At 69.0% G+C, this 57,671-nt stretch carries 45 protein-coding genes, 1 tRNA gene, 1 pseudogene and 2 riboswitches (2 of these 49 running past the window's edge); of the genes and pseudogenes, 25 read left to right on the top strand and 22 right to left on the bottom strand.

Features of this window, described 5'->3' with window-relative positions:
• Positions 1-542, top strand: partial view of a flagellar filament capping protein FliD gene (gene fliD / locus CFB46_RS04940; RefSeq protein WP_089499410.1) — the 3' portion only. 874 nt of this gene lie to the left of the window's left edge; 542 of the gene's 1,416 nt are visible here — the last part of the coding sequence; its start codon lies off the left edge, out of view; it ends in the stop codon at positions 540-542.
• A 29-nt stretch (positions 543-571) separates the two neighbouring features.
• Positions 572-868: a flagellar protein FliT gene (locus CFB46_RS04935; RefSeq protein ID WP_027783217.1), complete on the top strand. Its 297-nt coding sequence runs from the start codon at positions 572-574 to the stop codon at positions 866-868.
• A 241-nt stretch (positions 869-1,109) separates the two neighbouring features.
• Here CFB46_RS04935 and CFB46_RS04930 read toward each other — a convergent pair whose 3' ends face one another.
• From CFB46_RS04930 to CFB46_RS04920, 3 genes are all read right to left on the bottom strand, one after another.
• On the bottom strand, positions 1,110-3,596 hold the full coding sequence (locus CFB46_RS04930; RefSeq protein ID WP_027783216.1) for a tetratricopeptide repeat protein: 2,487 nt from the start codon (positions 3,594-3,596) through the stop codon (positions 1,110-1,112).
• On the bottom strand, positions 3,593-5,791 hold the full coding sequence (locus CFB46_RS04925) for an O-linked N-acetylglucosamine transferase family protein (protein ID WP_089499409.1): 2,199 nt from the start codon (positions 5,789-5,791) through the stop codon (positions 3,593-3,595). Before CFB46_RS04925 ends, CFB46_RS04930 begins: the two co-directional genes overlap by 4 nt.
• Before the next feature lie 240 nt (positions 5,792-6,031).
• Entirely contained in the window at positions 6,032-7,819 is a 1,788-nt protein-coding gene (locus tag CFB46_RS04920) for an O-linked N-acetylglucosamine transferase, SPINDLY family protein (protein ID WP_089499408.1), read from the bottom strand.
• On the opposite strand from CFB46_RS04920, the gene CFB46_RS04915 reads away from it, so the two are divergent.
• From CFB46_RS04915 to CFB46_RS04885, 7 genes are all read left to right on the top strand, one after another.
• A complete protein-coding gene (locus tag CFB46_RS04915) occupies positions 7,818-8,081 on the top strand; it encodes a hypothetical protein (RefSeq protein WP_027783213.1) in 264 nt (87 codons plus the stop codon). The genes CFB46_RS04920 and CFB46_RS04915 overlap by 2 nt on opposite strands.
• Before the next feature lie 144 nt (positions 8,082-8,225).
• Positions 8,226-9,011 carry a class I SAM-dependent methyltransferase gene (locus tag CFB46_RS04910; RefSeq protein ID WP_014722216.1) on the top strand — a complete coding sequence of 262 codons (786 nt, stop codon included), beginning with the start codon at positions 8,226-8,228 and terminating at the stop codon, positions 9,009-9,011.
• Positions 9,008-10,393 (top strand): NAD(P)/FAD-dependent oxidoreductase, encoded by a 1,386-nt coding sequence (locus CFB46_RS04905; protein WP_027783212.1) that lies wholly within the window; start codon positions 9,008-9,010, stop codon positions 10,391-10,393. The genes CFB46_RS04910 and CFB46_RS04905 overlap by 4 nt, the downstream gene beginning before the upstream one ends.
• Positions 10,390-11,112: a WbqC family protein gene (locus CFB46_RS04900; RefSeq protein ID WP_089499407.1), complete on the top strand. Its 723-nt coding sequence runs from the start codon at positions 10,390-10,392 to the stop codon at positions 11,110-11,112. The genes CFB46_RS04905 and CFB46_RS04900 overlap by 4 nt, the downstream gene beginning before the upstream one ends.
• A 10-nt stretch (positions 11,113-11,122) precedes the next feature.
• Positions 11,123-11,770 carry a methyltransferase domain-containing protein gene (locus CFB46_RS04895; RefSeq protein ID WP_027783210.1) on the top strand — a complete coding sequence of 216 codons (648 nt, stop codon included), beginning with the start codon at positions 11,123-11,125 and terminating at the stop codon, positions 11,768-11,770.
• Positions 11,771-11,826: 56 nt separating this feature from the next.
• Complete coding sequence (gene rffA, locus CFB46_RS04890) at positions 11,827-12,984, top strand: dTDP-4-amino-4,6-dideoxygalactose transaminase (protein ID WP_027783209.1); 1,158 nt, start codon at positions 11,827-11,829, stop codon at positions 12,982-12,984.
• A 2-nt stretch (positions 12,985-12,986) separates the two neighbouring features.
• Complete coding sequence (locus CFB46_RS04885) at positions 12,987-16,355, top strand: glycosyltransferase family protein (protein ID WP_089499406.1); 3,369 nt, start codon at positions 12,987-12,989, stop codon at positions 16,353-16,355.
• A gap of 69 nt (positions 16,356-16,424) precedes the next feature.
• Here the strand turns inward: CFB46_RS04885 and CFB46_RS04880 are convergent, their stop codons facing one another.
• Complete coding sequence (locus CFB46_RS04880; protein ID WP_089499405.1) at positions 16,425-17,975, bottom strand: TIGR04222 domain-containing membrane protein; 1,551 nt, start codon at positions 17,973-17,975, stop codon at positions 16,425-16,427.
• A 189-nt stretch (positions 17,976-18,164) separates the two neighbouring features.
• Positions 18,165-18,240 (bottom strand) — tRNA-Arg (locus CFB46_RS04875).
• A 251-nt stretch (positions 18,241-18,491) separates the two neighbouring features.
• Between CFB46_RS04875 and CFB46_RS04870 the strand changes: the two genes are divergently transcribed.
• Entirely contained in the window at positions 18,492-19,379 is an 888-nt protein-coding gene (locus tag CFB46_RS04870) for a c-type cytochrome (protein WP_089499404.1), read from the top strand.
• 112 nt (positions 19,380-19,491) lie between these two features.
• Here the strand turns inward: CFB46_RS04870 and CFB46_RS04865 are convergent, their stop codons facing one another.
• A complete protein-coding gene (locus tag CFB46_RS04865) occupies positions 19,492-21,579 on the bottom strand; it encodes a UvrD-helicase domain-containing protein (RefSeq protein WP_089499403.1) in 2,088 nt (695 codons plus the stop codon).
• A gap of 531 nt (positions 21,580-22,110) precedes the next feature.
• Here CFB46_RS04865 and CFB46_RS04860 point away from each other — a divergent pair.
• From CFB46_RS04860 to CFB46_RS04830, 7 genes are all read left to right on the top strand, one after another.
• Positions 22,111-23,163 (top strand): oxidoreductase, encoded by a 1,053-nt coding sequence (locus CFB46_RS04860; protein WP_089499402.1) that lies wholly within the window; start codon positions 22,111-22,113, stop codon positions 23,161-23,163.
• Between the two features lie 203 nt (positions 23,164-23,366).
• A complete protein-coding gene (locus tag CFB46_RS04855; RefSeq protein ID WP_089499401.1) occupies positions 23,367-23,729 on the top strand; it encodes a hypothetical protein in 363 nt (120 codons plus the stop codon).
• Positions 23,730-23,842: 113 nt separating this feature from the next.
• Positions 23,843-23,944: riboswitch (glycine riboswitch) on the top strand.
• Positions 23,945-23,977: 33 nt separating this feature from the next.
• A riboswitch (glycine riboswitch) is annotated at positions 23,978-24,111 on the top strand.
• A gap of 83 nt (positions 24,112-24,194) precedes the next feature.
• Entirely contained in the window at positions 24,195-25,313 is a 1,119-nt protein-coding gene (gene gcvT, locus CFB46_RS04850; protein ID WP_089499400.1) for a glycine cleavage system aminomethyltransferase GcvT, read from the top strand.
• Between the two features lie 117 nt (positions 25,314-25,430).
• On the top strand, positions 25,431-25,811 hold the full coding sequence (gene gcvH / locus CFB46_RS04845) for a glycine cleavage system protein GcvH (RefSeq protein WP_089499399.1): 381 nt from the start codon (positions 25,431-25,433) through the stop codon (positions 25,809-25,811).
• Between the two features lie 64 nt (positions 25,812-25,875).
• Positions 25,876-28,803, top strand: a complete 2,928-nt coding sequence (gene gcvP, locus CFB46_RS04840) for an aminomethyl-transferring glycine dehydrogenase (RefSeq protein WP_027783201.1) — start codon at positions 25,876-25,878, stop codon at positions 28,801-28,803.
• A 151-nt stretch (positions 28,804-28,954) separates the two neighbouring features.
• Positions 28,955-30,097 carry an alginate lyase family protein gene (locus CFB46_RS04835; RefSeq protein ID WP_089499461.1) on the top strand — a complete coding sequence of 381 codons (1,143 nt, stop codon included), beginning with the start codon at positions 28,955-28,957 and terminating at the stop codon, positions 30,095-30,097.
• Positions 30,098-30,127: 30 nt separating this feature from the next.
• Entirely contained in the window at positions 30,128-31,516 is a 1,389-nt protein-coding gene (locus CFB46_RS04830; protein ID WP_027783199.1) for an L-serine ammonia-lyase, read from the top strand.
• A 67-nt stretch (positions 31,517-31,583) separates the two neighbouring features.
• Here the strand turns inward: CFB46_RS04830 and CFB46_RS04825 are convergent, their stop codons facing one another.
• Positions 31,584-31,985 (bottom strand): type II toxin-antitoxin system VapC family toxin, encoded by a 402-nt coding sequence (locus CFB46_RS04825; RefSeq protein WP_089499398.1) that lies wholly within the window; start codon positions 31,983-31,985, stop codon positions 31,584-31,586.
• Positions 31,985-32,221, bottom strand: coding sequence for a type II toxin-antitoxin system VapB family antitoxin (vapB, locus tag CFB46_RS04820; RefSeq protein WP_027783197.1), 237 nt, complete (start codon positions 32,219-32,221; stop codon positions 31,985-31,987). Before vapB ends, CFB46_RS04825 begins: the two co-directional genes overlap by 1 nt.
• Before the next feature lie 400 nt (positions 32,222-32,621).
• On the opposite strand from vapB, the gene CFB46_RS04815 reads away from it, so the two are divergent.
• Together CFB46_RS04815 and CFB46_RS04810 are read left to right on the top strand one after the other, a co-directional pair.
• Positions 32,622-34,325: a thiamine pyrophosphate-binding protein gene (locus tag CFB46_RS04815; protein WP_089499397.1), complete on the top strand. Its 1,704-nt coding sequence runs from the start codon at positions 32,622-32,624 to the stop codon at positions 34,323-34,325.
• A gap of 8 nt (positions 34,326-34,333) precedes the next feature.
• Entirely contained in the window at positions 34,334-35,416 is a 1,083-nt protein-coding gene (locus CFB46_RS04810) for a glycosyltransferase family 9 protein (protein ID WP_373558180.1), read from the top strand.
• An 87-nt stretch (positions 35,417-35,503) separates the two neighbouring features.
• On the opposite strand, the gene CFB46_RS04805 is transcribed toward CFB46_RS04810, so the two are convergent.
• The 3 genes from CFB46_RS04805 to exaC form a co-directional block, all read right to left on the bottom strand.
• On the bottom strand, positions 35,504-36,520 hold the full coding sequence (locus CFB46_RS04805; protein ID WP_027783194.1) for a helix-turn-helix domain-containing protein: 1,017 nt from the start codon (positions 36,518-36,520) through the stop codon (positions 35,504-35,506).
• 253 nt (positions 36,521-36,773) lie between these two features.
• A complete protein-coding gene (locus CFB46_RS04800) occupies positions 36,774-37,322 on the bottom strand; it encodes a hypothetical protein (RefSeq protein WP_089499460.1) in 549 nt (182 codons plus the stop codon).
• Between the two features lie 175 nt (positions 37,323-37,497).
• Positions 37,498-39,024 carry an acetaldehyde dehydrogenase ExaC gene (gene exaC / locus CFB46_RS04795; protein WP_027783192.1) on the bottom strand — a complete coding sequence of 509 codons (1,527 nt, stop codon included), beginning with the start codon at positions 39,022-39,024 and terminating at the stop codon, positions 37,498-37,500.
• A 320-nt stretch (positions 39,025-39,344) separates the two neighbouring features.
• Here exaC and CFB46_RS04790 point away from each other — a divergent pair, with 320 nt between their 5' ends.
• Positions 39,345-39,773 (top strand): pyridoxamine 5'-phosphate oxidase family protein, encoded by a 429-nt coding sequence (locus CFB46_RS04790; RefSeq protein ID WP_027783191.1) that lies wholly within the window; start codon positions 39,345-39,347, stop codon positions 39,771-39,773.
• A 118-nt stretch (positions 39,774-39,891) separates the two neighbouring features.
• On the opposite strand, the gene CFB46_RS04785 is transcribed toward CFB46_RS04790, so the two are convergent.
• The gene (locus CFB46_RS04785; RefSeq protein WP_089499395.1) at positions 39,892-41,505 is read right to left on the bottom strand and encodes an MFS transporter; all 1,614 of its coding nucleotides are present in this window, start codon (positions 41,503-41,505) and stop codon (positions 39,892-39,894) included.
• Positions 41,506-41,662: 157 nt separating this feature from the next.
• On the opposite strand from CFB46_RS04785, the gene CFB46_RS04780 reads away from it, so the two are divergent.
• Positions 41,663-42,547 carry a LysR family transcriptional regulator gene (locus CFB46_RS04780; protein ID WP_089499459.1) on the top strand — a complete coding sequence of 295 codons (885 nt, stop codon included), beginning with the start codon at positions 41,663-41,665 and terminating at the stop codon, positions 42,545-42,547.
• Here the strand turns inward: CFB46_RS04780 and eutC are convergent.
• The 4 genes from eutC to CFB46_RS04760 all read right to left on the bottom strand — a co-directional run bounded on the left by eutC (position 42,540) and on the right by CFB46_RS04760 (position 47,900).
• Complete coding sequence (gene eutC / locus CFB46_RS04775) at positions 42,540-43,337, bottom strand: ethanolamine ammonia-lyase subunit EutC (protein WP_059503203.1); 798 nt, start codon at positions 43,335-43,337, stop codon at positions 42,540-42,542. The two genes, CFB46_RS04780 and eutC, sit on opposite strands and share 8 nt — an antisense overlap.
• Positions 43,334-44,731: an ethanolamine ammonia-lyase subunit EutB gene (locus CFB46_RS04770; protein WP_089499394.1), complete on the bottom strand. Its 1,398-nt coding sequence runs from the start codon at positions 44,729-44,731 to the stop codon at positions 43,334-43,336. The genes eutC and CFB46_RS04770 overlap by 4 nt, the downstream gene beginning before the upstream one ends.
• Positions 44,732-44,837: 106 nt before the next feature.
• Positions 44,838-46,250, bottom strand: coding sequence for an ethanolamine permease (gene eat / locus CFB46_RS04765; protein ID WP_089499393.1), 1,413 nt, complete (start codon positions 46,248-46,250; stop codon positions 44,838-44,840).
• A 186-nt stretch (positions 46,251-46,436) separates the two neighbouring features.
• Positions 46,437-47,900: a mechanosensitive ion channel gene (locus CFB46_RS04760; protein WP_027783185.1), complete on the bottom strand. Its 1,464-nt coding sequence runs from the start codon at positions 47,898-47,900 to the stop codon at positions 46,437-46,439.
• A gap of 275 nt (positions 47,901-48,175) precedes the next feature.
• Between CFB46_RS04760 and CFB46_RS36315 the strand changes: the two are divergent.
• Positions 48,176-49,027: pseudogene (locus tag CFB46_RS36315) on the top strand (AraC family transcriptional regulator).
• 79 nt (positions 49,028-49,106) lie between these two features.
• Here the strand turns inward: CFB46_RS36315 and CFB46_RS04745 are convergent.
• Together CFB46_RS04745 and CFB46_RS04740 are read right to left on the bottom strand one after the other, a co-directional pair.
• Positions 49,107-49,526: a zinc ribbon domain-containing protein gene (locus tag CFB46_RS04745; protein ID WP_089499390.1), complete on the bottom strand. Its 420-nt coding sequence runs from the start codon at positions 49,524-49,526 to the stop codon at positions 49,107-49,109.
• A 10-nt stretch (positions 49,527-49,536) separates the two neighbouring features.
• Positions 49,537-51,645 carry a heavy metal translocating P-type ATPase gene (locus CFB46_RS04740; protein WP_227789665.1) on the bottom strand — a complete coding sequence of 703 codons (2,109 nt, stop codon included), beginning with the start codon at positions 51,643-51,645 and terminating at the stop codon, positions 49,537-49,539.
• A gap of 27 nt (positions 51,646-51,672) precedes the next feature.
• Between CFB46_RS04740 and CFB46_RS36310 the strand changes: the two genes are divergently transcribed.
• The 3 genes from CFB46_RS36310 (at position 51,673) to CFB46_RS04730 (ending at position 53,291) form a co-directional block, all read left to right on the top strand.
• Positions 51,673-52,167 carry a hypothetical protein gene (locus CFB46_RS36310; RefSeq protein WP_256980639.1) on the top strand — a complete coding sequence of 165 codons (495 nt, stop codon included), beginning with the start codon at positions 51,673-51,675 and terminating at the stop codon, positions 52,165-52,167.
• A 51-nt stretch (positions 52,168-52,218) separates the two neighbouring features.
• Positions 52,219-52,650, top strand: coding sequence for a Cd(II)/Pb(II)-responsive transcriptional regulator (gene cadR / locus CFB46_RS04735; protein ID WP_027783182.1), 432 nt, complete (start codon positions 52,219-52,221; stop codon positions 52,648-52,650).
• A gap of 68 nt (positions 52,651-52,718) precedes the next feature.
• Positions 52,719-53,291, top strand: coding sequence for a PadR family transcriptional regulator (locus tag CFB46_RS04730; protein WP_089499388.1), 573 nt, complete (start codon positions 52,719-52,721; stop codon positions 53,289-53,291).
• Positions 53,292-53,336: 45 nt separating this feature from the next.
• On the opposite strand, the gene CFB46_RS04725 is transcribed toward CFB46_RS04730, so the two are convergent.
• From CFB46_RS04725 to CFB46_RS04710, 4 genes are all read right to left on the bottom strand, one after another.
• The gene (locus tag CFB46_RS04725; protein ID WP_089499387.1) at positions 53,337-54,767 is read right to left on the bottom strand and encodes an FAD-binding oxidoreductase; all 1,431 of its coding nucleotides are present in this window, start codon (positions 54,765-54,767) and stop codon (positions 53,337-53,339) included.
• 14 nt (positions 54,768-54,781) lie between these two features.
• Positions 54,782-55,570: an ABC transporter substrate-binding protein gene (locus CFB46_RS04720; RefSeq protein WP_089499386.1), complete on the bottom strand. Its 789-nt coding sequence runs from the start codon at positions 55,568-55,570 to the stop codon at positions 54,782-54,784.
• Positions 55,571-55,646: 76 nt separating this feature from the next.
• Positions 55,647-56,801: a pyridoxal phosphate-dependent aminotransferase gene (locus tag CFB46_RS04715; RefSeq protein ID WP_089499385.1), complete on the bottom strand. Its 1,155-nt coding sequence runs from the start codon at positions 56,799-56,801 to the stop codon at positions 55,647-55,649.
• 207 nt (positions 56,802-57,008) lie between these two features.
• Positions 57,009-57,671: the 3' portion of a TetR/AcrR family transcriptional regulator gene (locus CFB46_RS04710; protein ID WP_089499384.1), read on the bottom strand. It continues 6 nt past the right edge of the window; 663 of the gene's 669 nt are visible here — the last part of the coding sequence; its start codon lies off the right edge, out of view; the stop codon is at positions 57,009-57,011.

The following is a 57,671-nucleotide window of genomic DNA, read 5'->3' as shown; positions in this document are numbered from 1 at the left end:
TCGTGAATACCGCGAAATCGCTGTCGAGCTACGACTCGACCGCGAAGACCGCCGGCCCGCTGCTCGGCGACGCGATGCTGAACACGATCAGGAGCGCACTCGCGACGACGCTCAGCAGCGGCGTCACGACGGGCGGCACGACCTATGCGCTCGGCAGCATCGGCATCAACGTGGACTCGACCGGCGCGATGTCGGTCGACACCGCCGCGCTGACCACCGCGCTCAAGTCGAACAGTTCCGCGGTGACGGCGATCTTCAACCAGACGAACGGCATCGCCCAGGCGCTCAATGCGAACATCAACTCGTACACGCAGACGTCCGGCCTGATCGACCAGCGCACCAACGCGATCAACGCCGATCTGAAGAGTGTGCAGGGTCAGGCGACGCAGCTGCAGAGCTACTCGGACCAGTTGACCAAGCAATACAATGCGCAATTCACCGCGCTGAACACGCTGATGGCGACGATGGCGAACAACACCCGCTACCTGACCCAGCTGTTCGGCGGCCAGAACAGCGCCGGCGCGATGGCCAACAACAAGTAAGCGTTGGCCGCCCCCTTCGGAGCAGAACCATGACGAACGACACCCTGTCCCGCGCCTTCGACCTGACCCGTGCCATGCAGTCGGCGGCCGATGCGCGCGACTGGGTGCGCGTCGCGGCCCTCGCCGACGAACGCTCGCCGCTGCTGATGAACCTGTCCGGCGAGCAGACCCCGGACGTGCTGGACCAGGTGCGGCAGATCATGGCGATCGACGCGTCGATCACGGAGCATGCGCAGACGGACCGTGACCGCCTGGCTGCGGAATTTGCGCAGTCCCGGGAGCGGATCAAGGCCGCGAGCCAGTACCAGAAAGCCGGCATGCTGTGACCGGCCGGGCGTCTCGCCCGCCGCGCATTTCGAATTAAAAGACGCCGCCAGTCGAGCGGTCCGTTGTCGCCGTACCGTCGAGCCGCTTCAATGCGGCTTTTTTTTCGCGTGCAAGCGGGAGCGCGAGCCGGATCGCGCCGGCTACGCCCGCGTCGCCCGCTCGCCGGCCGCGTCGATCATCTCGGGCGGCCGGCCCGACGATGCGCGAGCGCGGCTTCCAGCCGTGGCGCGATCCCGCTCGTCACGCGTCCCGGGGCGCCGTCTCGCCGGCCGCGTAGCGGGTCCACATGCCGTGCAGCGCGTCCTCGAGGTTGCGTGCGAAGCGCGACGCATCGCACAGCGGCGACGCCAGCGCGCGCTCGCGCAGCGTTGCACGCAGCGTCGCCAGCCCGTCGCGGTCGCGCGCGAACGCGACGGCCTTCGCGAGGTACGCGTCCTCGTCTTCCGCGATCCAGTCGCCCATGCCCGCCGCGTGCAGCAGGCTTTCGCAAATGTGCGTGACGAACCGGCCGCCCTTCATCCCGAGCACCGGCACGCCCATCCACAGCGCTTCGGCCGTGGTCGTGCCGCCCGGGTACGGGAACGGGCTCAGCGCGATGTCGATGCGGTTATACGCGGCGAAGTACTCCGCACGCGGCGAACCGCCTTCGAGAATCAGCCGATCCGCGCCGATGCCGTGCCGCGCGAAGCGGTCGAGCGTCGCCTGGTTCACGTCGCCGGCGCCGAGCTCATGGGCCTTCAGCAGCAGGCGTGCGTCCGGCAGTGCGTGCAGGATGCGCGACCACAGCGCGACGACCTCGTCGCTGATCTTGATCAGCTTGCCGAAGCAGCCGAACGTGACGCCGCCATGAGCCGCCATCGGCAGCGGGCCGACTGCGACATCGTACGGCGGCGGCGTGAAGCATAGGTAGCTGTCCGGCAGCCGCCACGGCCGCTCGGTGAAGTGATGCGCCTCGTCGGCCGGTAGCGTATACGCATCGCCGATGAAATAGTCGATCGCGCGGCAACCGGTCGTCGCGAAGAAACCGAGCCAGCTCGCCTGCACCGGCGCGGGCTTGTGCCCGAAGATCGGCAGGCCGCTCCAGTTGGTATGGCCTGCCATATCGATCAGGATGTCGATGCCGTCGTCGCGAATCAGTTGCGCGGCCTCCTCGCGGCCCAGGCTGACCACCTTCTTCCAGCTCGCGAAGTTCGGCCTGAGCCGCGCGGTCACGTCGTCCTCGCCGACGAAGGTCACATAGGCATGCGGCTCGATGCGCGACCGGTCTATCCGCGCGAGCACGCTTTCCAGGAAGATGCCGACCGGGTGCTGGCGCAGGTCGCCCGACACGAAGCCGACGCGCAGCGGCCGCCCCTGCGCCTGCGCGACGCGCTGCGCGCGGTCGTGCTCGAACGGATGCGCGTCGCGCTCGAGATGCTCGCCGTAGCGGCGCGCTTCGGCGACCCACTCCTGCGGCTCGAACGCGGGTGAGCTCGACATGTTGAACAGCATCCGCGAGTACGCGCGATGCAGGTCGTGCCGGATCGCCGAGCGGAACGCATCCAGCGCGCCGGCGAGATCCCCTTTCGCCCACAGGATGTCACCGAGCGTCATCTGGACCTTCAGCGGATCGATGCCGAGCGCCCTCGCGATCTCGGTGTGCTTCATCGCCTCGTCGAGCTTCTCGAGCCGAAACAGCGCGGCGGCGAGATTGTGATGCGCGTCGGCGTCGTCCGGGTTCAGGTCGATCGCATGCCGATGGCTCAACTCCGCGGCGGCCAGCAAGTTGAGGTTGTGATACGCGAAGCCGAGGAAGTTGTATGCGTCGGCCAGTTCGGGATCGACCTCGATCGCACGCCGGCACACCTGCACCGCCTGCCCGTATTCGCCCTGCTGGTTGCGCAAATCGCCGAGCCACGCCCATGCCTGTGCATGCGCGGGGTCGATCGCGACCGCCTGCTCGAGCAGTTCGAGCGCCTTGTCGAAATCGCCGATGCGCTGCAGCAACCTTGCCAGCACGCAGTGCGCGTCTGCGTCGCCCGGATCGAGCCCTTCGCGCGCATGGTCGATCGCGCCGTGCAGATCGCCGGCCGCGCGCAGCGTCGCGCTCAGCCCCCGGTGCGCGACACGGAAGCCCGGTTGCAGCGCGATGGCGCGGCGATAGGCATCCGCGGCATCGTCGAATTTATCCTGCGCATGCAGCGCGTTGCCGAGATTGCAGTACGCATCCGCGTACTGCGGCTGGTGCGCGACGGCCTTGGCGTAGCTCGCGGCCGCCGCTTCGTGCTCGCCCAGGTCCTGCAGCGCATTGCCGAGGTTGTTGTACGCCTGCGCATAGCCGGGGCGCAGCTCAATCGCGCGCGCGCAGCTCTGCATCGCGGCCGCCGGCTCGCGTGCGTCGCGCAACGCGTTGCCGAGGTTGTTGTGCGCCTCCGGATAGTCCGGCCGCAGCGCCACCGCGCGCCGATAGTGCGCGATCGCGTCGTCGAGCCGGCCGCTTTCGCGCAGCATGTTGCCCAAGTTGTTGAAGTACGACGCATCCGGCCGCTCGACGAGCGATTGCTCCATCAGCGCGAGCCCCGCGTCGTACTGCTTCAGCTGGCATGCGAGCAGCCCGAGGAAATGCAATGCATCCGGCTGGCCCGGCTGCGCGGTGAGAATCGCGTCGTACAGTGTCTTCGCTTCCGCGAGACGCCCCGCCTGATGATGCGCGAGCGCGGACTGCAGCGTGTCGTGGATATCGTTCATGCTTCCTGCTCCGAGTTCGTATAGCGTTGCCACATGGCGAGGAACGCCGCTTCGAGATGCGCCGCGAACCGGCGCGCGTCGCACAACGGCGACGCGAGCAGCTGCGCACGCAGGCTCGCGCGCAGCGCCGCGAGGCGCTCGCGATCGTGCACCGCCGCGATCGCCTTCGCGACATAGCTGTCCTCGCCGTCAGCGACCCATTCGCCCATGCCCGCCGCGTGCAGCACGCTTTCGCAGATGTGCGTGACAAAGCGTCCGCCCTTCATGCCGAGCACCGGCACACCCATCCACAGCGCTTCGGCCGTGGTCGTGCCGCCCGGATACGGGAACGGGCTCAGCGCGACGTCGATGCGGTTATATGCGCGGAAGTATTCCGCGCGCGGCGAACCGCCCTCGAGGATCAGCCGGTCCGCGTCGATGCCATGCCGCGCGAAGCGCGCGGCGGTCGCGTCGCGCACGCCCTCGCGACCGAGTTCGTGCGCCTTGAGCAGCAGCCGCGCGTTCGGCAGCGCGTGCAGGATGCGCGACCACGCGCGCACGACGTCGTCGCCGATCTTCACGAGCTGGCCGAAGCAACCTAACGTCGGATGGCCGCTCGCCGCCATCGGCAGCGGGCCGACCTCGACGTCGCAGGCCGGCGGCGTGAAGCACAGGAAGCTGTCCGGCAGCCGCCACGGCTTCTCGACGAAGTGATGCGCTTCGGCGTCCGGCAGCGTGTAGCGGTCGCCGATGAAGTAGTCGATCGCGTCGCAGCCGGTCGATGCGAAGAAACCGAGCCAGCTCGCCTGCACCGGCGCGGGTTTCCAGCCGAACACCGGGAGCCCGCTCGACTGCGTATGGCCCGCGAGGTCGACGAGAACGTCGATTTCGTCGTCGTGGATCATCCGCGCGGCCACGTCCGGACCCAGCGCGGCGATCGAGCGCCAGCCGTTCGCGTGCGGCTTCAGTTTCGCGGTGATCGCGTCCTCCTCGTCCGTGGTCACGTACACGCGCAGGTCGATGCGCGTGCGCTCGAGGTGCGCGAGCACGCTTTCCAGGAAGATCCCGACCGGGTGCAGGCGCAGGTCGCCGGACACGAAGCCGACGCGCAGCGGCCGCCCTTGCGCGCGCGCGCGCCGCTCGCGCGGATCGTGCGCATGGCGCGTCGAACGCGCGGCCAGGTGCCGGCCGTAGCGCCGCGCGTCGGCCAGATAGTCGGGGGGGTTCACGCAAGCGGACGCCGCCGCGCTGAACAGCAGCCGGTTCAGCACGGTCGCCGCCACGTCGTCGGCATCGTCGCGCACCAGCGCAAGCGCGTCGCGATACGCGTGAACCGCGGCATCGACGTTGCCCTGCGCGCGCAGGATGTCGCCGAGATTGACGTGCATCAACACGGCCGGCGGGCCGGCCTGCAACGCCTGCCGGCAATACACGAGCGCCTCGTCGAGCCGCTGCAGCTTCAACAGCACGACGGACAGGTTGTGGCACGCGCCGGCGTCCGCCGGATTGAGCGTGACGGCCGTGCGATGGCACGCTTGCGCATCCTCGAGCCGGTTCAGTCCGTGATACGCGTTGCCCGCGTGGTTATGTGCGTCGCCGAGGTTCGGCGCGTGCCGGATCGCGTCCTGCGCATGCGCGAGCGCTTCCGCGCAGCGCAGTTGCTTGTGACGCACGGCGCTCAGGTTCGCATGGGCCATCGCCATCGACGCATCCAGCTCGATCGCGCGGCCGTAATGCGCGGCGGCGCCATCGAGGTCGCCCAGATCCTGCAGCGCATTGCCGAGGTTGTTGTACGCCTGCGCATAGCCGGGGCGCAGCTCAATCGCGCGCGCGCAGCTCTGCATCGCGGCCGCCGGCTCGCGTGCGTCGCGCAACGCGTTGCCGAGGTTGTTGTGCGCCTCCGGATAGTCCGGCCGCAGCGCCACCGCGCGCCGATAGTGCGCGATCGCGTCGTCGAGCCGGCCGCTTTCGCGCAGCATGTTGCCCAGGTTGTTGAAGTACGACGCGTCCGGCCGCTCGACGAGCGATTGCTCCATCAGCGCGAGCCCCGCGTCGTACTGCTTCAGCTGGCACGCAAGCAGCCCGAGGAAATGCAGCGCATCCGGCTGGCCCGGCTGCGCGGTGAGAATCGCGCCGTACAGCGTCTTCGCTTCCGCGAGACGCCCCGCCTGATGATGCGCGAGCGCCGCCTGCAATGCCTGTCCTGTTCCGCCCATCTCGTCTGTCCTGCTCAATAGGGATGCGGTTCGCGTCGGAAGTCGATCGGCCTGCCGCCGTGCCGATCATCACGGCCGGCGCCGCAATCCCATCGCGCGCCATCCCGACGACGGTGTCGCGCACGCGCCGCCGGTCGGCATGACGATCGCGTCGGCCGGCGCGGTGTTCGGCGCGAGGGGCGCCATGTTCCGCTTGCCGCCAACGTGGAAATGCCCACGCACGTCAAGTCGCGAGCGGCCTCACACGGTTGCGGCCGGCGTGGCTTCGACGTGCTGCGCCCACATGCCGTGCAGTGCGTCCTCGAAGTGGCGCGCGAAGCGGGGCGCGTCGCACAGCGGCGACGCGAGCACCTGCGCGCGCAGCGTCGTGCGCCGCGCCGCCAGCTCGGCAGGCTGGCCGACCTGCGCGACGGCCTTCGCGACATACGCGGCGTCGTCGTCCGCGATCCACTCGGGCAGCCGCGCCGAATGCAGCAGGCTCTCGGCGATGTGCGACAGGAAGCGCTCGCCGCGCCGGCACAGCACGGGCACGCCCATCCACAGCGCTTCGGCGGTCGTCGTGCCGCCCGGATACGGGAACGGGCTCAGCATCAGGTCGACACGCCCGTACGCGGCCAGATATTCGGCGCGCGGCGAGCGGCCTTCGAGGATCAGGCGCTGCGCGTCGATGCCGTGCGCAGCGAAGCGCGCGGCAAGCGCCTGCTGCTCGCGCGGATCGTCGAGATGCTCGGCCTTCACGAACAGCTTCGCGCCCGTGACCGATTGCAGCACGCGCGACCAGACCGCGACGACGTGATCGGTGATCTTCGCGAGCTTGCCGAAATAGCCGAAGGTCGGATGGCCGTTCGCGAGCATCGGCAGCGCGCCGACGTCGACAGGCTCGGCCGGCGGCGTGAAGCACAGATAGCTGTCCGGCAGGTGCCACGGCCGCTCGGTGAAATGCGCGGCCTCGGCGGGCGGCAGCACGTGACGGTCGCCGATCACGTAGTCGATCGCGCCCACGCCGGTGCTCGCGAAATAACCGGGCCAGCTCGCCTGCAGCGGCGCCGGCTTCCACGCGAACAACGGCAGGCGGTTGTAGACCGTGTGGCCCGCCGCGTCGAGCAGCACGTCGATGCGGTCCGCGCGGACACGCGCAGCCGCCGCTTCGTCGCTCAGGCCGGCGATGCTGGTCCATGTCGAGAAGGCCGGCTTGATGCGGGCGGTCACGTCGTCCTCGACGTCGCGCGTCGGGTACGCATGCATCTCGATCCGGTTCGCGTCGAGATGCTTCAGCATGCTCTCGATGAAATAGCCGACCGGATGCGACTTCAGGTCGCCCGACACGATGCCGATCTTCAGCGGCCGCCCGCCCCGGGGAGCCAGGTCGACGAGCCAGTCCGTCCACGGCTTCGCGCAGCGCGTGACGAGTTCGTCGTAGCGCGCGGCCTCGGCGAGATAGGCGTCGTGGTCGAACGCTTCGCTGAAGTGGCTCGCGAACAGCAGGTTGCTGCGCGGCTCCGGCAGTTCGGGGCGCAGCGCGACCGCGTGCCGGTAAGCCTCGAGCGCGGCCGGAATCTCGTTCAGGTCGAACAGCGCATTCGCAACGTTGTTGTAGGCCTGGCCGTTGTCCGGCTTCAGCGCAATGGCCTGGCAGAACGCATCGACGGCCGCGCGGACGTCGCCGGCGAGCCGCAGCGCGTTGCCGAGGTTGTTGTACGCATCGACGTAGTCGGGTCGCAGCTCGATTGCGAGACGGAAGCACTCGGCGGCGGCGGCGTAACGGTTGTCCGCCTGCATCACGTTGCCGAGGTTGTAGTAGTACATCGCGTCCGGCCGGATCTCGATCGCCGCCATGATCAGGTCGGATGCCTCCTGATAGCGCCCGTACTGATGGCCGATCAGGCCGAGGAGGTGAAGCGCGTCCGCGTGCCGGGGATCGGTGTCGAGGATCTGCCGGTACAGCGTCTCGGCCTCTTCCAGCCGTTCGGCCTGATGGTGCGCCAGCGCCTGTTCGATCGTGGCGGCGGCGGGGGAGGTGAGCATCATGAGCTATGTCGTCCTGGTAGCCAATACGGGATTCGAATCGCGGCCGGCGCCGCTGCGTCGGCACACGTCTTCGCCCGCGGACGCACGCATCGACGGTCTCCGACGTGTCCGAATTCTCCACGCGCACGCCGCGTTCCAATTTGGCGAGCAGGTGCTGGAATTGGTCGCTATTCCCGCGACTGCAAGCCGCGCCCGCGGGCGCCCCGAATTCGCGCCGGACACGCGCGCATCCATCGAAATGCGGGGTGAAACCACCCGCTAATCCGACATTCGATCCTGGCGGCGCTCGCTAGACTTGATCGTAGAAAGATGTCCGACCTGCGACGCTCGGACGGTTGCGCATTCCGATGCCACCGCGCCGACACGCGCTCGTCCGGTCACACCCTTTGTGCCTGGAGCCCTGTGTATGCACGAATCAGCGATCATCACCAACGCAGATGGCGATCAGCTCGCGGCGCGCCGCGAACTGTTCGACCTGATGCAGACCTACCCCGCGACGCGCGAGGAACTGGAACGGTCGCTCGGCCTGTTCGTGCGCGGCTCGCTCCTCGCACGCATTCTCGCGACCTTCGAGATTTATCAAAAAATCGTGCCGCTGCCGGGCGCGATCCTCGATCTCGGCACGTGGCGCGGGCAGACCGCCGTGCTGTGCGAGAACTTCCGCGCGATTCTCGAGCCGCTGAACTTCCAGCGTCGGATCCACGCATTCGATACGTTCACGGGCTACACGGGCTTCGCCGAGCACGACACGCGCGACCGCAAGCTGTTCTCCGACGGCACGTACTCGCTGTCCGGCGAGTACGCCGACCTGCTGCGCAAGCTGCTGAACCTGCACGAGCGCAGCAACGCGATGGGACACGTGCATGACAAGCACCACGTGTGGGAAGGCGACTGCCGCGACACGCTGGCGGCGTTCGACGAAGCGCATCCCGGCGAGATGGTCGCGCTCGCGTGGTTCGACCTGAACGTGATCGAGCCGACCCGGCACGCGTTCGACGCGGTGATGGAGCGGCTGGTGCCCGGCGGCGTCGTCGCGTTCTGGCAGCTCACCCGCGGCGGCCAGCTGCCCGCGGAAGGCGTCCATTACCTGCGCGACCTGCTCGGCAACCGTCCGCACCAGATCCACAAGGCTGCAGCCTATCCGTCGCTCTGCTACCTGTCATTCCCCGAAGGTGGGGGCACACGCAAATGAAAATCGCAATCCTCGGCAACGGCATTCTCGGCCTGATGACGGCCCGCGCATGGCAGCAGGCCGACGCGGGCGTCGAGCTCGTGATCGTCGGCCACGCGCACCGGCCCGGCTCGGCCACGCGCGCCGCGGCGGCGATGCTCAATTCGTTCACCGAGCTGGAAGGCGATTCGCTCGGCACGCCGATCGACCGCTTCAAGTTCGAGCTGAGCCGCGGCGCGACGGCGGCCTGGCCCGCCGTATTCGCTGAAATCTGCACGCCGGAGCGCGCGGTCGCGCACGGCTTCGGCACCTTCGTGCTGAACAACGCGGCGACCGACGCGCTCGACGACGAGAACTTCGCGGCCATGCAGCGGTTCTGCCGCGAATTCGAGGAGCCCTGCGAGGCGGTCGATCCGTCAGGGATCCCGAACTATCATCCGGACCCGCGCTATCGCGCGCTGAAGGCGGTCTTCCTGAAGCGCGAAGGCTGGGTCAATCCGAAACAGTTTCTCGACGCGCTGACCGCGTCGGTCGCGCAAGCCGGCAACGTGCGCTTCATCGACGCCGAGGTCGAGCGGCTCGACACCGCGGCCGGACGCGTCACCGGGGCGCGCCTGTCCGATGGCAGCGTGCTCGGCGCGGACCGCTTCATCCTCTGCAACGGCGCCAACGTGACGCGCGTGCTGCAGGCGAGCCTGCCCGAGCTGCCGGTGCAGCGGATGTTCTACGGCATCGGCATGTCGATCGAACTGCAGAGCACGGAGAACGTGCACACGCACTGCGTGCGCACGACCAACCGCGGCCTCGCGTGCGGTGTGTATTCGGCGCCGTACGGGCCCGACCGGACCCTCGTCGGCGCCAGCAACTACATCAGCCCGGTGCCGCACGAGCACGGCCACGCCGGCAGCGCGTACACGCTGCTCAAGTCCGCGATGGACCAGATCAACACCCGCTTCTCGCGCGCGAACCTGGTCAATGTCAACGTCGGCTGGCGACCGACGACGTCCGACCTGTATCCGCTGTTCGGCGAAACCAGCGTGCGCGACCTGTGGATTCTCGGTGGCACCAAGCGCGACGGTTTCCACCTGTCGCCGGTGCTGTGCCGCGATCTCGTCGCGGCGATGCGCGGCGAGCCGATCGATCCGCGCTACGCGGAACTCGCGCCCGAACGCCCGCTGATCCGCAACATGACGCGCGAGGCCGCGATCGCGAAGACGGTACGCCATCAGCTCAATGCCGCGTACCAGCACGACTTCGTGCCGGCGCGCAACCGCATGGTCGAACAGCTTCGGAACGCGATGCGCGCGGACCTGGAGGCGCTGCACGACAAGCTGGGCGCAACGGACTGGGGCATTCCGCCCGAGCTCGTCGACATGTACCGGTACGGCCACATTCCGGCATGAGCGGTGCGACCATGAACCGCGACGCGAAGCGGGTAGCGATCGTCCAGTCCAACTACATTCCGTGGAAGGGCTACTTCGACCTGATCGCCGCCAGCGACGAGTTCATCCTCTACGATGACGCGCAGTACACGCGCCGCGACTGGCGCAACCGCAACCAGATCAAGACGCCGCAGGGCGTGCAATGGCTGAGCGTGCCGGTAAAGGTGAAGGGCAAGTATCACCAGTCGATCCGCGAAACCGAGATCGACGGCGCCGACTGGGCGCCGCTGCACTGGAAGGCCCTGCAGCAGAACTACGCGCGCGCGCCGCACTTCGCGCGCTATGCGGACGAGCTCGAAGCGCTCTACACCGGTCGCACCTACGGGATGCTGAGCGAGCTGAATTTCGCGATGCTGACGTGGGTCCTGCGGCAACTGGAGATCGGCACGCGCGTGTCGTCGACGTCAGACTATGCGCTGCACGGCGACCGCACCGAGAAGCTGCTGAACCTGTGCGTGCAGGCGGGCGCGTCCGAGTACCTGTCCGGCCCGGCCGCGCGCAGCTACCTCGACGAGAGCCTGTTCGCCGATGCCGGCGTCGCGGTGCGCTGGTTCGACTATCCGAGCTATCCCGAGTATCCGCAGCAGTGGGGCGACTTCGTCCACGGCGTGACGGTGCTCGACGTGCTGTTCAACTGCGGTCCCGACGCGCGTCGGTACGCGCTGACCTCGAAAGACTGAGGCGATGTCCATGAGCGAATCCCGGCATGCGAGCCTGCTGGAAGAAGTGGCCGCGTACTACAGCGCGCGGCTGGCGGAGCACGGCGCGACCGCGCGCGGCGTCGACTGGAACGGCGAAACGAGCCAGTTCCTGCGCTTCGAACAACTGACGAAGATCCTGCCCGAGTCCGGCGGCCACTCGATGAACGACATCGGCTGCGGCTACGGCGCGCTGGTCGATTTCCTGAAGGCGCGTGCGCTGCCGGACGGCTTCGCGTATGCGGGCTACGACATCTCGTCCGATATGGTCGACGCCGCGCGGCAGCGCTATCGCGAAGACGCGAACGTCGCATTTCATGTCGGCGCGGTGCCGCAGGCCGCGTCGGACTACGGGATCGCATCCGGCATCTTCAACGTCAGGCGCGGTCACGGCGACGACGCATGGCTCGACTACATCCACGCGACGCTCGACACGCTGCACGCGACGAGTCGACTGGGCTTCGCGTTCAACTGCCTGACGTCGTATTCCGATCCGCCGTTCATGCGCCCGGACCTCCTGTACTACGCGGACCCGTGCGCGCTGTTCGATCGCTGCAAGCGCCGCTATTCGCGTCACGTCGCGCTGCTGCACGACTACGGCCTGTACGAGTTCACGATTCTCGTCCGCAAGGACATCTGAGCGGCGCCGCGCGCAAGCCGCGCGGCCGAACGTCCCCCTTACTGCGGAGCCTGACCATGTTCGGCCCACCCAATCTCGACGTCATTCCGTTCGGCCGCCCGTTCGTGGTCGGCAAGGAGCTCTACTACATCGCGAAAGCGGTCGAGCAGGGCGGCCTCGCCGGCGACCAGGCGTTCACGAAGCTCTGCCACCGCTGGCTGGAAGCGCGCATCGGCTGCCAGCGCGCGCTGCTCACGCACTCGTGCACGGCCGCGCTCGAGATGGCCGCGATCCTCGCCGACGTGCAGCCCGGCGACGAAGTGATCATGCCGTCCTACACGTTCGTGTCGACCGCCAACGCGTTCGTGCTGCGCGGCGCGACGCCGGTGTTCGTCGACATCCGCCGCGACACGCTGAACCTTGACGAGACGCAGATCGCCGCCGCGATCACCCAGCGCACGCGCGCGATCGTGCCGGTGCACTACGCGGGCGTCGCATGCGACATGGACGCGATCGGGCAGCTCGCGGCGGACCACGACCTGTGGGTGATCGAGGACGCCGCTCAGGCGCTGCAGTCGTCGTGGAACGGCAAGCCGCTCGGCAGTCTCGGCCACCTCGCGTGCCTCAGCTTCCACGAGACCAAGAACGTGATCTCGGGCGAAGGCGGCGCGCTGCTGGTCAACGACCCGCGCCTCGTCGAGCGCGCGGAGATCATCCGCGAGAAGGGCACCAACCGCAGTCAGTTCTTCCGCGGGCAGGTGGACAAGTACACATGGGTCGACGTCGGTTCGTCGTTCCTGCCGGGCGAGTTGATCGCGGCGTTCCTGTACGCGCAGTTCGAGCACGCGGACGTGATCACCGCGCAGCGGCGCGCGACCGTGCAGCGCTACCAGGACGCACTGCAGCCGCTGCGCGCGGACGGGCTGATCGAGCTGCCCGCGATTTCGCTCGCCGAGCGCGGCAACGGCCACATGTTCTATTTCCTCGCACGCGACCTCGCCGAACGCACCGAGCTGCTGCAGCAGATCCGCGCGGTGGGCGTGAACGCGGTGTTCCACTACGTGCCGCTGCACAGTTCGCCGGCCGGCCAGCGCTATGGGCGCTGCGGGTCCGGCATGGCGGTGACGGACCTCGTCGCCGACCGGCTCGTCCGGCTGCCGCTTTACCACGACATGACCGAAGCCGAACAGGATCGCATCCTCGACGTGGTCTTCGATTTCTACCGCACCCGATAACGATGACGACTCCCAAACCTGGCCTGGCGCACGGCGGTTCGCGCATCTTTACGCGACTCGGCCACCCGTACTACATCCTCGCGCCGAATTTCCGGCAAACCTCCGGCGGGATCCGCGCGATGCACTACCTGTGCCACGTGCTGAATCTGCTCGGCCACGAAGCGTACGTCTGCACGCCGGTCGTGCATCCTGACCTGCGCACGCCGCCGCTGACCAACGACATCGTGCAGGCGCACGCCCGCGCGAATCGCAGCCCGATCGTCGTCTACCCTGATGTCGTCACCGGCAATCCGTTCAACGCGCGCTGCGTCGTGCGCTACCTGCTGGCCGAGCCCGGTCGCATCAACGGCGAACCGATCGCCCTGCAGCCGAACGACCTCATCTTCACGTTCGGGCCGTCGCTGGTGCCCGAAGAATGGAAGGCGGACCTGCTGCGCATACCGCTGGTCGACACGCGCATCTTCAACAGCGACGGTGTCGACAACGCCCGCCGCAACGGCACGGCCGTCTTCATCAATCGCCACCTGCGGCGCGGCGGCACGCTGCATCCGGTCACCGCCGAGTCGATCGAAATCTCGACCCGCGTGCCGGAACGTTCGGCGCACGAACTCGCGGCGCTGTTCCGACAGGTCGAGTGCGTGTACATGTACGAATGGTCCACCGCCGTGTTCGAAGCGCTGCTGTGCGGATGCCCGGTCGTGTGCATCATGAATGACGCGTCGCTGTCGGAGCCGACCCGGTGGGTGATGGACGGCAAGGGCATCGCGTGGGGGCTCGACGAACACGAGATCGCGCACGCGAAGGCCACCGTTCACGAAGCGCGCGGCGTCTACCTGAAGGAAGAGGACGCGTTCTGGCAGCAGTTGCAGAACTTCGTCGAGCGGACCCAGGCACACGCGGACAAGCTGGATGCGCAGGCCGTCGCGACGGGCGCCGCCGCCCAGGGGCAGCCGGCGTCCGCGCCGTGCTCGTGCATCGCGGTCGTCACCGCCGGACCGGCCGACCACGCGCGCACCAGCCTGCGCTTCGCGCAGCCGTTCGCGCGGCTGGACCGCGAATGGGCACTGACTTTCCCTGTCACGCCAGCCGGCATCGATCCCGAGGCGCTGCAGCGCGCCGACCTGATCGTGCTGCAGGGCGACACGCCGGGCCTGCTGTCCCCCGCCACGCTGGAACACCTGTTCTCGCTCGGCAAGCCGGTCGTCCTCGAGATCGACGCGCCGCTCGACACGCTGCTCGCCGACATCCCCGGCGCGGCCGACAACGCGCGCCGCAAGGCGGGCATCCGCAGCGCCGTGCAGCGCGCGCATGCGCTCGTCGTGCCGTCGGAAGCGCTGGCGCGGCAGTACCGTCATGTCAACGCATCGGTCCACGTGCTGCCGACCGGCGTCGATCTCAAGCGTCTGCACCGCGCGGCGCCCGGCGTGCGCGACCGCGTGAACCTCGCCGTTTCCGGCGCCGGTCTCGACGGCGTGCGTCTCGAGCAGGTCCGCCAGGCGCTGGCCGAGCTCCGCCGCCGGTTTCCGGGGAAGCTCCGGGTGTCGTTCGTCGGCGCGGCGCTGCCGGCCGGCTGGGACCGCGAACCGGACGTCACGCTGATCGCCGAGCCTGCCCCTTACGACAGCTACGCCGACGCGCTGAAGCGCGCGGACCTCGACATCGCGCTGGTCGCGACGCCGGTCACGTTGCGCGACGATGCGCCGCCGCGCGCATGGCTCGAATGCTCGGCGGCCGGCGCGGCCACGGTGCTCGTCGCCACGCCGACGGAAGGTTGCCCGGTTGTTCACGGCCGCACGGGCTGGCTCGTCGCCGACACCGCCGACGCGTGGGTCGACGCGATCGCGCACCTGATCGAGCATCCGCAAACCCGCGCGCAACTCGCCGCGGCCGCGCAGGATGCGATCCGTGCGCAGCACGACATCGGCCGCAACGCCGCGCGCCACGGCGTGCTGTACACGCGGCTGCTCGCGGAGAACCGGACGCTGGCGCCTGTCGCCGCGACTGCGGACGCCGCACCGCGCCGCAAGCGCCTGATCGTGTATTCGATCGATCCGGACGCGTGCGCGTCATCGCGAATTCGCCTCACGCTGCCGTTCGGTCTGCTGAACGACGAATGGGAACTCGTCCCGGGCATCCGGGACGGCCAGATCGACAGCAGCGTGCTGGCCACGGCCGACGCCATCCTGCTGCACCGGCTGACGCCCGGCATCCTGACGGGCAACGACCTGTATACGATCTTCAAGCATGAAAAGCCGGTGATCTACGAGACCGACGACCTGCTGACCGACCTGCCGGCCGCGCATCCGCTCGCCGCGCAAGGCGGGATGGCCCGCGCGGGGATCGAGCTCGTGCTGCGCAACGCGGACGCCGTGATCGTATCCACGCCGTTCATCGCCAGCCGCTACCGGCTGTCGCACCCGCGCGTTCACGTGCTGCCCGACAGCGTGGACTTCGACCGGTTCTACCGCCCCGTGACGGCGCGCGGCGACGACTGCGTGACGATCGGCATCGCCGGCGCGTCGCTGCGCGCCGACAACTTCGCGCTCGTCGACGCGGCGCTGCAGGCGGTCTGCGCGCGCCATCCCGGCAAGGTCAAGGTGAGTTTCGTCGGCGCGGACGTCCCGCCAGGCTGGGCCGGCCACCCGGACGCCGGGTGCGAGCCCGAGCTTCACGACTACGACGCGCACGCACGACGCCTGCCGGAACGGTGCTGGGACATCGCGCTGCTGCCGCTCGCCGACCACGACTACAACGCCGGCACGAGCACGATCCAGTGGCAGGAATACGCGGCGGCCGGCATCGCCTCGATCGTCAGCGACCGGCCAGCCTATCGCCTCGCGCTGCACGACGGCTGCGACGGCCTGCTGGTCCCGGACGAGCCGCAGGCGTGGGTCGACGCGCTCGACCGGCTGATCGCGAACCCGGCGCTGCGCCGCGGGCTCGCGCGCACGGCGCAGGCGAAGGTCCGCAAGCATCACGCGCTACAGCAGGCGCTGCCGCGCTATCGCCATGTGTATCAGCAGTGCATCGACAAAGGCGCTGCCGGCAACGCGCCCGGCCGGCCGGATGCGCCGATCCCCGGCGCGCTGATCCTGGACGCCGAGGGCGACCTCGACAAGGTCCGGCTGAGCCTGCAGGAAATCGCAAGGCGGCCGGAACAGGATCTGCTGGCGGTCGTGCTGACCACGTCGCAGGCGACGCTGCCCGAATGGACCGACAAGGTGCGCTACCTGCACGCGCCCGTGCACGAGTACACGGCCACCGTCGAGCAGCTCTGCGCCCTGCCGGCGTTCGACTGGACGCTGATCGTCGAGGCGGGCGACGGGCGTGCTGCGCAGGCACGAACGCCCGCCGATGCCGCAATCGCGTAGTTCGGCGCGCGCCGTGCCGCTTGCCTGACGCAGGCGGCCGGCGCGCTATCCCGGCAGCGCGCCCTATGCTCAGTTGCTCGAACAGCCGCCGCAACTGCTTGAGCTGCATGAGCTCGATGAACTGCACGAACTCGAACTGCCGCCGGCGTCGGAGCCGGAGTCGGACGGACCGCTCGACCCGCCGGTGTTCACGGCGACGGGCGGCGGCGCCATCAGCACGCTCGAATGCGCGGCCCACACGGTGCCGGCGAGCGCGCCGGCGCCGAACAGCGCGGCCGTCCACAAGAGGCCGTCCGGCATCGCGCGGTCGCCCCGGCGTTCGTCGCGGTGCGCGGCGAGCGCCGCCTCGCCGCCGCGCGTCATGCCGCCGCGCCCGAAGCCGGGCAGGCGGCCGACCATGAAGTGGTACGCGACCATGAACGCCGTCATGAAAATCATCAGCAGCAGCACGGGCCGGCCGCGGGTCAGGCCGACCGCGAGCTTCGCCGCGCCCGCGCCGAACACGAGCAGCAGGATCGCGCGCGCGGCCATCCGCGTCGCCCGCATCTCGCCCGGCGCCCAGAGCCAGCCTTTGCGCTGCAACGCTGCGGCGCAGTCGGCTTCGCGCCACGCGAGACGCTGACCGAACGCGTGGCAGCTCGTCTCGCCACCAGGTTGCCTCTTCAGCCATTCCCAGTCGGCGCCATAAGCGCCTGCATGTCGCGGATCGTCGATCCGCACCCGCGCGCCGTGGACCTTGCTCATCCGCAGTTCGATCGCACCGGCATGCGCGAGCGACAGCATCGCGACCTGCGCCATCCGCGCGCCGCCGCCCGCGAGATACGCCGCTTCCTCCGCGCTCAGGTCGGGCGACGATTCGGGGGCACGCGTTCCCCACGCACGGTGGCGGTATTCGATCCACTGCAGGCCGGCGATCAGCAGCAGCGCGGCGATGCAGAGCGGCACGTAGAACAACCCGAGAAAGTCCGGCCCAGAGAAGTCCAGCACATTGAAATCGCTCGCGCTCGCGCAGGTCGCCGCGACGCTGATCGCCGCCGTTGGCCACGCGAACCTCGCGAAGCGCCGCCAGCGTCGCGTGCGCGCGGCGGGCGCGCTCGAAGGGCCGTCGCGCAGTTCTGCGCGCTGCTGCACCGGGGCGTCGGCGGGCACGGCCGGCTCGGCCGCGGGGCGCGGCCATATCGCTTCGGGCGGTTCGCAGCCCAACAGCCGGCGGTAGCTGTCGAGCGTCTGCCGATAGTGCCACGCGTACTGCGCGGCCTCGTCGGGCGCGCCCGCGCCCGGCACGTGATGCAGCGGCGCGCGCAGCACGTCGGCACAGAACACGTCCCAGTATTCGCGCGTGTATTGCAGGTGCAGGTGCCACGCGGCATCGACCGCGACCGACGGCGTGACCGGATGGCCGGCTACCTGCGCGAGAAACGCGAAGCGCTTGTATTCGTCGATCACGGCCAGCGCGTGCGCATGCGACCAGCCTTCGGCTTCGGCAACGCGGCGGCTGTATGGCAGCGGCGCGTGCAGATCGTCGGGAGAATAGGTGTTCAGACGCGCGAGCAGCGCCTGCTGCGCATCGGTCAGCGCGCAGCCAGCGACTTCGGTCGAGGTGGACGGAATGGCAGCCATCGGAGTCGGCGCGATGCGCGGACGGCCGCCGCGATCGACGCTTTGAGTTGTCGTTGCGGGCGATTCTCGCACAATGGAAAGGTGGGGGAATACCGGGGGAAATGACGGCGCGATACCGTGCGGTGATGTTACGCCTGGACGACTTCAGGAAAACGGATCGGGAAAATCGACGCCTGGAATCAGGCTATTTGGCGCGCCCGGCTGGGATCGAACCAGCAACCCCTGCCTTCGGAGGGCAGTACTCTATCCATTGAGCTACGGGCGCGTGAGACAGTGAAGCGACCCCATATACAGGCCGCCCACGATTGGCAAGACAGCAAGGATACCCGGTTTCCCATGAAGCGTCCACCTTGCCCGCCGAATCGCCGCCGGGCGAGCCTGCGTGCGGGTAAACACGCGCCATCGCACCGCTCGCCGTGATGTAAACGTTCCGTCTATAATCGTCCGTGCTTCATTGGACTGCCATTTTGCCGTTGCACCGCGCTCACAATTCCTATTCATGGAGACGAGGCAAGCATGAGCGAAGCACCCCACGAATCTCCCGTCAAAACCCCCGGGCAGCTGATTGCCGTCATCATCGCGTCGTTCGCGATTCCGATTGTCCTGATCGTCCTGTTCGCCAATTACGCGAACCATGCGTTCCGTTCCGGCGCCGGCACGGACGCGCTATCCGACGAGCAGGTCGCCGCACGTATCGCCCCGCTCGCGAAGGTCGACGTGAAGGACGCCAACGCGCCCCGCACGTACAAGACCGGCGAGGAAGTCTACAAGGCCGTCTGCGTGACCTGCCACGGCACCGGCGCCGCCGGCGCGCCGAAGTTCGGCAACAAGGACGACTGGGCGCCGCGCATCTCGCAAGGCTTCGACACGCTGCTGAAGACGGCCCTCGCGGGCAAGGGCGCGATGCCGGCGCGCGGCGGCACGAGCCCCGACGACGTCAGCGACTATGAAATCGCCCGCGCGATCGTCTACATGGCGAACAACGACGGCGCGAATTTCCCCGAACCGGCCGCGCCGGCCGCCAACGCGGCGCAGCCCGCCAGCGGCGCACCCGCGTCGGGGGCCGACGCGTCGAACGCGCAGGCCGCGGCCGCCATGGCTGCGATCGCCGCGATCCCGAAGGCCGGCGAAAAGCCCGCGGCCGCCCCGGCCGGCGCCGATGCGGCAACGGCCGGCAAGGCGCTGTACACGTCGACCTGCCAGGCCTGCCACGCGGCCGGCGTGCTCGGCGCGCCGAAGTTCGGCAGCAAGGAAGACTGGGCGCCGCGCCTGAAGGATTCGATGGATACGGTCTACAACTACGCGCTGCACGGCAAGGGCGCGATGCCGCCGAAGGGCGGGTCGAACGCGTCGGATGCCGACGTGAAGGCGGCCGTCGACTACATGGTCAACGCGGCGAAGTAACGCGCCCACCCGGCCATCCGTAAAAAACCCCCGCGACGCACGCGCATCGCGGGGGTTTCGTTTTCGTGTTGCCGGTTCGTCGCGCCATCGTGCTCGCGGCGGCGCCGCCGCGTCACTTCTGCAGCAACGCCTTCAGGCTCGCGAGCCGGTCCTTCGGCGACATCGGCGCCTCTTCCGGCGTCGGCGGCGGCGCTTCGTCGAGCCCCATCTCCGGAATGAACCGCGACGGTTCGCACACGACTGTCTCGCGCGCCCGCTTGCGCTTCTTGCACCAGTTCAGGTGCAGGCTGCGCTGCGCGCGGGTGATCGCGACGTACATCAGCCGGCGCTCCTCCTCGATCCGCTCGTTGTCGATCGGGCCGTCGTCCTCGCTGCCGCCGCGGTGCGGCATGATGCCTTCCTCGACGCCGACCAGGAACACGTGCGGATACTCGAGCCCCTTCGACGCATGGACGGTCGACAGCCGCACGGCGTCCGGATCCTCGTCCTTGCCCTCGAGCATCGACATCAGCGCGACGGTCTGAATCAGGCCGAGCAGGTTCTTGCCCGTATCGGCGAGCCCGTCCGCATTGTGGAAACCCTCCGCCTCGCCGTCGACAGCCTCCTTCTCGGGCTTGGTGCCCTTGCGCTTCAGCCATTCGAGGAATTCGAGCACGTTCTGCCACTTCGACTGCGCCTGCCGCTCGTCGAACGCGTCGTACAGGTACGCCTCGTAGTGGATCGCCTCCATCATGTCGTCGAGCACGACGGTCGCGGGCTCCTTGTCCGCGCGCTCGGTCAGGCGCTGGATGAAGTCGCAGAACATTCGCAGCGGCTCGACCTGGCGCGCCGACAGCCGCGCCTCGATCCCGCCCATGTATACGGCCTCGAACAGCGACACCTTCGCCTGCCCCGCGAACGAGCCGAGCGCCTCGAGCGTCGTGTTGCCGATGCCGCGGCGCGGCGTCGTGACCGCGCGGATGAACGCGGGATCGTCGTCGGCGTTCGCGATCAGCCGCAGGTACGCGCACAGATCCTTGATCTCGGCCTTGTCGAAGAACGACTGGCCGCCCGACAGCACGTACGGAATCCGCTCGCGCCGCAGCACCTGCTCGAAAATCCGCGCCTGGAAGTTGCCGCGGTACAGGATCGCGTAGTCGCGGAACTGCGCGCGCCGCTCGAACTTGTGCGCGGACAGCCGGAACACGACCGATTCGGCCTCGTGTTCCTCGTCGTTGCACGGCGTGACGGTGATCGAATCGCCCATCCCGTGCTCGGACCACAGCTTCTTCTCGAACAGCTTCGGGTTGTTCGCGATCACGTTGTTCGCGGCGGTCAGGATCCGCACCGTCGACCGGTAGTTCTGCTCGAGCTTGATCACGTGCAGCTTCGGGAAATCCTTGCCGAGCTGCGCGAGGTTCTCCAGCGTCGCGCCGCGCCAGCCGTAGATCGCCTGGTCGTCGTCGCCGACCGCCGTGAACGCGGCGCGCGGGCCCGCGAGCTGCTTCAGCAGCTCGTACTGGCACGCATTGGTGTCCTGGTACTCGTCGATCAGCAGGTAGCGCAGCTTGTTCTGCCAGCGGTCGCGTACCTGCTCGTTCTTCGCGAACAGCTCGGCGGGCAGGCGAATCAGGTCGTCGAAGTCGACCGCCTGGTACGCGTGCAGCGTCGCCACGTAGTTGCGGTAGACCAGCGCCGCCTGGTGTTCATCCTCGTTGGCCGCGATCGCCATCGCCTCGTCGGGCATGATCAGGCCGTTCTTCCACAGCGAGATGATGCTCTGGACCTTGCGGATCAGCCCCTTGTCGGTCGTGCCGAGCTGCTCCTGGATCATCCCGAAGCAGTCGTCCGAATCCATGATCGAGAACTGCGGCTTCAGGCCGACGTGCTCGGCCTCCTGCCGCAGGATCTGCACGCCGAGCGAATGGAACGTGCAGACGGTGAGCTGGTTGACGGGCACCTTGCGGCCTTCCTTGCCGGGCGTGGTGAGCGTCTTGCCTTCCAGCAGCTTCGACACGCGCTCGCGCATTTCGGCGGCGGCCTTGTTCGTGAACGTGACGGCGGCGATATGGCGCGGCTCGAAGCCTTTTGCTTCGATCAGATGCGCGATCTTCTGCGTGATCACGCGAGTCTTGCCGCTGCCCGCGCCGGCGAGCACGAGGCAGGGACCGTCGAGGTAGCGCACCGCTTCATTCTGAGCGGGATTGAGGCCTGCGGACATGATGGCGGATGGTGTTGCGGTTGACGGCGGAACGCCGGGAGGATGCCGTGCGCGGCAAGCTGGCGAAGCAGACGGACACGCGGGCAGGACGCGCATGTTAACACGTCGGCGGCGTGTATTTCGGGCACGCCGCCGGACCGGGGCGCGCAGGCTCGCCGGGCGGGCGCCCCCTGTCCGTTCGCCGTAGTCGTGCCTGTCCGTTCGGCCAATCTGGCCCCGTCCGCGCTGCGATCGGACACAATACGTACTCCCCGGCGCCACTGAGCCGTCACCGGATCGATCTCATGGGATACCCGCTCGCCACCGCCGCCCTCGGCCCGCCGCTGTTCGTGCAGGGCGCTACGTGCGCCGCGTCATGCCGCGGCTGCCGTCCCCCGCAAAATGCCGGCATTCCTTGCGCAAACGCCGCATCGCTTCGTGCGTTTCGCCCGACGCCTCTGTGCAAGCGGCGGCGCCATGCCAAAATAGCCGGTCGTCTTCGTGCCGTTTCGGCGCGCCATCCTTTAGTTTCCTTCGCAGCCAGGAATTGCCATGTCGTCATTGCTCAGGATTGGTTTGATGGGTTTCGGTTTCGCCGGCGCGACCTTCCACGCGCCCGTGATCGCCACGAGCGGCCGCACTGAAGTCGCCGCGATCGCGACGACTCAGTCCGATCGCGCGCACGCCGCATATCCGGGTGCGCGCATCGTCGCCGACCTCGACACGCTGCTCGGCCTCGACGATATCGAATGCGTGGTGATCGCCACGCCGAACGACACGCATTTCACGCTCGCGCGCCAGGTGCTCGAAGCCGGCCGCCACGTGGTCGTCGACAAGCCCGTCACGCTCACCGCCGACGAGGCGCTCGCGCTCGCGCGGCTCGCGAACGCGCGCAGCCGGCTGTTCGCGCCGTTCCACAACCGCCGCTGGGACGGCGATTTCCTCACCGTGCGCCGGATCGTCGAATCGGGCGAGCTCGGCCGCCTCACCTGCTTCGCATCGCACTTCGACCGCTTCCGGCCGACGCCGCGCATGCGCTGGCGTGAGGAGCCGGCCCGCGGCGGCGGCCTGCTGCTCGACCTCGGCCCGCACCTGATCGATCAGGCGCTCGCGCTGTTCGGCACGCCGGAAACCGTGAGCGCCACCGTCAAGACGCGCCGCGACAACGGCACGGCGCCCGATTTCGTGCACCTGCTGCTCGGCTATCCGGACAAGGACGTCGCGCTGCATGCGAGCGCGCTGTCGGCGATCGAGCCCGCGCGCTTCACGCTGCACGGCACGCGCGGCAGCTACCAGAAATTCGGGCTCGACACGCAGGAAGACCAGCTCAAGGCCGGCCTCACCGCGGACGACGTCGAATTCGGCGGCGGCAATCCGCCCGGCCTGCTGCGCGTGCTCGACGGCGACGTCGAGGTCGAACGTCCGGTGCCGACGCTCGACGGCCAGTACGCGGAGTTCTACCGCGCGCTCGCCGCGTCGATCCGCGACGGCGCGCCGTTCCCCGTCACCGCACAGGACGCGGTCGACGTGATGACGATCATCGAGCTCGCCGCGCAGAGCGAGCACGACGGCCGCCGAGTGCCGTTCGTGCGCCGCATCGTCTAATGGTTGCCGCCGGCCGGGTCGGCGCCGCGCCGGCCGCCATCCCGCGCCACGTGCGGCGGCGGCGCAGCGTCTGCCGGCCGCCGCCCCGCCGGCACGGCCGCCAACATTCCGTTACAAATGGCGCGGGAACGAAAGTCAGCGGTCGTCCGGTCTGACGCGTTTCTCAAAAAGTCGATCCGACACCCATCCGTCAGGAGAATTCGATGCAACGGTTGATTCGCGCAGCAGCATGCTGCGTCCTGGTTTCCTCGCTCACGGCCTGTATCGTGCAGCCGCAGCGGCCGGCCCGGCAGGCGCCCCCGCCCCGGCCGAATCCGCAGGTCGTCGCGAATGACCGCATGCAGGAGGTCCAGGGCCGGATCGACAACCTGCACCGCCGGATCGACGCGCGCGTGAACGGCGGCTACTACCCGCCGCCGTATGGTGCGCAGCTGCACCACCGCCTCGACGTGATCCGCCAGGAAGCGAACGACATGTCGGCCCAGCACAACGGCGGCCTGTCCGGCGACGAGCAGCGGGTGCTGAACCAGGAACTCGACACGGCCGCACGCGCGATCGGCGAATAACGCGCCTGCGCCTGCCGGAGCGGACGAAGCGGCGGCGCCGGTTGCCGCCGCTTGTCGCGAAGCGACATTCTTTTGCCCAAATTGACAATGCCCACCCGCTCGCGTACAGTCGCCCGCACGCGTCGGGAGAGCGTGTGACCGGGTGTTCCGACACCGGTTGCGCCGCCGAAGGGGCACACCCGCAAACTCTCAGGCAAAAGGACCGACCGCGTCGGGGATCGCGTCCGCGCACTGCGCGGGCAATATTCTCCCCGCACTCTGGAGAGCGGCAGTAGCCCGCAGCGCATCGGCTGCGCGGGCAAGCTGCCCACCGAAGGGGCGCGCGTTCGCCGGGCTTCGCCCGCAGCGCAATCTCTCAGGTATCGAGGACAGAGGGGCATGTACCGGATCGCTCGAGGCCATCGGCCGCGGGGGTCGGCACATGGCCGTTCTGATCCGCGCGCAAGCGCCTTGCCTGAGGCCTCGATGACTGCACTGAATCACACCCCGCTCAACGCCGCGCACCGCGCGCTCAATGCCCGCATGGTCGACTTCGGCGGCTGGGACATGCCCGTCAACTACGGCTCGCAGATCGAAGAACACGCCGCCGTGCGCACCGACGCCGGCATGTTCGACGTGTCGCACATGTGCGTGGTCGATTTCACCGGCAGCCGCGTGCGCGCGTTCTTCGAGCATGCGATCGCGAACCACGTCGGCAAGCTCAAGACGCCCGGCAAGGCACTCTACTCGTGCCTGCTCAACCCGCAGGGCGGCGTCATCGACGATCTGATCGTCTATTACTTCACCGAAGAATTCTTCCGCGTGGTCGTCAACGCCGGCACCGCCGAGAAAGACATCGCGTGGTTCAACCAGCTGAACGAGCAAGGCGGCTACGGCCTGACGATCGCGCCGCGCCGCGATTTCGCGATCGTCGCCGTCCAGGGTCCGAACGCCCGCGAAAAGGTCTGGGCGACGGTGCCGTCCGCACGCGCCGCCACCAGCGAGCTCAAGCCGTTCAACGCCGCGCAGGTCGCCGGCACGCCGTTCGGCGATCTCACCGTCGCGCGCACCGGCTACACCGGCGAAGACGGCTTCGAAGTGATCGTCCCGGCCGTGCACGTCGAGGCGCTGTGGAATGCCCTGCAGCAAAACGGCGTGCGTCCGTGCGGGCTCGGCGCGCGCGACACGTTGCGCCTCGAGGCCGGCATGAACCTGTACGGCCAGGACATGGACGACACCGTCTCCCCGCTCGACGCGGGCCTCGCATGGACGGTCGACCTCACCGCGCCGCGCGACTTCGTCGGCCGCGCCGCACTGGAAGCCAACGGCACGCGCGCCGCGTTCGTCGGCCTGATCCTGCAGAAGGAAAACGGCAAGGCGGGCGGCGTGCTGCGCGCACACCAGAAAGTCGTCACGCCGCACGGCGAAGGCGAGATCACGAGCGGCACGTTCTCGCCGTCGATGCAGGAATCGATCGCGTTCGCGCGCGTGCCGGCGGCCGTCCAGATCGGCGACACCGTCCAGGTGCAAATTCGCGACAAGAATCTTCCCGCGCGCGTGGTAAAACTGCCGTTCGTGCGCAACGGCAAGGTCCTCGCTGCGTAACGGCCGGGGGGCCTCCTCCCGGGAAGCCGGGAGATGGCGCCCGGCGCAAACCACATCCGGCACGCCCCGGCGGCGCGCCAGCAGAACGAATCACACCCTTTTATCCAGGAGCATCCGATGAGCAACGTCCCGGCCGATCTGAAATACACCGAAGAACATGAGTGGATCCGCACCGAGTCAGACGGCACGCTGACGGTCGGCATCACCGATCACGCGCAGAGCACGCTCGGCGACATCGTCTTCCTCGAACTGCCCGAAGTCGGCAAGTCGGTGAACGCGGGCGACGCGGTCGGCGTCGTCGAATCGGTGAAGGCGGCATCCGACATCTACTCGCCGGTGTCCGGCGAGATCGTCGCCGTCAACGAAGCAGCCGCCGATGCACCGGAAGGCGTGAACAGCGACGCGTACGGCGTGTGGCTGTTCAAGATCAAGCTCGCGGCCGGCGCATCGACCGACAAGCTGATCGACGCAGCCGCCTACACCAAGCTGATCGACTAACTTCCTTACCGAACCGCGCGGGGCCGGCCAGCCGCCCCGTCCCGCGCGGGACCAGAGTCACGCCATGAAGCTCGAACACCCGGACCGCCTGATGAACCGCACGCCCCTCTCGCTCGCCGCGCTCGAAACGCACGACGCGTTCGCCGAACGCCACATCGGCCCCGACGCCGCCAGCCAGCAGGCCATGCTCGACACGCTCGGCTTCGCGTCGCGCGCCGCCCTGATCGACGCCGTGATCCCGGCCTCGATCCGCCGCGCCGAAACGCTGCCGCTCGGCCCGTTCGCGCAGCCGAAGAGCGAGGCCGAAGCCCTCGCCGCGCTGCGTGCGCTCGCGGACAAGAACCAGGTGTTCCGCTCGTATATCGGCCAGGGCTACCACGACACGCACACGCCGGCCGTGATCCTGCGCAACGTGCTCGAAAACCCGGCGTGGTACACGGCCTACACGCCGTACCAGCCCGAAATTTCCCAGGGCCGCCTCGAGGCGCTCCTGAACTTCCAGCAGATGGTGGCCGACCTCACGGGCCTCGCGATCTCGAATGCATCGCTGCTCGACGAAGCCACCGCCGCGGCCGAAGCGATGACGCTGCTGCAGCGCACCGGCAAGCCGGCGTCGAACGTGTTCTACGTGGCCGACGACGTGCTGCCGCAAACGCTCGAAGTGATCCGCACGCGCGCGCTGCCGGTCGGCATCGAGGTCAAGACGGGCCCGGCCGCCGACGCCGCGCAGGCAAACGCGTTCGGCGTGCTGTTGCAGTACCCGGGCGTGAACGGCGACGTGCGCGACTACCGCGCGCTCACCGAAGCGATCCACGCGGCCGGCGGCCACGTGGTCGTCGCGGCCGACCTGCTCGCGCTCACCGTGCTGACGCCGCCCGGCGAATGGGGCGCGGACGTCGCGATCGGCAACACGCAGCGCTTCGGCGTGCCGATGGGCTTCGGCGGCCCGCACGCCGCGTATCTCGCGGTGCGTGACGAATTCAAGCGCCAGATGCCGGGCCGCCTCGTCGGCGTGACGGTCGACGCACAGGGCAAGCCCGCGCTGCGCCTCGCGCTGCAGACGCGCGAACAGCACATCCGCCGCGAGAAGGCGACGTCGAACGTGTGTACCGCGCAGGCGCTGCTCGCGATCATGGCCAGCATGTACGCGGTCTACCACGGCCCGCACGGCCTGAAGACGATCGCGCTGCGTGTGAACCGCATCGCGGCGCTGTTGGCCGCCGGCGTGAAACAGCTCGGCTTCGCGACCGTCAACGACACGTTCTTCGACACGCTGACGATCGACACCGGCGCGCGCACCGCGCAGGTCCACGAATTCGCGAAGGGCAAGCGCATCAACCTGCGCCGCGTGAGCGACACGCAAGTCGGCGTATCGGTCGACGAAACGACGACGCGCGACGACCTCGCCGATCTTCTCGACGTGTTCGCGCAGGCCGCGGGCGGCACCGCGCCGGCCGTCGATGCGCTGGACGCGGGCCTTGCCGGCGTCGCCGCGCTGCCGGCCGGCCTCGAGCGCACGAGCGCGTACCTGACGCACCACGTGTTCAACCGCCACCATTCCGAAACCGAAATGCTGCGCTACCTGCGCAGCCTGTCGGACAAGGATCTCGCGCTCGACCGCTCGATGATCCCGCTCGGCTCGTGCACGATGAAGCTGAACGCGACGTCGGAAATGCTGCCCGTCACGTGGCCCGAGTTCGGCGGCATCCACCCGTTCGCGCCGGCCGAGCAGACCGTCGGCTACCGCGAGATGATCGACCAGCTCGAACAGATGCTCGTCGCGGCCACCGGCTACGCGGCCGTGTCGCTGCAACCGAACGCGGGCTCGCAGGGCGAGTACGCGGGCCTCCTGATCATCCACGCGTACCACGCGTCGCGCGGCGAAGCCCATCGCGACGTGTGCCTGATCCCGGCATCCGCGCACGGCACGAACCCGGCGTCGGCGCACATGGCTGGCATGAAGGTCGTGGTCGTCGCGTGCGACGCGCAGGGCAACGTCGACATCGCCGACCTGAAGGCGAAGGCCGAGCAGCACTCGAAAAACCTTGCGGCGATCATGATCACGTATCCGTCGACGCACGGCGTGTTCGAGCAGAACGTCCGCGAGATCTGCGAGATCGTCCATGCGCACGGCGGCCAGGTGTACGTCGACGGCGCGAACATGAACGCGATGGTCGGCCTGACCGCGCCGGGACAGTTCGGCGGCGACGTGTCGCACCTGAACCTGCACAAGACCTTCTGCATCCCGCACGGCGGCGGCGGCCCGGGCGTCGGCCCGGTCGCGGTCGGCGCGCACCTCGCGAAGTTCCTGCCGAACCAGCGTTCGACCGGCTACGCACGCGCGGAAGACGGCATCGGCGCGGTGTCGGCCGCGCCGTACGGCTCGGCGTCGATCCTGCCGATCTCGTGGATGTACATCGCGATGATGGGCGCGAAGAACCTGACCGCCGCCACCGAAACCGCGATCCTCAATGCGAACTACATCGCGAAGCGCCTCGCGCCGCACTACCCGGTGCTGTATTCGGGGCCGGGCGGGCTGGTCGCGCACGAGTGCATTCTCGACCTGCGTCCGATCAAGGAATCGAGCGGCATCAGCGTCGACGACGTCGCGAAGCGCCTGATGGACTACGGCTTCCACGCGCCGACGATGAGCTTCCCGGTGCCGGGCACGCTGATGGTCGAGCCGACCGAGTCGGAATCGCAGGAAGAACTCGACCGCTTCATCGCCGCGATGATCGCGATCCGCGAGGAAATCCGCGCGGTCGAGGAAGGCCGCGCCGATCGCGAGGACAACCCGCTGCGTCACGCGCCGCACACGGCCGCCGTCGTCACCGCGAACGAATGGCCGCACGCGTACTCGCGCGAGCAGGCCGCGTACCCGGTCGCCTCGCTCGGCACGAACAAGTACTGGCCGCCGGTCGGCCGCGCGGACAACGCGTACGGCGACCGCAACCTGTTCTGCTCGTGCGTGCCCATGTCGGACTACGCATAACACGCGTCGGGCCCGGAGCCGACCGATGGTGACCGCACCGCACGCAACGCCATGTTGCGTGCGGTTTTTGCGTTCGCCGCTCGAACCGGTGCGCGTTCGTCCGCCAATCCGGCTAACATCACACGCGATCCAGCCAATGAAGGAGTTCCGCATGGTGCGTCCGATGTTTCCGGGCCATGGTGCAACAGAGCGGCGGCTGCGCACGCGCGCCGGCCGCTACGTGCCGATGCTCGTCGCGTCGCTGTCGCTGGCCGCCGCCGGCCTCGGCGTGTCCGCCCGTGCGCACGCGGCGATGAATTTCTGCGCGGCGCCGGCGCTGCAGGCGAGCGAGACGACGCAGGCCGAGCCGGGCGTGCAGGCGCTGATCCGCAGCGTCGACGCGCGCATCGGCGAGCAGCCGAAGGCGATGCCGCGCCTGCACACCGAGGGCACGCTGCCGCACGAAGGCATCTACGACCAGAGCGCCGCCGCGCTCAAGGACATGGACCTGATGCGCGACGCGGCGCTCGCATGGCGCGTGACGAACGCGCCGCGCTACCTGCAACTCGTCGACCGCTTCCTGTCCGCGTGGGTCTCGACCTATCAGCCGAGCTTCAACCCGATCGACGAGACGCGCTTCGAGAGCCTGATCGTCGCGTACGACATGACCGCGAGCGCGCTGCCGGTGAAAACGCGCAATGCGACGGCCGCGTTCATCGCGAAGCTCGGCGCCGGCTACGTCGCGCAGGTCGACGCGCAGAAGCGTCCGCTCGCCGGCACCTGGCGCAACAACTGGCAGAGCCACCGGATCAAGCTGATCGCGCTGTCCGCGTTCACGCTCGGCGACCGCAAGATGATGAACGCCGCGCAGCGGCTGTTCGTCGAGCATCTCGCCGACAACATCGGCCCGGACGGCAAGACCTGGGATTTCGAGGAACGCGATGCGCTGCATTACGCGGTCTACGATTTGCAGCCGCTGGTGACGGCCGCGCTCGCCGCGCGCCGCTTCAACCGCAACTGGCTGCGCGAGCGCGGCGCGAACGGCGCGACGCTCGCGGCCGCGCTCGACTGGCTCGTGCCGTATGCGCTCGGCGAGAAAACGCACGAGGAATTCGTGAATTCGCCGGTGCCGTTCGACGCGAAGCGCCGCGAGGCCGGCCTGCCGGGTTACACGGGGCAGTGGGACCCGAAAAACGCCACCGAACTCTTTCATCTGGCCGCGCGGCTCGACGGGCGCTACGCCCGTGTCGCGCAGCAGCTTTCCCCAACGCCGCCCGCATGGCTCGCCGCGTGCCTGCCGTTGCAGGCGCGCTAGCCTCATTCTTATCGCAAGGCAGGTATCGAAATGGCAGTCAGCGTATTTGACCTCTTCAAGATCGGCATCGGTCCGTCCAGTTCGCACACGGTCGGACCGATGCGCGCGGCGCTGATGTTCGTCCAGGGCCTCGAGCGCGACGGGATGCTCGACGCGACGGCCCACGTGAAGGTCGAGCTGTACGGCTCGCTCGGCGCCACCGGCAAGGGCCACGGCACCGACCGCGGCGTGATGCTCGGCCTGCTCGGCGACGCGCCCGACACCGTGAATCCCGACACGATCGATGCGCGGCTCGAAGACGTCCGCAAGTCGAAGCAGCTCGCGCTGCTCGGCACGCATCCGGTACCGTTCGTGCTGAAGGAGAACATCGCGTTCTACCGCCAGGCGCTGCCCGAACATCCGAACGGGATGAAGCTGCGCGCGTCCGACGCGAACGGCGCGGTACTGGTCGAGCGCACTTACCTGTCGGTCGGCGGCGGCTTCGTCGTGACGGCCGGCGCGCCGAACACCAAGGTACTGAGTGCGGCCGAGCAGATGACGCACCCGTTTCGCACCGGCGCGGAGCTGCTTGCACTGACCGCATCGACCGGCAAGTCGATCGCGCAGCTGATGTGGGAAAACGAGCGCGCATGGCACACCGAGGAGGAAACGCGCGACGGGCTGCTGAAGATCTGGGCCGTGATGCAGTCGTGCGTGTCGCGCGGCTGCGGGATCGGCAATCCCGATGCCGACGGCAACCTGCCCGGCCCGTTCCAGGTCAAGCGCCGCGCGCCGCAGCTGTACCGCACGCTGACGGGCAGCCCGGAGCGCGCGCTGCAGGATCCGCTGTCGATGATCGACTGGATCAACCTGTACGCGATCGCGGTCAACGAGGAAAACGCGGCCGGCGGCCGCGTCGTCACCGCGCCGACCAACGGCGCGGCCGGCATCATCCCGGCCGTGCTGCATTACTACACGCGCTTCACGCCCGGCGCGAACGAACAGGGCGTGATCGACTTCCTGCTGACGGCCGCCGCGATCGGCATTCTCTACAAGCTCAACGCGTCGATCTCGGGCGCGGAAGTCGGTTGCCAGGGCGAAGTCGGCGTCGCGTGCTCGATGGCGGCCGGCGCGCTCGCGGCCGTGCTCGGCGGCACGCCGCAGCAGGTCGAGAACGCGGCCGAGATCGGGATGGAACACAACCTCGGCCTGACCTGCGACCCGGTGGGCGGGATGGTGCAGATTCCGTGCATCGAGCGCAACGCGATGGCGTCGGTGAAGGCCGTCAACGCGGCGCGCATGGCGCTGCGCGGCGACGGCTCCCACTACGTGTCGCTCGACTCGGTGATCAAGACGATGCGCGAAACGGGCGCCGACATGAAGACGAAGTACAAGGAAACGTCGCGCGGCGGGCTCGCGGTGAATATCGTCGAGTGCTGATGCCGGCCCCGGCGGCGGCGCGGGGTGGATCGACACCCTGCCTTGCCGCCGGGCACGGCGCCCGACGCTAGTCGTTCAGCCAGTTCTCCAGCCGCAACCCCGGATAGCTGACGAAATCCCGCTCGTTGTTGGTGACGAGAACGACATCGAGCGACACCGCATGCGCGGCGATCAGTTTGTCGAGGTGATCCTTCTTCCGCTCGCGGGTGGCCTCGCGGACCGGACCGTACGCTTGCGCGGCCGCGGCGTCGAAAGGCGCGACGGGAATATCCTCGATCAACGCGGCGAGATTGCGGCGCTCCCGGGCCGGGCTCGCACATGCGGTCACGCCGTACTCGAGCTCCGCATACGTGATCGCCGACATGACGACGTCGCCTGTGTAGCATTGCGCAAATCGTTTCGCGACCTGCTCCGGCTGATGCTTCATCAGATAGATGCACATGTTGGTGTCGAGCATGAAGCGCGGCATCACAAGCCCTCGCGTTCGGCCTGCTCGTGGTCGCCGCGCCCTTCGGCCATGAAGTCCGGCCCGAATTTCGCGAATTTCTCCAGTACGCGGGTCAAAGGCCGCCGCATCGGCCGAATGCGGATTTCGTCACCGACGCGCTCGATTTCCAGTTCGATATCGCTGCGTTCATAGGCCAGGTCGGCAGGAATTCGCACGGCCTGCGAGTTGCCGTTCCGGAATACCCTCGTGGTATGCATGTCGATCTCCGCTCGGATGTACAGTGTATGTACATTATACGATGCGGGCTTCGATGTAAATCCATGTGTGTACATAACAGGTCTTCCATTGGCTGCCGAGCCGGCAGTGAATATCGCGCATCACGGCCATTGCCGTCGCGCATGCCGCCTTCAATGCCACCGCCCGATCGGGCCGGGTGGCCCGGCGGGCCGCCGTCTCGACACAAGCATCCGGGTCGCCGTCCATAGCGCTTACTTTTCACCGTCGCGCCAGCGTGCACAAGCTGGCCGTTCGGCCAGCCGAAGCCCACGCGCACTCGCCGAACCGCCCGATGTTCCGACACTTTTCGGCGGCCGGCGTACCGGCGCCCGGCCAACCGGCGTAAGCTGTACGTCCCGCTACCCAGGGAGACGGCAGCCCATGTCGCATTCCAAGGATCTCGAGCCGCGCGCCACCACCGGTGCGCGACTGCTCGTCGATGCGTTGCTCGCCAATCACGTCGAACGCGCGTTCTGCGTGCCGGGCGAGAGCTTCCTCGCCGTACTCGATGCGCTGGCGGACGACACCGCCCGCATCCAGACGGTCGTCTGCCGCCACGAGGCGGCCGCCGCGAACATGGCCGAAGCGGTTGGCAAGCTGACCGGCCGCCCCGGCATCGCATTCGTTACGCGCGGGCCGGGCGCGACGCATGCGTCGATCGGCGTGCACACCGCGTTCCAGGATTCGACTCCGATGATTCTGTTCGTCGGTCAGTGCGCACGCGAGCACCTCGACCGCGAAGCCTTCCAGGAAATCGACTACCGCCGGATGTTCGGCCAGATGGCGAAATGGGTCGCGCAGATCGACGACCCGCGCCGCATCCCCGAATACCTGAGCCATGCGTTCCACGTCGCGACGTCCGGCCGGCCCGGCCCGGTCGTGCTCGCCTTGCCGGAGGACGTGCTGTCCGACGCGTGCGCACCGCAGCCCGTCGTGCCGGCCGCGAAACGCATCGCGGCGGCGCCGTCGGCCGCGCAGATCGACGAGTTGCGCGAACGGCTCGCGCGCGCGCAACGGCCGTTCGCGATCGTCGGCGGCAGCGGCTGGACGCCGGATGCCTGCGCGAACCTGCGCACCTTCGTCGAACGCTGGCAATTGCCGGTCGCGTGCGCGTTCCGCTTCCAGGACACGATCGACAACGCGCACCCGAACTACGCGGGCGACGTCGGGCTCGGGATCAATCCGGCGCTCGCGAAACGCATCCGCGACGCCGATCTGCTGCTCGTGATCGGGCCGCGCCTCGGCGAAGCGACGACCGCCGGCTACACGCTGCTCGACATCCCGAAGACGCGCCAGACGCTGATCCACGTGCATCAGGGCGCGGACGAACTCGGGCGCGTGTACGCCGCCGATCTGCCGATCGTGTCGGGCATGCCCGAGATCGCCGCGCCGCTGGCCGCGCTCGAGCCGCCCGAGCGGCCCGCGTGGGCCGGCGCGGCCGCCGACGCGCACCGCGCGTACCGCGAATGGCATGCGCCGCTGCCGATGCCCGGCGACGTGCAACTCGGCGACGTGATGGTGCAGTTGCGCGAGCGCCTGCCGCACGACGCGATCCTGACCAACGGCGCGGGCAACTATGCGATCTGGCTGCATCGCCACTTCGCGTACCGGCACTTCCGTTCGCAACTCGCGCCGACGAGCGGCGCGATGGGCTACGGGGTACCGGCCGCGCTCGCCGCGAAGTCGCTGTATCCGTCGCGCGCCGTCGTCGCGCTCGCCGGCGACGGCTGCTTCATGATGGCCGGCAACGAGCTCGCGACCGCGATGCAATACGGGCTGAACATCGTGGCGATCGTCGTCAACAACGGCCATTTCGGCACGATCCGCATGCATCAGGAGCGCAACTACCCGGGCCGCGTGCACGGCACGGGGCTCACGAACCCGGATTTCGCCGCGTACGCGCGTGCGTTCGGCGCCCATGGCGAGACGGTCGAGCGCACCGCCGACTTCGCGCCCGCGCTCGAACGCGCGCTGACCTGCGGGCTGCCCGCGGTGATCGAGATCCGCATCCCGCAGGACGCCAGCACGCCGGCCGCGACGCTCGAGCAGATCCGCGAGCAGGGCCGCCGCGCGCGCGGCGCATGACGGTGGACATGCATACCTCTCAGCCCGTCGCCGCGCTGTCGCACGACGACGCGCTGGCCTGCCCCGGCACGCTGCTCGCGCCCGACGGCATGCTCGTCGCGCCGTACGACCTCGAGCATGGCGACGCGCGCGCCGAAGGCTACGTGCCAGCCGCGCCGGCGCTCGGCCTGCTGCACGCCGCACACCGGCCGTTCCGGCTCGATTACGGCGAGGCGCGGCACGTGCACGTGATCAACGGGATGGGCGTCGCGCTCGGCGATTCGGTGATCGGGCTGACGGCCCTCGCCGGGCTGCGCGCGGCACATGCGGACCTGCGCTTCACGCTCTACCGGCCGGCGCGCGCGCCGCGCTATGTCGATGCGTTGTACGCGCTCGCGGCCGACGTCGTCGCGCCGTCACGCGCACTGCCATACACCGCCGAAGCGCTGCCCGCCGACGCGCACTGCATCGACGTCGGCAATCACCTGTACTGGCCCGCATTCGCGCGGCTGCCCATGATCGATTTCTTCCTCGACGCGCTCGGCGTCGATCCGGCCGCCGTGCCGGCCGCCGCGAAACGCAACCGCTGGCTCGCGCGGCTGCCGCTGCCCGCGCTGCCGACCGCGTGGCAGCGGCCGTACGTGCTGTTCTGCCCGAATGCGAGCACGGCGGTGCGCAGCGTGCCGCCCGCGCTGTGCGTCGCGTTCGTGGAACGGCTCGCGCAGCGTTACGGGCTGCCGGTGGTCGGCTTCGGCCCGCTCGCGCATCCTGCCTACGTGGACGTGAGCCACGATGCGACCGACACCGCACGCTTCATCGCCTGGATCAAGGGCGCGAGCCTGCTGTTCGCGCCGGACACGGCAGCCCTGCATCTCGCCGACGGTTTCGACGTGCCGACGCTCGCGTGCTTCACGACGATCGGGCCGGCATTGCGCGTGCGCGACTATCCGCATTGCGTGCCGGTGACGCTCGACGTGCCGGCCGAATTGCACGGGCTGCATCGCAGCGAACGGCCCGACGATCTGGCGGCGGTCGAAGCCGCTTATCGCGCAATCGACTGGGACGCGCTGGCGTGGCCCGCACCGCGCGACGCGGCAGCGATAGCCATCTGAGCGGAGCCGACGCGGCGGCGAGCGGAACGATCGAACCGGCAGCACGCGCCCGGCGCGCGCCCCGCCACGGGCGCCGTGCCGAGCGCCTCACGCGCGATCGCGCAGCGTCTCCGACGGCCGCTTGCCGAACAGGCGCCGGTAATCGGTCGCGAACTGGCTGAGATGCCAGAAGCCCCACGCCTCCGCGACGTCCTGCACCGAGCCGGCCGCGCGGCCGCACAGGTCGCGCCGCGCGCCGTTCAGCCGCAGCGTGCGCAAGTAGGTCGCGGGCGCCATCCCGAGCACGTCCTGGAAGCAGTACTGCAGCGTGCGCCGGCTCACGTGCAACTGCTCGCACAGCTCCGGCACGCCGACCGGCCGCGTGCGGTGCGCGAGCACGTAGTCGCGTGCCTGATCGACGAGCCAGCGGCGCGTCGACGGCGCACTGCCGCTGCCGTCGTCGGCCGGCTGCGCGCACGCATCGAACAGCGCGGCCAGCACTTCGGCCTGCAGGTCGTCGCGCTGCGCATCGGGCAGCGGGCCGGCCATCGCCACCGCACCGTCGAGCCGGCGGCCGAGCAGCGCGCACAGGCGCGCGAGCCGCGCGTCGCCGACCTGCATCACGCGCTGCGTGAACAGCCGCTCGTCGAGCGCGCGACGCTCGACTTCCTCCGCATAGCGGCGCAGCACGTCGCCGCGCACGACGACGCCGTAGATCGAGAACTGCGCGGGCGTCACGAGTTCGAATTCGACGTTGCCGGGCCGGAACGCGAGCGCGCCGGGGCCGATGCGGCACGCATCGACGCGCGCCGAGCCGTCGCACACGAGCGGGATGCCGAACCAGTACGCGTCGCCGCGCACTTCGCAGGCCTGGCGCAGCAAGTGGCTGGTCGATTCGCGAAACAGCTTCATCGTGTCGAGCGGCAGCTCGGTGAGCGTGCCGACGAAGCGGCCGGCCGCGAGCTGGTCGTAGGTCTGCCGCCAGCCGATCAGGTTGCGCGCCTGCTCGTCCGCATCGTGCGCGACGCTGACGACGGCCTGCCCGGCGAACGCGTCGTCGCCCTGCGCGCTGCGACGCGTGTCTTCGGCGGTCGGTTCTTCCGTACACGCCACGTGTTGATCCATCGTGTCCTCCCTCACCTGCGCGGAACCCTGCGTATCACGCAAGTCCCGTGCCGAACCGCACGGCCCGGCGAGCCGCCCGCCATTCCACGCTGTCCGGCCGATGCGCGCCATGGGGGCGCACCCGAAGGCGGCATGTCGCGCACGCCGCCGGTGCGATCCGCGCGGCGACCGCGCATACCCGCCGCCGCCGGCGCCCGGATGCCCGCGCCCGCGCCCGGATGCCGATGCCCGGACGCCGACGCCCGGACGCCGGCTACCAAGCCGGCTTCAGCCGCACGACCCGTGTGCCGCAATTGCCGTATGCCTGCGCGATCGCCAGTTCGACGATCGCGCTGCCCGCCGCCCACGGCGCAGCGTCCGCTTCCGGCAAATCGGCGCGCAGCGTGGCGCGCCCGTTGATCCGGTAGCGCAGGCCGCGCACGAAATCGACGAACAGCAATCCGACACCGCTGCCGTCGCAGGCGGCCGCGTCGATCCGGCCGCCGTCGCCGTCATGCGCGGCGGGCAACGCGAACCGCAGCGTCTTCGTATCGATCACGCGCACCACCGGCAACCGATCGCCGTTCGCGTCGCGCCGGCTCAGCACGATGTCGCAGGTCATCGACGCACCCGCGCCGGACGCCGTGCCGACGAACATGAACGGTTGCGATTCGACGAACTGCCGTACGCCGACGCTCAGCCGCGTGGTCACGGCGTCGCTCATCCGCTCGGCCTCGTCGGCGACGCCGAAGCGGTGTTGCGCGTCGAGTTCGCCCGGATGGAATACCGGGTGACGCGGAAAGGATCGGGGCGGTTCTGCCATGCCGGGAGTCGTCACACGTATCGGCGCGCCGTGCCGTCGCGCATGCGCGACGGCCGGCAGCGTTGCCTGCGCCGGCCGCCGGAAACGCAGCCGGCGCCGACTGTCGAACAGGGAAATCGAACCGAACGACGTGCCGGGCCCAACCGGCCCCGGCACGTCGCCCCGGCTGCGGCGATCAGAAGAACCCGAGCGCCTCGGCCTGGTAGCTGACCAGCAGGCACTTCGTCTGCTGATAGTTCGACAGCGCCATCTTGTGCGTCTCGCGGCCGATCCCCGACTGCTTGTAGCCGCCGAACGCCGCATGCGCGGGGTACAGGTGGTAGCAGTTGGTCCACACGCGGCCAGCCTCGACCTCGCGGCCCATCCGGTACGCACGCGTGCCGTTGCGGGTCCACACGCCCGCGCCGAGCCCGTAGAACGTGTCGTTCGCGAGTTCGATCGCTTCCTGCTCGTCCTTGAACGTCATCACCGACGCGACCGGCCCGAAGATCTCCTCCTGGAACACGCGCATCTTGTTGTTGCCGAGCAGCATCGTCGGCTTCACGTAGTAGCCCGTGCCCAGCTCGGCGGTCGGCGCCGCGCGCTCGCCGCCCGTCAGGCATTGCGCGCCTTCGCCGCGGCCGATGTCGATGTACGACAGGATCTTGTCGAGCTGCTGCTGCGACGCCTGCGCGCCGATCATCGTCTGCAGGTCGAGCGGGTGGCCGGACTTGATGCGCTCGACGCGCGCGACGGCCTTCTCGATGAAGCGTTCGTAGATCGATTCCTGGATCAGGATCCGCGACGGGCACGTGCACACTTCGCCCTGGTTCAGCGCGAACATCGCGAGCCCTTCGAGCGCCTTGTCGAGGAACGCGTCGTCCTGGTCGAGCACGTCGGCGAAGAAGATGTTCGGGCTCTTGCCGCCCAGTTCGACCGTCGACGGGATCAGGCTCTCGGCCGCCGCGCGCAGGATGTGCTTGCCGACCGGGGTCGAGCCCGTGAATGCGATCTTCGCGATCCGCTTGCTGGTCGCGAGCGCTTCGCCCGCTTCCTTGCCGAAGCCGTTCACGATGTTGATCGTGCCGGCCGGGAACAGGTCGCCGATCAGTTCCATCAGCACGAGCACCGACGCGGGCGTCTGCTCGGCCGGCTTCATCACCACGCAGCAGCCGGCCGCGAGCGCCGGCGCGAGCTTCCACGCGGCCATCAGCAGCGGGAAGTTCCACGGGATGATCTGGCCGACCACGCCGAGCGGCTCGTGGAAGTGGTACGCGACGGTGTTGTCGTCGATTTCGGAGATGCCGCCTTCCTGCGCGCGGATGCAGCCCGCGAAGTAGCGGAAGTGGTCGATCGCGAGCGGCAGGTCGGCCGCCATCGTCTCGCGCAGCGGCTTGCCGTTGTCGATCGTCTCGGCCACGGCCAGCAGTTTCAGGTTCTTTTCCATCCGGTCGGCGGCGGCGAGCAACAGGTTCGCGCGCTCGGCGACCGAGGTCTTGCCCCACTTGCGACGCGCCGCATGCGCGGCGTCGAGCGCCAGCTCGATGTCGTCGGCGCCGGAGCGCGGCACGCGGCAGAACGGCTGGCCGTTGATCGGCGACACGTTCTCGAAATACTCGCCCTTCACGGGCGCCACCCACTTGCCGCCGATGTAGTTGTCGTATTGCTGACGGTACGGGTATTCGACGTCGAGGCCCAGTTGTTTCAGGTCAAACGGGTTCATACATGTCTCCTGTTCATCGTGCTTGTGTGAGTACAGCGCCGGTTGGAATGCGCTGGTCCCGTTTACGCAACATGCGTGCCAAACGGAACGGGCGCACGTCGATCGCGGCCGGCGCGTGGTCGCACCGTGCGGTGTTCACGCACGCAACACGGCGGGTGTACCGATTCTGAACACCGCGGTTGCGCAGCGCTGTGGCCGGTGTTCGGAATTTTCACAGTGCGCGGCGGTGCGTTGCCCGCGCACGGGCGCCACGCCGCGTGGCATGTCGCTTGCGTGCGAATCGCGGATCCACACGCACGGCGCACACGCCGACCGACACCATGAACGATCGCGGCCCGCTGACCGACGACGCCATCGCGTTCATCCGCGAGCAGGCTTTCCTGATCGTCGCGACCGCCGACGCGGCCGGCAACGCCGACTGTTCGTACCGCGGCCGCCAGCCGCACGCGGACGGCTCGTTCGCGCCGCTCGTCGATATCCCGGACCGCCGCACGCTGGTGCTGCCCGATTTCGCGGGCAACAACCTGCTCAACACGATCGGCAACCTGCTCGTGAATCCGGCCATCGCGCTGCTGTTCGTCGATTTCGTGCGTCAGACGACCTGGCTCGTGCAGGGCCGCGCGACGCTCGACGAGGATGCGCAAGGGCGCGCGCGCCTGTGGCCGGATGCGTTGCGCTGTCTGGTGATCGATGTGGAATGCGCGCAGGCGCGCACGGATGCGGCCCTGCCGCCGCTGGTGCTGGCGTGACGCGCGGCGGGCGACGCGTCTATCGACGGACCATGCGGGCACGGCGGCCGGGTTGACCGAAATACCGAAATACCGAAATACCGAAATGCCGAAGCACCGATGCGCCACGGCGCAATGCTCACCGCCCGTGCGTCTGCGCACAGGCCGGTTCGACCCGGCCGCGCGCCGACGCATCGGCGTGCGCGTGGCCGTCCGCGTCGTCGCCCGTTTCGTCGGCGGCCGGCCGCCCGCCGAGAAACCCGAACACCACCACCGCGCACAGCACCGTGACGACGGCCAGTCCGGTCAGCAGCCGGTCGAATGCGTGCGTGTAGCTCGCGATCAACACCGCGCGACCGACGCCCGGCAACGCGGCAGCCGCGCCCGCGAGATCGCCGGTCGCAAGCCGCGCGGCGGCCCGCAGCGTCGCGTCCGGCGTGCCGGCAGCCGCTGCCGCGTGCGCCAGCCCCGTTTGCGCGAGCGCGGCCAGCACCGCGCCGACGATCGCCAGCGCGATCCCCTCGCCGGCCACGCGCGTCGTGCTGAAAATGCCCGTCGCCATCCCCGCGCGCTCTTTCGGCACGACGCTCACCGACAGCCCGTCCATCAACCCCCACGGCATGCCGGCGCCGACGCCGATCGCGAGCATCGGCGCGATCGCCGCCGGCCCCGCGCCGCCGCGCAGCGCGATGCCGAGCCACACGAGCCCGGCTGCCGCGACCAGCAGCCCGAGCCCCGAAATCACGCCGGCCGACAGCCGGCGCGCGAGTGTCGCCGCGCCGAACGGCACGACCAGCATCGGCGCGGAGATCGCGAGCATCAGCCAGCCGGCGTCGATCTCGCTGAAGCCGTCGATGCCGATGAAGCGCAGCGGCAGCACGACGAGCAGGACGATGTAGCAGCAGCAGGTCGACACCGGCAGCACCTGCACGCCGACGAAGCGCGCGATGCGGAACAGCGACAGGTCGAGCATCGGCCGCGCGACGCGCGTCTCGATCGTCACGAACGCGCACGCGCCGAGCGCCGCGCCGGCCAGCAGCGCGATCACGAGCGGGCTCGACCAGCCGCGCGCGGGCGCCTCGATCACGCCGAACGTGAACAGCGTCAACGCGGCCGTGAACGCGGCCGTGCCGGGCCAGTCGAGCCCCGTCGCGTGCGGATCGCGCGACTCGTGCATGCGCGGCAGCCCGAACGCGAGCGACAGCACACCGGCCACCGCGCTCGTCACGAAGATCGCGCGCCAGCCGTAATGCCCGATCAGGCCGCCCGCGAGCACGGGCCCGAACGCGAGCCCGATCCCGAACGTCGTGCCGAGCAGGCTGAAGGCACGCGTGCGCGCCGCGCCGTCGAATTCCTGCGCAAGCGCGGCCGTGCCGCCGGCCAGTGCCGCGGCCGCCGCGAGCCCTTGCGCGGCGCGCAGCAGATCGACCGCGAGCATCGACGGCGCGAACGCGAGCGCGACCGACATCAGCGTGAAGCCGCCGACGCCGATCGCGAACAGGCGCTTGCGGCCGAACTGGTCGGCCAGCGCGCCCGACGCCATCAGGAAGCTGCCGAACGCGAGCATGAACGCGTTGGTGATCCAGTTCATCGCAACCGGGCTGCCGTGCAGGTCGCGGCCGATCGCCGGCGTCGCGACCGCGCCGCCCGAAAACGACAGCGGCAGCGCGACGGCGGCCATGCAGACGGCGGCCAGCACCCATGCGCGCCGGCGCACCGCCAAGGTCGAAACGGCGGAAACAGGATGATCCATCATCGCTCCTCGAAAAAAGCCGGCGCGGATGCGCCATCAGAGCGACAGAAGATAAATCCGATTCAATCCGCGAAAAACCACGCGAAGTTCCGCATATAACGGACTAAAATTCCGCAATTCACGTGACCGCGTGCGTCGCCGCACGCCGTTCGATTCGATGGAAAACCTCACCGGCATCGTCGCGTTCGTCCGCACCGCCGAAGCGCTGAGCTTCGTCGCGGCCGGCCGCGCGCTCGGCATCTCGGCGTCGGCGGTCGGCAAGACGATCGCGAAACTCGAGCAATCGCTCGGCGTACGGCTGTTCAACCGCACGACGCGGCGCGTGACGCTCACCGAAGAGGGGCGGCATTTCTACGAGCGCTGCCAGCGCATCCTCGAGGATTTCCGCGAGGCGGAGGCGACCGTGACGGCGTCCGCGCAGCGCCCGCGCGGCAAGCTGCGCGTGAGCCTGCCGGTGATCGGCTACCGCTTCCTGCTGCCGGTGCTGCCCGAATTCCGGCAGCGCTATCCGGACGTCGAGCTCGATCTCGATTTCAACGATCGAATGGTCGACGTCGTCGAAGGCGGTTTCGACGCGGTGATCCGCAGCGGCCCGCTGTCCGATTCGAGCCTGATGTCGCGGCGGCTCGGCCCGTTCGCGTTCGTGCTGTGCGCGACGCCCGCGTATCTCGCGCGGGCCGGCGCGCCGCGCACGCCGCGCGACCTCGACGCGCACGACTGCGTGCGCTACTGCTTCCCCACCACCGGCAAGCTGCAGGACTGGGCGCTCGCGGCCGACGACGGCCTGCCGCTCGCACTGCGCACCGCGATGACCTGCAACAACATGGAGGCGCTGCGCGGCGCCGTGCTCGCGGGGCTCGGCATCGGCTACATGCCCGACTTCCTCGCGCGCGACGCGCTCGAGCACGGCGCGCTCGTCACCGTGCTCGACGACTACCGGATCGCGCCGGGGCAGTTCTCGATCGTGTGGCCGTCGAGCCGGCAGTTGTCGCCGAAGCTGCGCGTGTTCGTCGATTTCCTGTGCGAACGGCTGTTCAGGTAGTTGCGCCGATCCGCTCCGCTTCCGCCGGCGGCGGCAGCGCGTCGCTGTCGTCCTTCAGCCCGACGCCGGTCAGCCCGAGGCGGCGCGCGTGCGTCATCAGGTAATGCAGCTTGTGCGCGGCGGCCGCGTGCGGCAGCCCCTCGGGCCGCACGTTCGAGATGCAGTTGCGCAGCGCGTCGTGACAGCCAACCTTCGGCGCCCACGTCAGGTACACGCCGAGGCTGTCCGGCGAACTGAGCCCGGGTCGTTCGCCGATCAGCATCGCGACCACCTTCGCGCGCAGCAGCTCGCCGATCTCGTCGCCGAGCGCGACGCGCGCCTGCGTCGCGACCACCACCGGGCCGATCCGCCAACCGTCCGCGTCGAGCCGCGGCCGCACGGCCTGCAACAGCGGCAGCGCCTGCTTCGCGGCGGCGAACGCCGACAGCCCGTCGCCGACCACGAACACGACATCGGGCGCATCGTCGAGCGCCGCCCCGTAGCCGGCCAGCAGCCCGCGGCTGTCGTCCGACAGCTTGCGGCCGAGATCGGGCCGCCGCAGGTAATGGTCGCGGTCCGGCGCGGCGCTCTGCACGCCGAGCGTCGGCAGCAGGCCGGCCGCCTCGATCTCGCGCCGCAGCGCGTCCACGTCGAGCGGCTGGTGCACCGCGTCGCGCGCCTGCGCATGCGACAGGTTGAAGGCCAGCAGCGGCGCGGTCGGCAGGCTGTTGCCCGCGCGGCCGAGCGCGATCCGCGCGTTCGTGAACGACTTCAGTTGCGCCCACGGGTTCTTCTCGACGGCATCGCTCATGCGGACACCCCCATCCAGTCGTTCGCGCCCGCCAGCAGCGGCACACGCGACGTCGCGGCGCGCAGCGCGCCGTGCGCGTCGGCGATCTCCATCGTCTCCAGCCATTCCTCGAACTCGGGCGCGCGGCGCAGGCCGAGCACCTCGCGCACGTAGAGCTGGTCGTGGAACGACGTGCTCTGGTAGTTCAGCATCACGTCGTCCGCGCCCGGTATCCCCATGATGAAGTTGATGCCGGCCGCGCCCAGCAACGTGAGCAGCGTGTCCATGTCGTCCTGGTCGGCTTCCGCGTGGTTCGTGTAGCAGATGTCGCAGCCCATCGGCACGCCGAGCAGCTTGCCGCAGAAGTGATCCTCGAGCCCCGCGCGGATGATCTGCTTGCCGTCGTACAGGTATTCGGGCCCGATGAAGCCGACCACCGTGTTCACGAGGAACGGCTCGAACTTGCGCGCGACCGCATACGCGCGTACTTCGCAGGTCTGCTGGTCGACGCCGAAATGCGCGTTCGCCGACAGCGCACTGCCCTGGCCCGTCTCGAAGTACATCAGGTTGTTGCCGACGGTGCCGCGCTTCAGCGACAGCGCGGCCTCGCGCGCCTCGCCGAGCAGCGCGAGCGAGATCCCGAAGCTCGCGTTCGCCTTCTCGGTGCCCGCGATCGACTGGAACACGAGATCGACCGGCGCGCCCTTCTCGATCGCCGCGATCGTGTTGGTCACGTGCGTGAGCACGCACGACTGCGTCGGCACGCCGTAACGTTCGCGGAAACCGTCGATCATCGCGAGCAGCTTCACGATCGCCGCGAGGCTGTCGGTGGCCGGGTTGATGCCAATCATCGCGTCGCCGCAGCCGTACATCAGCCCGTCGAGCATCGATGCGGCGATGCCCTTCACGTCGTCGGTCGGGTGGTTCGGCTGCAGCCGCACCGACATCCGGCCGGCCAGCCCGACCGTGTTGCGAAAGCGCGTGACGACGCGGCGCTTGCGCGCGGCCGCGATCAGGTCCTGGTTGCGCATCAGCTTCGACACGGCCGCGACCATCTCGGGCGTGAGACCCGGCGCGATCCGCTCCAGCGCGGCGCCGTCGGCCGCGGGCGACAGCAGCCAGTTGCGGAAATCGCCGACGGTGAGGTGCGAGATGTCCGCGAACGCCTGCGCGTCGTGATCGTCGACGATGAGGCGCGTGACCTCGTCGTGTTCATACGGGATCACCGCTTCGTTCAGGAACGCCTTCAGCGGCACGCCCGCCAGCGCGATCTTCGCGGCGACGCGCTCCTCCTCGCTCGCCGCCGCGACGCCGGCGAGCTGGTCGCCGGAACGCAGTGGGCTCGCCTTCGCGAGCAGCGTCTTCAGGTCCGCGAAGCGGTACGTGCGCGGACCGATCGTCTCCGTATAGGACATCGTTCGAATCTCCTTGCCAAAAGCCGACGGCGCGCCCGTTCGACGGGGCGCGCCGGATGCCGTCAGGAACGGCCTTTCAAGTTCGCCTGCACCGTCGTCATTCCGTTCACTCCTCCAGCAGCGCGTCGCCGGGCGCGCTCGCGCGCTGCGCGCGGGTCGCGAGGAAGTACGCGTAGCCGAGCGCGAGGAACGCGACGAACACCATCGCCACCAGCCCGTTGAAATACACCATCGTGCCGAGGCAGACCAGCGCCGCAAGAATCGCGAATGCCGGGAAGATCGGGTACAGCGGCGCGCGGAACGGCCGCGCCATGTTCGGGTGCGAGCGGCGCAGCTTGAACAGCGACGCCATGCTGACGATATACATCACGATCGCACCGAATACCGACATCGTCACGATGTTCGCGGTGAGCGTCTGCCCGCCGAACTGGATCAGCTCGTCGCTGTAGATCGCCGCGATGCCGACCACGCCGCCCGCGAGGATCGCGCGATGCGGGGTCTTGAAGCGCGGATGCACCTTCCCGAGCCATTCCGGCAGGTAGCCTTCGCGGGCCAGCGCGAAGATCTGGCGCGAATAGCCGAGGATGATCCCGTGGAACGACGCGACCAGCCCGAACAGCCCGAGCCACACGAGCATGTGCATCCAGCCGCTGTTCGCGCCGACGATGTACTTCATCGCCTGCGGCAGCGGGTCGTTGATGTTCGCGAGCTTGGTCCAGTCGCCCGCGCCGCCGGCGAACACCATCACGCCGATCGCGAGCGCCACGAGGGTCAGGATCCCGGCCACGTACGCGATCGGAATCGAGCGTTTCGGGTTCTTCGCTTCCTCGGCGGCCATCGCGACGCCTTCGATCGCGAGGAAGAACCAGATCGCGAACGGAATCGCCGCGAACATCCCGTGGAACGCGCCCACGCTGAAGTGATCGGCGCCCGACCAGCCGCCCTTCGTGAAATTGCTCCACGCGAAGCCCGGCGACACCACGCCCATGAACACCAGCAGCTCGAAGATCGCGAGCAGGGTCACGACGAGCTCGAAGGTCGCCGCGATCTGCACGCCGACGATGTTCAGCGCCATGAACACGAGATACGCGCCCATTGCCGCGTGTTTCGGTTCGAGCCCCGGAAACTGCACGTGCAGGTACGCGCCGATCGCGAGCGCGATCGCGGGCGGCGCGAACACGAACTCGACCAGCGTCGCGGCGCCCGCCAGATAGCCGCCGGTGGGGCCGAACGCGCGGCGCGCATACGCGAACGGGCCGCCCGCGTGCGGGATCGACGTCGTCAGCTCGGTGAAACTGAAGATGAAGGTGGTGTACATCGCCGCGACGAACAGCGCGGTGATCACGAAGCCCAGCGTGCCGGCGCTCGCCCAGCCGTAGCTCCAGCCGAAGTATTCGCCGGAAATCACGAGGCCGACCGCGATGCCCCACAGTTGCCAGGTCCCGAGCGTCTGCTGCAACGCGGGCTGACCGGACGACTTGGCGCCGGCGGCGGGCCGGCCATTCGACTCTGCTTTCATCGGACTCTCTCCTCAAAGGCGCCGGGCCTGCGGACCCGCGCGACTGAGAATCGATGCTAGAGAGTCATTAAACGACGTGTTATCGAAATTCGGCAAAGATCGCGGCTGACGTTTCGCTTGCGAAAACGCCGGCCGCGCGCGTTGCCACGCCGATCCGGCCGCGCGATGCGGCCGGATCGGCCGTGCTTACTGGCCGCCGCCGCGCTGGTTGAACCAGCGGTCGAGCAGCTTGCCGGCCGCCTCGCGGCCGCCGAGGCCGAACGACAGCGCGACCGCCACCGCGATCGCGCCGAGCACGAGGCCGAACGCGAGCTGGACGATTTCGTTCGCGATGCCCATCGCGCGCAGCCCCATCGCGAACACGAGGCCGAGGATCGCGAATTGCGCGATGCGCGCGAACAGCACGCTGTGCTCGCGGTCGGCCTGCTCGATCACGCGGCGCGCAAGGCCCGCGAGCCACACGCCGATCACGAGGATCACGCCGCCCATCAGCACGTGGCCGCCGAATTCGATGAACAGCGTGACGACGTCGCGCACCTGCGAGAAGCCGAGCCGGTTCGCGGCCTCGACCGACGCGAACAGCATCGCGAAGAACACGATCAGCCGCGCGACCAGCACCGACGGCTGCAGGATGCCCGAGAACACGCGCTCGACGCCGAGCAGGGCCGGCAGCCCGTCGACGCCGGCGGCTTCCAGCAGTTTCTGCGCGAGCGACGCGACGAAGCGCGCGAAATAGAAGGTGACGAGCACGATCACGATCGCCGCGACGATGTCCGGCACCGCGCCGAGGAACTGATTCAGCATGTTGGTCGCGGGGATCGAGATCGCGTCGATCTTCAGCGCGTCGAGCGCGGAAATCAGCGTCGGCACGAACACGAACACGTAGACGATCGTGCCGACCAGGCTCGACACGCGTACGGGCGTCGGGCTGTCGATCCCTTGCGTGAGGCGGTCGGCGCCGGCGGCGACCAGCAGGTTCGTCACGAGGCCGCGCAGCACGCGCGCGACGATCCAGCCGACGAAGCCAATCACCGCGGCCGCGAAGATGTTCGGCACGATCGCGAGCAGCTTGTCGACCATTCCCTGCACCGGCGACAGCAGGCCCGACAGCGCGAACGACCCGAGGATCGCCGGCAGGAACATTAGGATCACCAGCCAGAACAGGACGTCGCCGAGATAGCCGCTCATCGGCTGCATGCCGGCGCTTTCGGACAGCGTGGCGTCGACCTTGCTGGCTTTCAGCGCGCGGTTCGCGAGGCTGCGCAGCAGCGACGCGATCAGCCACGCGATCAGCGTCAGCGCCGCGCCGCCGATCAGGTTCGGCAGGTAGTTGACGATGTGCGTGACGAGCAGCGAGAACGGATTGGAGACCGCGTACAGGTTGAGCACGTTGAAGATGCCCACCGCGGTGACGAGCAGCACGAGCCAGAACAGGCCGCCGGCGATGATGCGTTCGACGCACGCGCCCTGGCCGGTGCTTTCGTTGATCCGCTGATCGACCTTCAGTGCGTTGAGCAGGCGCAGCGCGCCGGCCCGCACCACCACGGCGATCAGCCAGCCGACTACCAGGATGCCGATCGCGCCGGCGATCTTGGGCAGGTATCCGCCTAGCGTGGTCTGCAGCGACGTGATGAAGCTGGAAGCATCCATTTCTTCTTCTCCCGAAAACGTGGTGGTGCGATTGAACATCGACGAACGACCTGCGTACTTCGAAAAGCGTGGTGCTCCGTCCGAGCAACTTACCCGAGAAAAATGACGGGATCACCCGATTTCACCGTCTTTAACTTTAGTTCTAGATCGCAGCGGGACAAGACCCTATTTCGGTGAAATAAAAAGGGGCGGATTTGGGACCGCTACGCTTTTCCGCAAGATTTGTCCATTCGGGCCGTGCTACCGTGGCGTCGGGTTCCAGCCACGACACGTCGATGCCGCAGCCGAAACGAAAACCGATCCGCCTGCATGGGTCCGCTACGCGGCGAGCGTGGCGCGTGTCCATGCGTACATCGGCGCGCATCTCGACGGCCCGCTCGACCTGAACCGGCTCGCCGAAATCGCGTGCCTGTCGCCGTATCACTGGCAGCGCATCTACCGCGCGATGTACGGCGAATCGATCGTGCTGATGGTGCGGCGGATGCGGATGGTGCGGGCATCCGAGGATCTGGTCTGCACCGCGCGGCCGCTCGACGAGATCGCGCGGCGCGCGGGCGTTTCGCGACGCGTACGGCGTGCTGCCCGCGCAGCACCGGCGCAGCGGCACCCACCGGCCGATTTATCCGTTACAGAGAGGAGAGGCAGACATGTTCAAGCATGAGGTCGAGATCCGGCGCCTGCCGGAACAGCGCGGCTACGCGGTCGCGCACACCGGCGCGTACATGAAGGCCGGCGACGCGTTCGGGCGGATCGGCGCGTGGGTCGGGCAGCACGGGCTGATCGGCCCGGGCGCGAAGATGATCGGGATTTTCTACGACGATCCGGACACGACGCCCGAAGCGCAGTTGCGCGCGAAAGCGTGCTTCATGCCGGCCGACGGCGCGCCGGACGTCGCACCCGAGCCGCCGGTGGAGCGTGCGACGATCGCAGGCGGCGAATACGCGGTGCTCCTGCATACGGGGCCGTATGCGGACCTGAAGTCGGCCTATCAGTGGCTCTACGGCGACTGGCTGCGTCACTCGGGCCGCGAAGCCGCCGACGCGCCGCCGTTCGAGCTGTACCTCAATACGCCGATGGACACGGCGCCGGCCGACCTGCGCACCGAAATTCACCTGCCGCTGCGTTGAGCGACGGGCCGCCGCGCCGGCCGTCGAACGCAACGTGCCGGCCAATGCTCATGCGCGGCCGGCGCGAACGCACGCAGATCTAAGCAGCTGGCGTCCCGCAGCCGGGACAGAACCGCGCGTCGGCCGCCAGCGCCGCATGGCAGCGGCTGCAAGCCTTGCCGCGTTGCGCCGCGCCGCACTGCGCGCAGAAGCGCGCGTCGGCCGCGTTGAGCGCGCCGCAGCCCGCGCACGCGAGCTGGCTCAGCGGCACGTTGCCGCCGTGGCCGCCTCGCCCGCCACCGGCATCGGCCGGCGCCTGCCAGCCCCAGCCGTGGCGATCGCGGCCACGCGCATCGTGGCCGCCATGCCCGCCCTGGCGCGGACCGCCGTGATGGCCGTTGCCGCTGCCGGGGCCGCCGTGGCTGCCGGGACCACCGTTTCCGCTGTTTCCGTGCCCGTTGCCGTGCCCGCTGCCATGGCCACCGCCATGGCCACCGAGCATCCGTTTCAGAAAGCTCATCGCCCGCTCCTCAACGCTTGGCCTGCGCGCCGCCGAACGCCCCGGAGGACGACAGCAGCCGCAAGCCGTTGGCCACGACGAGCAGGCTCGCGCCCGCGTCGGCGAAGACCGCCATCCACATCGTGCCGAGCCCCGCGACCGTCAGGCCGAGGAACACGACCTTCACGCCGAGCGCGAAGCCGATGTTCTGCACCAGCACGCGGTGCGTCGCGCGCGACAGCCGCACGAACGCCGGGATCTTGCGCAGGTCGTCGTCCATCAACGCGACGTCGGCCGTCTCGATCGCCGTGTCGGTGCCCATCGCGCCCATCGCGAAGCCGATGTCGGCGCGCGCGAGCGCCGGTGCATCGTTGATCCCGTCGCCGACCATCCCGACCGCGCCCGCGCCGCCCACCGACAGTTCCTCGACCGCCGCGAGCTTGTCTTCCGGCAACTGGTTGCCGCGCGCGTCGTCGATGCCGGCCTGCCGCGCGATCGCCTGAGCGGTATGCGGGTTGTCGCCCGTCAGCATCGCGGTGCGGATGCCGAGCGCATGCAGATCGGCGATCGCGTCGCGGCTCGTGTCCTTGATCGTGTCGGCCACCGCGAAGATGCCGAGCACGCGCGTGTCGTCGACCAGCACGACGACGCTCTTGCCCTGCCGCTCCAGTGCGTCGAGCTTCGCCTCGAGCGCCGTCGAGCAGCGCTCGAGCTCCTCGACGAGCCGGTGGTTGCCCAGCCAGTAGCGCGTGCCGTCGATCGTGCCGCGCACGCCGCGCCCGACGATCGCTTCGAAGTCCTGCACATCGGCGAATGCCGTCGTGCCGGCATCGCGGGCCGCGGCGGCAATCGCCTGCGACACCGGGTGATCGGAGCGCGCGGCGAGGCTCGCGCCGAGGTGGCGCACGCGCGCCGCATCGGCGCCGTCCGCATGGACGTCGAAGTCGGTCTGCACCGGCTTGCCGTGCGTGATCGTGCCGGTCTTGTCGAGCGCGAGCCACGCGAGCTTGCGCCCTTCTTCCAGATAGACGCCGCCCTTCACGAGAATCCCGCGCCGCGCCGCGGCCGCGAGGCCAGACACGATCGTCACCGGCGTCGAGATCACCAGCGCGCACGGGCACGCGATCACGAGCAGCACGAGCGCGCGGTAGATCCAGTCGTGCCACGCGCCGCCCATCACGAGCGGCGGCGCCACCGCAACCAGCAGCGCGACCGCGAACACGATCGGCGTGTAGACGCGTGCAAACTGGTCGACGAAGCGCTGCGTCGGCGCCTTCGCGCCCTGCGCTTCCTCGACCGCGTGGATGATCCGCGCGAGCGTCGAGTTGGCCGCGACGGCCGTCACGCGGTATTCGAACGAACCCGATTCGTTGATCGTGCCCGCGTACACGGCGTCCCCGGTCGTCTTTTCGACGGGCAGGCTCTCGCCGGTGATCGGCGCCTGGTTGACTGTCGAGCGGCCCGCGACGACTTCGCCGTCCAGCCCGATCCGCTCGCCCGGCTTCACGCGCACGACCGCGCCGAGCGCGACCTGCGCGGCCTCGATCGTGCGCCATGCGCCGTCGGCCTGCCGTACGGTCGCGGTGTCCGGCGCGAGCTGCATCAAGCCCTGGATCGCATTGCGCGCACGGTCGAGCGACTTCGCCTCGATCAGCTCGGCGATCGTGAACAGCACCATCACCATCGCGGCCTCCGGCCACTGGCCGATCGCCATCGCGCCCGTCACCGCGATGCTCATCAGCGCGTTGATGTTCAGGTTGCCGTTGCGGATCGCGATCCAGCCCTTCTTGTACGTGGTGAGCCCGCACGCGAGCACCGCGGCCAGCGCGAGCGCCGCCGACAGCCACACCGGGAGCCCGGCCCAGGTCGCGCCTTCGGACGCGAGCGCGGCGACGCCGGCGAGCGCCAGCGGCCACCACGGCTTCGCAGGCGCGTCGGCGACGCGCGCCGCCGGGGCGCCGGCCGTGGCGGCCTCCGGCGTCATTCCGAGCGTGCGGATCGCGCCCTCGATCGCCGGCTGCGCGCCGGGCACGTGCTCGACGGTCAGCATCCGCTGCATCAGGTTGAATTCGAGCGCCGACACTTCGCCCATCCCGCCGAGCTTTTTGCGAATCAGCGTTTCCTCGGTCGGGCAGTCCATCTGCATGATCCGGAACGCGGAGCGCACGTGGCCCGACGCGGTCGCCTGCGCGACCGGCAGCGGCGCGAGCGTCAGCGAGGCCGGCGCGCAGCACTCGCCGGCCGCGTGGTCGTGGTCGTGGTCGTGGTCGTGGTCGTGGTCGTGGTCGTGGTCGTGGTCGTGGTCGTGGTCGTGGTCGTGGTCGTGGTCGTGACCGGCATGGTCATGCGCGGCGTGGTCGTGCGAGCACGTGGCGCCGTGTACATGCTTGCCGTCGCCAACATGGTCGCGATCGTGGTCATCACCCGCATCGCCGTGAGCTGCGTGAGCTGCGTGAGCTGCGTGAGCGTGCCCGTGATCGTGATCGTGGCCATGGCCGTGCGCGCGCTCGCCGGCCGCCGGCGCCGCGTCGGCTACGGTCGCCGTCTGCGTGTCGCGCGAATCGGCGCGGCAGGCGTCGGCGCCGCCGGCCTGACGGTGTCGTGGGTCGTGGGGACGCTGGGCGTCGGTCATGACAACCTCCTTTGTGGCTTGACGGTGTAGAGTTAACACCCTGAAGCCACTACAAGGTCAACCCTTACACGGGAGAAAGGCATGAAGATTGGCGAACTGGCCAAAGCGGCCCGCTGCACCCCCGAGACGATCCGTTTCTACGAGAAAGAGGGTCTGATGCCGGACGCGGAGCGCACCGATTCGAATTACCGCAACTACACCGACGTGCACGTCGAGCGGCTGCGCTTCATCCGCAATTGCCGCGCGCTCGACATGGCGCACGACGAAATCCGTGCGCTGCTGCAACTCACCGACACGCCGGCCGATCGCTGCGATTCGATCAATTCGCTGCTCGACGATCACATCGGACACGTCGATGCACGCCTCGCGGAATTGACGCATCTGCGCGATCAGCTCACCGAATTGCGCCGCCGGTGCGTCGGCGAGCATTCGGTCGAGGATTGCGGAATCGTGCACGGCCTCGCGACGATGGAAACCGTCGCGCCGGCCGCGAAGCGCTCGCACCTCGGCTGAAACCCTTGTCAAACAAGATAGTCTGCCTGAGAATAGTTATATCGTTACTAGGTATACTTTAACTATTCATGTCTATGAGCCGCCCGTCCCCACTCGCGCTGGCCGTCCTCGCGACGCTCACCGAAACGCCGATGCATCCGTACGGGATGCTGCAGCAACTGAAGGCGCGCGGATACGACGAAGTCGTCAACGTACGGCAGCGTACGAGCCTGTACCAGACGATCGACCGGCTGCTGCGCGACGGGCTGATCGCCGTACACGACACCGAGCGCGACGGCGCGTTTCCGGAGCGCACGCTGTATGCGCTGACCGAAGCCGGGCACACGGCGGGGCAGGCGTGGTTGCATACGCTGCTCGCGGAGCCCGCGAATGAATTCCCGGCGTTCGGCGCCGGCCTCGCGTTCCTGCCCCTGCTCGATGCGGAAGATGCGCGCCATCAGCTCGAACTGCGAATCACACGGCTCGACGCCGAGCGCGAGCGGCTGGAAGCGCTGCGCGCCACCGCGCAGGCCGATCAGGTGCCGCGCCTGTTCCTGCTGCAAAACGAGCATGCGCTCGTGCTGCTCAATGCGGAGCTCGACTGGGCGCGCAGTGTGGTCGAACACCTGAAGATCGGCGCGCTGCGCTGGGTGGACGGCTGACGCGTCACGAAGGCCGATTCCCGCCGGCAACGGGAATCGCCCTCGTCAAAGCACCTTGCCGGGATTCAGGATTCCGCGCGGGTCCAGCGCGGCCTTCAGGCGCCGCATCAGCCCGATTTCCGCGTCGCTGCGCGTGTGCGCGAGATAAGGACGCTTGAGCACGCCGATCCCGTGCTCGGCCGACACCGAGCCGCCCATGTCGCGCACCACCGCATACACGCAGCGATCGAGCGCATCGGCGTCCGCGTCGGTCATCCCGGCCAGCGACACGCCGATATGCACGTTGCCGTCGCCGACATGGCCGAAGAACAGGCACGTGAGCGCCGGCCAGCGCGCCCGCAACGCCGCCTCGCAGCGCTCGGCGAACATGCCGAGTTCGCCCGTCGGCAGACTCACGTCGAAGTTGACGAGATGGGGCAGCGCATCGATCGCAAGCCCCTCGCGCAGCGTCCACAGATCGCGCGCCTGCCGCTCGGAGCTCGCGAGTACCGCATCGTCGATGAGCGCTGCATCGAACCCCGCGGCCAGCCCCGTTTCGAGCGCATGGTGCGCATCGCCGCCCGGCGCGCTCGTCGCACATTCGATCAACACCGCGAAACCGCCGTCGCCCTCGAACGGCGCGGTTACGCCCGGCGTATGGCGCGCGACGTAGTCGTAGAACGCCGGCCACATCGCCTCGAAACTGACGACCTCCGACAGCGCGCGCATGCGGTTCCACAGCCCGACCACCGCATCGTAGTCGCGCACGCGGCAGAGCGCCGTGGCCGGCGCCGCGAGCAACGGATGCAGCCGCAGCACCGCGCGCGTGACGACGCCGAGCGTTCCTTCGCTACCGATGAACAGTTGCTTCAGGTCGTAGCCGGCGTTGTTCTTCAGCATCCGGTTCATCGACGACACGACCGTGCCGTCCGCGAGCACGACCTCGAGCCCGAGCACCTGCTCGCGCATCATCCCGTAGCGGATCGCGCGCGTGCCGCCCGCATTGGTCGCGAGCATGCCGCCGATCTGGCACGAGCCGCGCGCGCCGAGATCGACGCCGAACGTGAAGCCCGCCGCTTCAGCGGCGTCCTGCACCGTCTGCAGCGGCGTGCCCGCGCGCACGGTGATCGTGCCGGCCGCCGCGTCGAGCGCTTCGATGCCCGCGAAGCGCTCCATCGACAGCACGGCCTCGCCGCCCAGCGCGACCGCGCCGCGCGCGAGCCCCGTCAGCCCGCCTTGCGGCACGACCGGCTGGCCGAGCCGCATGCATGCCGCGAGCGTGCGCGACACGTCGTCGACACTGCGCGGGCGCACCAGCGCACGCGGCCGCACGCCGGCCGGCTCGTTGTACGCGGTGAAGTAACGCGGGTCGATATCGGCCGCACGCGTGACCAGCGCGTCGCCCAGTTCGGCGGCGAGCACGGCACCGAGCGCATCGTCCGGCAGCGGCATGCCGTCCGGTGCACTGCCCGCGGCGGTCGGGTTCGGGGTCGGCATCGTGCGCGGCCCGCTTACTTCGTCGAGATGTCGATATCGCCGAAATACTTCAGGCCGAGCGACTTCACCGTGCCGTCCGCCTTCAGCTTGTCGATCGCCGCGTCGAGCTTCGCCTTCAGCGCATCGTCGCCCTTGCGCAGCCCGAACGCGATGCCGCTGCCGAGAATCCTGTCGTCGTGCACCGGCTGGCCGACGAACGAGAAGCCCTTGCCGTCCGGGCGCGACAGGAAGCCGCGCTGGCCGGATGGCGCGAGCACGAGCGTCGCGTCGAGGCGGCCCGCGACCAGATCCGCATACGCCTGGTTCTGGTCCTGGTACGCGACGACCGCGACGCCGGCCGGCTCCCAGTGCGCCTTCGCGAAGGTTTCCTGGATCGACGCCTGCAGCACGCCCACGCGCTTGCCCTTCAGCGATTCCGGCGTCGGCAGCAGGCCGCTGCCGGTGCGCGCGATCAGCTGGGTCGGCACGCGATAGATGATCGTCGTGAAGTCGATCGCCTGGCGCCGTTGCTCGGTGGCGTTCATCGCCGAGTTGATCGCGTCGAACTTGCGGCCCTTCAGCGCCGGAATCAGCCCGTCGAACGACGTCTCGACCCATTTGCACGACAGCTTCGCCGTCTGGCAGACGGCATTGCCGACGTCGATGTCGAAGCCCTGCAGGTCGCCGTTCGGCGCCTTCGATTCGAACGGCGGGTATTGCGCTTCGAGGCCGAAACGCAGCGTCGGCGCATCGGCGAGCGCCGCGCCGGAGCCGATTGCGCACGCAAGTGCGAACGCGAGTTTCAGGGTGGCCGTGTGCTTCATCGTGATCTCCTGTGTCTGGTCGATGCGACGTGCCCGTCGCCGGATGCCCGTCGCCGGTTGCCCGTCGCCGGTTTTTCTACAGCGAACGCAGTCGCCGCGCGCCTTCGACCAGCGTCGCGTCGTCCTTCGAAAAACTGAGCCGGATCACGCCGGCGTCGGTGCCGTCGGTATAGAACGCCGACAGCGGAATCGTCGCGACACGCGCGTCGCGGATCAGGCGCAGCACGAAATCGCTGTCGCTTTCGTCCGAAAAGTGGCGAAAGCGCGCGAGCATGAAGAACGAGCCTTCGCTCGGCAGCAGCTCGAAACGCGAATCGGCCAGCTCGCGCGCGAGCAGGTCGCGCTTGGCCTGGTAGAACGCCGACAGGCCAAGATAGCTGTCCGGCCGCGCGAAGATTTCGGCGAACGCGACCTGCATCGGCGTGTCGGCCGAGAACACCATGAACTGGTGCACCTTGCGGATCTCGTCCATCAGCTCGGCCGGCGCGAGGCAATGGCCGACGCGCCAGCCGGTCACGTGGAACGACTTGCCGAACGAAGACACGATCACGCTGCGCTCGGCCAGCTCGCGGTGGCGCGCGACGCTCTGGTGCCGCGCGCCGTCGAACACCACGTGCTCGTAGACTTCGTCGGACAGCACCACGATGCCCGTGTCGCGCGTGAGCTGCGCGAGCCGCTCGAGATCGTCGGCGGAGAACACCGTCGCGGTCGGGTTGTGCGGCGTGTTGACGATGATCATCCGCGTGCGCGGCGTGATGGCCGCGGCCACCTCGTCCCAGTTCACGCGGAAATGCTCGGGCGACAGCTTGATCGCGACCGGCGTCGCGCCCTGCAGCCGCACGATCGGCGCATAGCTGTCGAACGACGGCTCGAAATAGATCACTTCGTCGCCCGGATGCACGAGCGCGCTGATCGCCGCATAAAGCCCTTCGCTCGCGCTCGCGATCACCGTGATCTCGGTCGCCGGGTCGTAGCGCGCGCCGTACAGCGCCTCGGTCTTCTCGGCGAGCCGCTCGCGCAGCGCGATCACGCCGGCCATCGGCGCGTACTGGTTGTGGCCGTCGCGCATCGCGCGCGCGACGCCTTCGACGAGCGCCGGATCGGGCGCGAAATTGGGTGCGCCCTGCGACAGGTTCAACGCATCGTATTGCGCGGCCAGTTGGCCGATCACCGTGAAGATCGTCGTCCCGACGTCGGGCAGTTTCGAACGGGGCGCGGTAGCGCTTCGCATGACTCCTCCTCCTGATGTCCTTCGGCCGGCCGCGCCCTGCGCGGCCCTGCATCTGCCGCATGATTTAGCCCCAGCCAATATCGGCGGACAATCGAAAGTTCGTCATGGCGACCATGCATTTTTCTCATGGCTCGCGGCGAGAAGTACGCACCGGCAAGGCTGATCTGCGGCCTCGACATGCGAATCAGGCATTTCCCCTACGAAGGGCTATCCATTCGCCGCCGCGAGGTACGCGAGCAGCACGGCCCGCAGTTCGCGGCGTTGCGCGGCGAAATCGAGCGCCGGCCCGAGCGTCAGCAGCGCCTGCGACAGCCCGCCGTAGCAGATCGTGTGGGCCATCCGCGCGAGCCCGTCGAGCCGCTCGGCCGGCGGCGGGTCGGCCGCGTGCGCGAGCGCATCGCGCCACAGCGCGACATAGGCGTCGTAATGCCGGCGATAGGCGGTCAGCGGCGACACCTGCCGCTCCAGCGCGAACAGCGCGCCCCACAGCGCCGCGTCGGCGGCGATCGTCTCGACCTGGAGGTCGACCAGCGCGGCGGCGAGCCTGGCCCGCGGCGCGCCGCGCAACCGCTGCACCGTGTCGCGCAGCCGGTCGGCCAGCGCCAGCACGCGGCGGTGGATGCAGAGCGCCGCGAGGCTCTGCTTGTCGCCGAAATACTCGTAGAAGGTGCCGATGCTGACGCCCGCGACGGCCGCGATCTCGCGGATCGTCGCCTTCGCGTAGCCGCGTTCGAGCAAAAGCTGAACGAACGCCTGTTGCAGCGCGTCGGAGCTCGCCTGCGCGCGCGACTGGCGCGGCCGGCGGCGCAACGCGGGCGCGGGTTGCGCCGCCGGCGAGCCGGGCGGCGCCGGAACCTGAACATGTCGCGG

It is taken from the genome of Burkholderia sp. HI2761 (assembly GCF_002223355.1).
In the GTDB taxonomy this organism is placed as follows: Bacteria; Pseudomonadota; Gammaproteobacteria; order Burkholderiales; family Burkholderiaceae; genus Burkholderia.
The sequence above is the reverse complement of the archived record's forward strand: the minus strand, read 5'-3'. Positions and strand labels throughout refer to the sequence as shown.

Bases quoted from the DNA above. Each gene is read 5' to 3' on its own strand.
- CFB46_RS04720 (WP_089499386.1), bottom strand. From the start codon at position 55,570: ATGAAGCACACGGCCACCCTGAAACTCGCGTTCGCACTTGCGTGCGCA.
- CFB46_RS04905 (WP_027783212.1), top strand. From the start codon at position 9,008: ATGAAAATCGCAATCCTCGGCAACGGCATTCTCGGCCTGATGACGGCC.
- CFB46_RS04760 (WP_027783185.1), bottom strand. From the start codon at position 47,900: ATGGATGCTTCCAGCTTCATCACGTCGCTGCAGACCACGCTAGGCGGA.
- CFB46_RS04895 (WP_027783210.1), top strand. From the start codon at position 11,123: ATGAGCGAATCCCGGCATGCGAGCCTGCTGGAAGAAGTGGCCGCGTAC.
- CFB46_RS04770 (WP_089499394.1), bottom strand. From the start codon at position 44,731: ATGTCCTATACGGAGACGATCGGTCCGCGCACGTACCGCTTCGCGGAC.
- exaC (WP_027783192.1), bottom strand. From the start codon at position 39,024: ATGAACCCGTTTGACCTGAAACAACTGGGCCTCGACGTCGAATACCCG.
- CFB46_RS04900 (WP_089499407.1), top strand. From the start codon at position 10,390: ATGAGCGGTGCGACCATGAACCGCGACGCGAAGCGGGTAGCGATCGTC.
- CFB46_RS04860 (WP_089499402.1), top strand. From the start codon at position 22,111: ATGTCGTCATTGCTCAGGATTGGTTTGATGGGTTTCGGTTTCGCCGGC.
- CFB46_RS04740 (WP_227789665.1), bottom strand. From the start codon at position 51,645: ATGGACTGCCCGACCGAGGAAACGCTGATTCGCAAAAAGCTCGGCGGG.
- rffA (WP_027783209.1), top strand. From the start codon at position 11,827: ATGTTCGGCCCACCCAATCTCGACGTCATTCCGTTCGGCCGCCCGTTC.
- CFB46_RS04915 (WP_027783213.1), top strand. From the start codon at position 7,818: ATGAGCTATGTCGTCCTGGTAGCCAATACGGGATTCGAATCGCGGCCG.
- CFB46_RS04825 (WP_089499398.1), bottom strand. From the start codon at position 31,985: ATGCCGCGCTTCATGCTCGACACCAACATGTGCATCTATCTGATGAAG.
- CFB46_RS04865 (WP_089499403.1), bottom strand. From the start codon at position 21,579: ATGTCCGCAGGCCTCAATCCCGCTCAGAATGAAGCGGTGCGCTACCTC.
- CFB46_RS04870 (WP_089499404.1), top strand. From the start codon at position 18,492: ATGAGCGAAGCACCCCACGAATCTCCCGTCAAAACCCCCGGGCAGCTG.
- CFB46_RS04885 (WP_089499406.1), top strand. From the start codon at position 12,987: ATGACGACTCCCAAACCTGGCCTGGCGCACGGCGGTTCGCGCATCTTT.
- CFB46_RS04715 (WP_089499385.1), bottom strand. From the start codon at position 56,801: ATGCGAAGCGCTACCGCGCCCCGTTCGAAACTGCCCGACGTCGGGACG.
- CFB46_RS04910 (WP_014722216.1), top strand. From the start codon at position 8,226: ATGCACGAATCAGCGATCATCACCAACGCAGATGGCGATCAGCTCGCG.
- CFB46_RS04925 (WP_089499409.1), bottom strand. From the start codon at position 5,791: ATGGGCGGAACAGGACAGGCATTGCAGGCGGCGCTCGCGCATCATCAG.
- CFB46_RS04835 (WP_089499461.1), top strand. From the start codon at position 28,955: ATGGTGCGTCCGATGTTTCCGGGCCATGGTGCAACAGAGCGGCGGCTG.
- CFB46_RS04790 (WP_027783191.1), top strand. From the start codon at position 39,345: ATGAACGATCGCGGCCCGCTGACCGACGACGCCATCGCGTTCATCCGC.
- vapB (WP_027783197.1), bottom strand. From the start codon at position 32,221: ATGCATACCACGAGGGTATTCCGGAACGGCAACTCGCAGGCCGTGCGA.
- CFB46_RS04855 (WP_089499401.1), top strand. From the start codon at position 23,367: ATGCAACGGTTGATTCGCGCAGCAGCATGCTGCGTCCTGGTTTCCTCG.
- CFB46_RS04730 (WP_089499388.1), top strand. From the start codon at position 52,719: ATGTCTATGAGCCGCCCGTCCCCACTCGCGCTGGCCGTCCTCGCGACG.
- CFB46_RS04830 (WP_027783199.1), top strand. From the start codon at position 30,128: ATGGCAGTCAGCGTATTTGACCTCTTCAAGATCGGCATCGGTCCGTCC.
- CFB46_RS04815 (WP_089499397.1), top strand. From the start codon at position 32,622: ATGTCGCATTCCAAGGATCTCGAGCCGCGCGCCACCACCGGTGCGCGA.
- CFB46_RS04800 (WP_089499460.1), bottom strand. From the start codon at position 37,322: ATGGCAGAACCGCCCCGATCCTTTCCGCGTCACCCGGTATTCCATCCG.
- CFB46_RS04810 (WP_373558180.1), top strand. From the start codon at position 34,334: ATGCATACCTCTCAGCCCGTCGCCGCGCTGTCGCACGACGACGCGCTG.
- gcvH (WP_089499399.1), top strand. From the start codon at position 25,431: ATGAGCAACGTCCCGGCCGATCTGAAATACACCGAAGAACATGAGTGG.
- CFB46_RS04745 (WP_089499390.1), bottom strand. From the start codon at position 49,526: ATGAGCTTTCTGAAACGGATGCTCGGTGGCCATGGCGGTGGCCATGGC.
- cadR (WP_027783182.1), top strand. From the start codon at position 52,219: ATGAAGATTGGCGAACTGGCCAAAGCGGCCCGCTGCACCCCCGAGACG.
- eutC (WP_059503203.1), bottom strand. From the start codon at position 43,337: ATGAGCGATGCCGTCGAGAAGAACCCGTGGGCGCAACTGAAGTCGTTC.
- gcvT (WP_089499400.1), top strand. From the start codon at position 24,195: ATGACTGCACTGAATCACACCCCGCTCAACGCCGCGCACCGCGCGCTC.
- CFB46_RS04930 (WP_027783216.1), bottom strand. From the start codon at position 3,596: ATGAACGATATCCACGACACGCTGCAGTCCGCGCTCGCGCATCATCAG.
- CFB46_RS04920 (WP_089499408.1), bottom strand. From the start codon at position 7,819: ATGATGCTCACCTCCCCCGCCGCCGCCACGATCGAACAGGCGCTGGCG.
- CFB46_RS04935 (WP_027783217.1), top strand. From the start codon at position 572: ATGACGAACGACACCCTGTCCCGCGCCTTCGACCTGACCCGTGCCATG.
- CFB46_RS04805 (WP_027783194.1), bottom strand. From the start codon at position 36,520: ATGGATCAACACGTGGCGTGTACGGAAGAACCGACCGCCGAAGACACG.
- CFB46_RS04880 (WP_089499405.1), bottom strand. From the start codon at position 17,975: ATGGCTGCCATTCCGTCCACCTCGACCGAAGTCGCTGGCTGCGCGCTG.
- gcvP (WP_027783201.1), top strand. From the start codon at position 25,876: ATGAAGCTCGAACACCCGGACCGCCTGATGAACCGCACGCCCCTCTCG.
- eat (WP_089499393.1), bottom strand. From the start codon at position 46,250: ATGAAAGCAGAGTCGAATGGCCGGCCCGCCGCCGGCGCCAAGTCGTCC.
- CFB46_RS04780 (WP_089499459.1), top strand. From the start codon at position 41,663: ATGGAAAACCTCACCGGCATCGTCGCGTTCGTCCGCACCGCCGAAGCG.
- CFB46_RS04725 (WP_089499387.1), bottom strand. From the start codon at position 54,767: ATGCCGACCCCGAACCCGACCGCCGCGGGCAGTGCACCGGACGGCATG.
- CFB46_RS04785 (WP_089499395.1), bottom strand. From the start codon at position 41,505: ATGGATCATCCTGTTTCCGCCGTTTCGACCTTGGCGGTGCGCCGGCGC.